45 protein-coding genes and 1 tRNA gene (1 of these 46 running past the window's edge) are annotated in these 51,364 nt (G+C 59.1%); 25 read left to right on the top strand and 21 right to left on the bottom strand.

Translation table 11 applies throughout. The features are described from left to right. A partial coding sequence (locus AB5Y99_RS16900; RefSeq protein ID WP_368210230.1) for an integrase core domain-containing protein occupies positions 1 to 318 on the top strand: 318 nt, incomplete at its 5' end. A 224-nt stretch (positions 319 to 542) separates the two neighbouring features. On the opposite strand, the gene AB5Y99_RS16895 is transcribed toward AB5Y99_RS16900, so the two are convergent. Beyond that, positions 543 to 1,580, bottom strand: coding sequence for a porin (locus AB5Y99_RS16895; RefSeq protein ID WP_021231018.1), 1,038 nt, complete (start codon positions 1,578 to 1,580; stop codon positions 543 to 545). Between the two features lie 395 nt (positions 1,581 to 1,975). Here AB5Y99_RS16895 and dinG point away from each other — a divergent pair, with 395 nt between their 5' ends. The 3 genes from dinG to AB5Y99_RS16880 all read left to right on the top strand — a co-directional run bounded on the left by dinG (position 1,976) and on the right by AB5Y99_RS16880 (position 5,928). Further along, complete coding sequence (gene dinG, locus AB5Y99_RS16890; protein ID WP_323892520.1) at positions 1,976 to 4,048, top strand: ATP-dependent DNA helicase DinG; 2,073 nt, start codon at positions 1,976 to 1,978, stop codon at positions 4,046 to 4,048. 142 nt (positions 4,049 to 4,190) lie between these two features. Further along, a complete protein-coding gene (locus AB5Y99_RS16885) occupies positions 4,191 to 4,850 on the top strand; it encodes a DUF2057 domain-containing protein (protein WP_111899714.1) in 660 nt (219 codons plus the stop codon). Between the two features lie 181 nt (positions 4,851 to 5,031). Continuing rightward, the gene (locus AB5Y99_RS16880; protein WP_247822499.1) at positions 5,032 to 5,928 is read left to right on the top strand and encodes a histone deacetylase; all 897 of its coding nucleotides are present in this window, start codon (positions 5,032 to 5,034) and stop codon (positions 5,926 to 5,928) included. Between the two features lie 158 nt (positions 5,929 to 6,086). Here AB5Y99_RS16880 and ylqF read toward each other — a convergent pair whose 3' ends face one another. After that, positions 6,087 to 7,037 carry a ribosome biogenesis GTPase YlqF gene (ylqF, locus tag AB5Y99_RS16875; protein WP_247822498.1) on the bottom strand — a complete coding sequence of 317 codons (951 nt, stop codon included), beginning with the start codon at positions 7,035 to 7,037 and terminating at the stop codon, positions 6,087 to 6,089. A 323-nt stretch (positions 7,038 to 7,360) separates the two neighbouring features. On the opposite strand from ylqF, the gene AB5Y99_RS16870 reads away from it, so the two are divergent. The 8 genes from AB5Y99_RS16870 (at position 7,361) to AB5Y99_RS16835 (ending at position 16,037) form a co-directional block, all read left to right on the top strand. Further along, a complete protein-coding gene (locus AB5Y99_RS16870) occupies positions 7,361 to 8,758 on the top strand; it encodes an alkaline phosphatase (RefSeq protein WP_005334065.1) in 1,398 nt (465 codons plus the stop codon). 11 nt (positions 8,759 to 8,769) lie between these two features. After that, positions 8,770 to 10,161: an alkaline phosphatase gene (locus AB5Y99_RS16865; RefSeq protein ID WP_368210227.1), complete on the top strand. Its 1,392-nt coding sequence runs from the start codon at positions 8,770 to 8,772 to the stop codon at positions 10,159 to 10,161. A 72-nt stretch (positions 10,162 to 10,233) separates the two neighbouring features. Then, positions 10,234 to 10,920, top strand: coding sequence for a hypothetical protein (locus AB5Y99_RS16860; RefSeq protein ID WP_247824183.1), 687 nt, complete (start codon positions 10,234 to 10,236; stop codon positions 10,918 to 10,920). Positions 10,921 to 11,002: 82 nt separating this feature from the next. Continuing rightward, complete coding sequence (locus AB5Y99_RS16855; protein ID WP_323892514.1) at positions 11,003 to 11,740, top strand: transporter substrate-binding domain-containing protein; 738 nt, start codon at positions 11,003 to 11,005, stop codon at positions 11,738 to 11,740. A gap of 245 nt (positions 11,741 to 11,985) precedes the next feature. Continuing rightward, entirely contained in the window at positions 11,986 to 12,381 is a 396-nt protein-coding gene (gene rnk, locus AB5Y99_RS16850) for a nucleoside diphosphate kinase regulator (RefSeq protein ID WP_005334070.1), read from the top strand. 192 nt (positions 12,382 to 12,573) lie between these two features. Beyond that, positions 12,574 to 13,164 (top strand): transcriptional regulator UhpA, encoded by a 591-nt coding sequence (gene uhpA, locus AB5Y99_RS16845; protein WP_005334071.1) that lies wholly within the window; start codon positions 12,574 to 12,576, stop codon positions 13,162 to 13,164. Continuing rightward, positions 13,161 to 14,681: a signal transduction histidine-protein kinase/phosphatase UhpB gene (uhpB, locus tag AB5Y99_RS16840; RefSeq protein ID WP_247822489.1), complete on the top strand. Its 1,521-nt coding sequence runs from the start codon at positions 13,161 to 13,163 to the stop codon at positions 14,679 to 14,681. Before uhpA ends, uhpB begins: the two co-directional genes overlap by 4 nt. Before the next feature lie 21 nt (positions 14,682 to 14,702). Continuing rightward, positions 14,703 to 16,037 carry an MFS transporter gene (locus tag AB5Y99_RS16835; protein WP_247822488.1) on the top strand — a complete coding sequence of 445 codons (1,335 nt, stop codon included), beginning with the start codon at positions 14,703 to 14,705 and terminating at the stop codon, positions 16,035 to 16,037. Between the two features lie 92 nt (positions 16,038 to 16,129). Here AB5Y99_RS16835 and AB5Y99_RS16830 read toward each other — a convergent pair whose 3' ends face one another. Further along, the gene (locus tag AB5Y99_RS16830) at positions 16,130 to 17,263 is read right to left on the bottom strand and encodes a GGDEF domain-containing protein (protein WP_247822487.1); all 1,134 of its coding nucleotides are present in this window, start codon (positions 17,261 to 17,263) and stop codon (positions 16,130 to 16,132) included. Between the two features lie 520 nt (positions 17,264 to 17,783). Here AB5Y99_RS16830 and AB5Y99_RS16825 point away from each other — a divergent pair. The 4 genes from AB5Y99_RS16825 (at position 17,784) to AB5Y99_RS16810 (ending at position 20,476) form a co-directional block, all read left to right on the top strand. Next, positions 17,784 to 18,584, top strand: a complete 801-nt coding sequence (locus AB5Y99_RS16825) for a transporter substrate-binding domain-containing protein (RefSeq protein WP_005334079.1) — start codon at positions 17,784 to 17,786, stop codon at positions 18,582 to 18,584. 99 nt (positions 18,585 to 18,683) lie between these two features. Continuing rightward, the gene (locus AB5Y99_RS16820) at positions 18,684 to 19,643 is read left to right on the top strand and encodes an amino acid ABC transporter permease (protein WP_216977437.1); all 960 of its coding nucleotides are present in this window, start codon (positions 18,684 to 18,686) and stop codon (positions 19,641 to 19,643) included. After that, entirely contained in the window at positions 19,627 to 19,749 is a 123-nt protein-coding gene (locus tag AB5Y99_RS16815) for a hypothetical protein (RefSeq protein WP_282188185.1), read from the top strand. The genes AB5Y99_RS16820 and AB5Y99_RS16815 overlap by 17 nt, the downstream gene beginning before the upstream one ends. Beyond that, positions 19,733 to 20,476: an amino acid ABC transporter ATP-binding protein gene (locus AB5Y99_RS16810; protein ID WP_064338276.1), complete on the top strand. Its 744-nt coding sequence runs from the start codon at positions 19,733 to 19,735 to the stop codon at positions 20,474 to 20,476. The genes AB5Y99_RS16815 and AB5Y99_RS16810 overlap by 17 nt, the downstream gene beginning before the upstream one ends. Positions 20,477 to 20,583: 107 nt before the next feature. Here the strand turns inward: AB5Y99_RS16810 and AB5Y99_RS16805 are convergent, their stop codons facing one another. Continuing rightward, positions 20,584 to 21,375, bottom strand: a complete 792-nt coding sequence (locus AB5Y99_RS16805) for an ABC transporter substrate-binding protein (protein ID WP_247822486.1) — start codon at positions 21,373 to 21,375, stop codon at positions 20,584 to 20,586. A 168-nt stretch (positions 21,376 to 21,543) separates the two neighbouring features. Here AB5Y99_RS16805 and AB5Y99_RS16800 point away from each other — a divergent pair, with 168 nt between their 5' ends. Continuing rightward, the gene (locus AB5Y99_RS16800) at positions 21,544 to 22,383 is read left to right on the top strand and encodes a sterol desaturase family protein (protein ID WP_368210223.1); all 840 of its coding nucleotides are present in this window, start codon (positions 21,544 to 21,546) and stop codon (positions 22,381 to 22,383) included. 109 nt (positions 22,384 to 22,492) lie between these two features. On the opposite strand, the gene AB5Y99_RS16795 is transcribed toward AB5Y99_RS16800, so the two are convergent. The 9 genes from AB5Y99_RS16795 to tadA all read right to left on the bottom strand — a co-directional run bounded on the left by AB5Y99_RS16795 (position 22,493) and on the right by tadA (position 33,585). Then, entirely contained in the window at positions 22,493 to 23,908 is a 1,416-nt protein-coding gene (locus tag AB5Y99_RS16795) for a basic amino acid/polyamine antiporter (RefSeq protein ID WP_368210220.1), read from the bottom strand. 9 nt (positions 23,909 to 23,917) lie between these two features. Beyond that, positions 23,918 to 24,820 carry a homocysteine S-methyltransferase family protein gene (locus AB5Y99_RS16790; protein ID WP_368210218.1) on the bottom strand — a complete coding sequence of 301 codons (903 nt, stop codon included), beginning with the start codon at positions 24,818 to 24,820 and terminating at the stop codon, positions 23,918 to 23,920. 281 nt (positions 24,821 to 25,101) lie between these two features. Next, complete coding sequence (locus AB5Y99_RS16785; RefSeq protein ID WP_368210215.1) at positions 25,102 to 25,644, bottom strand: hypothetical protein; 543 nt, start codon at positions 25,642 to 25,644, stop codon at positions 25,102 to 25,104. A gap of 19 nt (positions 25,645 to 25,663) precedes the next feature. After that, positions 25,664 to 26,983: a hemolysin family protein gene (locus tag AB5Y99_RS16780; RefSeq protein WP_005334094.1), complete on the bottom strand. Its 1,320-nt coding sequence runs from the start codon at positions 26,981 to 26,983 to the stop codon at positions 25,664 to 25,666. Positions 26,984 to 27,173: 190 nt separating this feature from the next. Further along, positions 27,174 to 27,884, bottom strand: coding sequence for a phosphate signaling complex protein PhoU (gene phoU, locus AB5Y99_RS16775; RefSeq protein WP_139406435.1), 711 nt, complete (start codon positions 27,882 to 27,884; stop codon positions 27,174 to 27,176). Positions 27,885 to 27,969: 85 nt separating this feature from the next. Then, on the bottom strand, positions 27,970 to 28,788 hold the full coding sequence (gene pstB / locus AB5Y99_RS16770; protein WP_005334102.1) for a phosphate ABC transporter ATP-binding protein PstB: 819 nt from the start codon (positions 28,786 to 28,788) through the stop codon (positions 27,970 to 27,972). 133 nt (positions 28,789 to 28,921) lie between these two features. Next, positions 28,922 to 30,571, bottom strand: a complete 1,650-nt coding sequence (gene pstA, locus AB5Y99_RS16765; RefSeq protein ID WP_368210212.1) for a phosphate ABC transporter permease PstA — start codon at positions 30,569 to 30,571, stop codon at positions 28,922 to 28,924. A gap of 32 nt (positions 30,572 to 30,603) precedes the next feature. Beyond that, positions 30,604 to 32,841 (bottom strand): ABC transporter permease subunit, encoded by a 2,238-nt coding sequence (locus AB5Y99_RS16760; RefSeq protein ID WP_201906323.1) that lies wholly within the window; start codon positions 32,839 to 32,841, stop codon positions 30,604 to 30,606. Between the two features lie 204 nt (positions 32,842 to 33,045). After that, entirely contained in the window at positions 33,046 to 33,585 is a 540-nt protein-coding gene (tadA, locus tag AB5Y99_RS16755) for a tRNA adenosine(34) deaminase TadA (protein ID WP_158111110.1), read from the bottom strand. A 255-nt stretch (positions 33,586 to 33,840) separates the two neighbouring features. On the opposite strand from tadA, the gene AB5Y99_RS16750 reads away from it, so the two are divergent. The 4 genes from AB5Y99_RS16750 (at position 33,841) to aceA (ending at position 37,963) form a co-directional block, all read left to right on the top strand. Then, positions 33,841 to 33,917 (top strand) — tRNA-Pro (locus tag AB5Y99_RS16750). Positions 33,918 to 34,140: 223 nt separating this feature from the next. Then, positions 34,141 to 34,281 (top strand): hypothetical protein, encoded by a 141-nt coding sequence (locus tag AB5Y99_RS16745; protein ID WP_005334106.1) that lies wholly within the window; start codon positions 34,141 to 34,143, stop codon positions 34,279 to 34,281. A 687-nt stretch (positions 34,282 to 34,968) separates the two neighbouring features. Next, complete coding sequence (gene aceB, locus AB5Y99_RS16740) at positions 34,969 to 36,576, top strand: malate synthase A (RefSeq protein WP_164537138.1); 1,608 nt, start codon at positions 34,969 to 34,971, stop codon at positions 36,574 to 36,576. A 73-nt stretch (positions 36,577 to 36,649) separates the two neighbouring features. After that, on the top strand, positions 36,650 to 37,963 hold the full coding sequence (gene aceA, locus AB5Y99_RS16735) for an isocitrate lyase (RefSeq protein ID WP_088869417.1): 1,314 nt from the start codon (positions 36,650 to 36,652) through the stop codon (positions 37,961 to 37,963). Between the two features lie 106 nt (positions 37,964 to 38,069). On the opposite strand, the gene hda is transcribed toward aceA, so the two are convergent. From hda to upp, 3 genes are all read right to left on the bottom strand, one after another. Then, positions 38,070 to 38,771, bottom strand: a complete 702-nt coding sequence (gene hda, locus AB5Y99_RS16730) for a DnaA inactivator Hda (RefSeq protein WP_013723920.1) — start codon at positions 38,769 to 38,771, stop codon at positions 38,070 to 38,072. A gap of 102 nt (positions 38,772 to 38,873) precedes the next feature. Further along, entirely contained in the window at positions 38,874 to 39,893 is a 1,020-nt protein-coding gene (locus tag AB5Y99_RS16725) for a DUF2066 domain-containing protein (protein WP_058056056.1), read from the bottom strand. Positions 39,894 to 40,042: 149 nt separating this feature from the next. Then, entirely contained in the window at positions 40,043 to 40,669 is a 627-nt protein-coding gene (gene upp, locus AB5Y99_RS16720) for a uracil phosphoribosyltransferase (protein WP_005334115.1), read from the bottom strand. 176 nt (positions 40,670 to 40,845) lie between these two features. Here upp and purM point away from each other — a divergent pair, with 176 nt between their 5' ends. Both purM and purN read left to right on the top strand, forming a co-directional pair. After that, on the top strand, positions 40,846 to 41,883 hold the full coding sequence (gene purM / locus AB5Y99_RS16715; RefSeq protein ID WP_042052927.1) for a phosphoribosylformylglycinamidine cyclo-ligase: 1,038 nt from the start codon (positions 40,846 to 40,848) through the stop codon (positions 41,881 to 41,883). A 32-nt stretch (positions 41,884 to 41,915) separates the two neighbouring features. Continuing rightward, a complete protein-coding gene (gene purN, locus AB5Y99_RS16710) occupies positions 41,916 to 42,554 on the top strand; it encodes a phosphoribosylglycinamide formyltransferase (protein WP_368210209.1) in 639 nt (212 codons plus the stop codon). Between the two features lie 178 nt (positions 42,555 to 42,732). Here purN and AB5Y99_RS16705 read toward each other — a convergent pair whose 3' ends face one another. From AB5Y99_RS16705 to AB5Y99_RS16685, 5 genes are all read right to left on the bottom strand, one after another. Further along, positions 42,733 to 43,494, bottom strand: a complete 762-nt coding sequence (locus AB5Y99_RS16705) for a Nif3-like dinuclear metal center hexameric protein (protein WP_368210207.1) — start codon at positions 43,492 to 43,494, stop codon at positions 42,733 to 42,735. A gap of 141 nt (positions 43,495 to 43,635) precedes the next feature. Further along, the gene (locus AB5Y99_RS16700) at positions 43,636 to 44,979 is read right to left on the bottom strand and encodes a sigma-54 dependent transcriptional regulator (RefSeq protein WP_019446699.1); all 1,344 of its coding nucleotides are present in this window, start codon (positions 44,977 to 44,979) and stop codon (positions 43,636 to 43,638) included. After that, on the bottom strand, positions 44,976 to 46,010 hold the full coding sequence (locus AB5Y99_RS16695) for a PAS domain-containing sensor histidine kinase (protein ID WP_139400613.1): 1,035 nt from the start codon (positions 46,008 to 46,010) through the stop codon (positions 44,976 to 44,978). Before AB5Y99_RS16695 ends, AB5Y99_RS16700 begins: the two co-directional genes overlap by 4 nt. Before the next feature lie 106 nt (positions 46,011 to 46,116). Then, on the bottom strand, positions 46,117 to 47,538 hold the full coding sequence (locus AB5Y99_RS16690; protein ID WP_167558042.1) for a sigma-54 dependent transcriptional regulator: 1,422 nt from the start codon (positions 47,536 to 47,538) through the stop codon (positions 46,117 to 46,119). A 268-nt stretch (positions 47,539 to 47,806) separates the two neighbouring features. Continuing rightward, positions 47,807 to 48,685, bottom strand: a complete 879-nt coding sequence (locus tag AB5Y99_RS16685) for a DUF2726 domain-containing protein (protein WP_139730537.1) — start codon at positions 48,683 to 48,685, stop codon at positions 47,807 to 47,809. A gap of 197 nt (positions 48,686 to 48,882) precedes the next feature. Between AB5Y99_RS16685 and AB5Y99_RS16680 the strand changes: the two genes are divergently transcribed. Both AB5Y99_RS16680 and ppk1 read left to right on the top strand, forming a co-directional pair. Then, positions 48,883 to 49,398 (top strand): glycine cleavage system protein R, encoded by a 516-nt coding sequence (locus AB5Y99_RS16680; protein WP_047437655.1) that lies wholly within the window; start codon positions 48,883 to 48,885, stop codon positions 49,396 to 49,398. Positions 49,399 to 49,472: 74 nt separating this feature from the next. Then, positions 49,473 to 51,364, top strand: partial view of a polyphosphate kinase 1 gene (ppk1, locus tag AB5Y99_RS16675; RefSeq protein ID WP_368210205.1) — the 5' portion only. It continues 178 nt past the right edge of the window; the window shows 1,892 of its 2,070 coding nt (coding positions 1-1,892); it begins with the start codon at positions 49,473 to 49,475; its stop codon lies beyond the right edge, outside the window.

Here is a 51,364-nt window from a genome sequence, read left to right as displayed (position 1 = left end):
CCTGACCACCATCCCTACGAGCTGTTCCTGCAACTGGAGGGGATTGAGCACCGAACCACCAAGGTGCGCAGGCCGCAGAGCAACGGCTTTATCGAGCGACTGCATCGAACCTTGCTGGATGAACACTTCCGTATCAAGGGAAGGACGACCTGGTATGAGTCGGTAGAGCAGATGCAGACAGACCTGGATAGCTATCTGGAGCACTACAACACCCAACGGCCACATCAGGGCAGGATGATGGAGGGTCAAACCCCCTACAACATGTTCAAGAAGGGTCTGAAATTGATACCGAAGGAAGTGCGCACTAAAGTAGCGTAAACAAGACACCGGTTTGAGGCCGGTGTCAGGTGATAACTAGATCTGTACAAATTAACCGAGACCGGCAATTTGCCAACTATCACTAGAAATTACAATCCGGCGATTCACCAGAACTCCGTTACGCAATAGCAATGCAGCCAAAAAAGAAAATGGCCGAGATATCATCTCGGCCATTCGTAGCCTGGTCAAAGACTCAAGCCAGGATATTACTCATGTGCAACTTATTAGAAGTTGTACTGCAGAGCAACAGTCCACTCGTCGTCTTGCTTGTCGATGCCCTGGATCTTGTACTCGGTGTAAGCTTTCAGCTTCGGAGTGAAGGCATACTGAACACCCAGCAGGGTCTCGTCAACCAGATCCTTGTAAGTAGAACCGGCAGCTTGAGCGTTGGCCTTGCCTTCTTTGAAGTTGTAGCCAGCCAGGAAGGTCCAAGCGTCTACGTTGTAAGAAGCAGCCAGCTCGTAACCACGGCCGTCATCTTTCATGCCCAGGCTCTTGTTCTTCACTTCGCCTTCAGTGTAAACACCAGCGAAGTAGAAACCATTGATAGCGTAGTGCGCGCCCACAGCCCACTCGTCTTTCTTACCAGTGTGGCCATTAACTTTGTTTTGCAGGTCAGAGTAGGCATAACCGGCATTGAAGCCCAGACCGAAGTCAAAGTCATAACCAGCAGCTACGCCGTAAGCTTTCTTACGCTTAACGTCTTTACCCCAAATAGCGTCTTCTTTGATCTTCTGACCAACGTCAGTGATTTTGACCGCTACGTCATCGTTGGTTTGGTAGGAAACTTTACCTTTGAAACCACCGAAGGTGTTGGAGTAGATGATTTGACCTTCTTGACGACCGTCATAGAAGTTACCGGCATCGCCCCACTCGTTGAAAATATCGGTCGGCTCGAGTACGTCGTAGAAAGCGGTATCGGTCTGACCGAAGATGATTTTACCGTACTGGGAACCATCAAAACCGGCATAGATGTGACGCGGATCGATGTCGCTGGTATTGCTGCCAGAGTTTTCAGCAGCTACTTGCCACTCGGTTTTAGCAATGGCAGACCAAGTGTTGTTCAGGGCGACTTTACCAGACCAGCCCAGACGGGTTGCACCAACCAGTTCTGCTGATTTGTCGTTAGCTTCGCCGTAGTAGTTAGCCTGTACACGGCCGTATACGTCGAAAGTGGTACCGTCTTTGTCATAGATCACTGCGGCGTTAGCGGCGGATGCAAACAGAGCCGGAATAGCAATAGCCAGAATTGTCTTTTTCATAGTTTCCAATGCCTACTGTAATTAAACACTAAGTTGTTGTTATTCCCTGTGTTAGCGATGTTCTTTGCATCACTATGCCGCCGAGACTAGCACCGGATTTTTTGAACCGCAATGAAAAAACTTGGAACTTTTTACGGAAACCATAGTCATGGAGGCAAAAATGTGAGCCAAGTCTCACCTGACGGCAAGGCAAAAGGAAAACGTTTACAATGAATCCTGCTGATTATTTGGACTCAAGTAGTCTATTTTGCATGCAAATGACGCTAACTACCTGATAAACAACCAAAGTGGTCTGATCAGCGTAAAACTGCCGTGATAATGGCTGTTGCCTCGACCTCACCAAGGGGTTGCGGGTATCCTTGTTCTTCGATTAACCCCTAACTGGCCTTCTCTTCATGCTCTCTACTCGCCTTAAAGCCACCATTCGTCAAACTTATCGCCAGATTTCGGATGGATTACCCGGTTTTGTGCCGCGCAAAGAGCAGAACTTTCTGGTGGCCGAGATAGCAAAAACCCTGACCGGCGAGTACGACAAACAGCGCCGTATTCTGGTGGCCGAAGCGGGCACCGGTATCGGCAAATCTCTTTCTTATGCGCAAGGAGCCATCCCGGTGGCGCGGCTCACCCAGAAGAAGCTGGTGATCTCCACCGCCACCGTGGCCCTGCAAGAGCAGCTGATCCACAAAGACCTCCCTTTTTACCATCGCCACAGCGAGCTGCCGTTTCGTTTTATGCTGGTCAAGGGGCGTCAGCGTTACTGCTGCGAACATCTGCTGGAACAGGCAGCCAGTGGCGCCGAGATGGCCAACTTCGAGCTCGACTTTGGCAATCTGAGCAAAACCAAACCATCTGACAGCGACAAAGCTCGCTACCAGGCCCTGTGGCAGGCCTACACCAATGGCAAATGGGACGGGGATCGGGACAACTGGCCGGAGCCCATTCCCGACACTTGCTGGGATCGCATCGCCGCCGACCGCCACACCTGCAACAAGGCGCTGAGCCATCACAAGCACTGCCCCTTTCATCGCGCCCGCAACGACATGGAGAGCGCCGATGTGCTGGTGGTGAACCATGCGCTACTGCTCTCCGATCTCACCATGGGCGGCGGCATCATTCTGCCCCCCCCCGATGAGTGCATCTATGTGCTGGATGAGGCCCATCACCTGCCCACCATCGCCCGGGATCACGGCGCGGCGTCGGCCAGCGTCAAAGGCTCGCGTCGCTGGCTGGAGAAGCTGGTACAAAGTGCAGGCAAGCTGGCGCGGACTCTTAATAAGGAGAGCCTGCTCGACCCCCAACTCAAACTGCAGGATGCACTGGCCTCCATCCAGCCCGACCTGAAGGCGGTCGAGCAGTGGCTCAGCGCCAACGATCGGCTGTTTGGCAGTGAACCCCACTACCGCTTCGCCGAAGGGGTATTGCCGGATCCCCTGCCCATGCTGGCGGAGAATCTCAAGGAGTCGAGCAAGAAGGCGCTGCGGGCGCTGGATCGGATGCAAGGAGCCATCGGTGAAGCGCTGAAAGATGGCGAGATCCGCCGCAAGGAGGCCGAGCCCCTGCTGGCCGAGAGCGGTTTTCATCTGCAGCGGCTGGAGAGTTTCTGCGCCCTGTGGGAGATGCTGGGGCGCCATGTTCCGACCGGCAAAACCCCGCTCGCCCGCTGGATGGCCAAGAGCGATGACGGCGATATCTGGCTGCACGCCTCACCGATTGAGGTGGGCTATCTGCTGGAGGAGTGGCTCTGGTCGAAATGTCTGGGAGCCGTACTGGTCTCCGCGACCCTCACAGCACTCTCTTCCTTTAGTTATTTTCGCCATCAGGTGGGGCTCAAGGAGCACGACGGTACCCGCTATCTGCGCCTGCGCTCCCCCTTTGATTATCAGAAAGCCGAGCTCTATCTGCCCAAGATGGAGCACGAACCCAACTCGCCGGCCTTTACCAACGAACTCATCAGCGTGCTGCCACGTATTCTTGCGGGCAAGGAGGCGAGTCTGGTGCTCTTCTCCTCCTACCGCCAGATGAATGAGGTGGCTGTTGGCTTGCGAGCCAAGGGACTGTCACTGCTGGTGCAGGGGGAAGCCTCCCGCAATGCCCTGCTCACCCTGCACAAACAAAAGTGCGATGGCGGTCAGGCCAGCATTCTGTTTGGTACCGGCAGCTTCTCGGAGGGGCTGGATCTGCCGGGTCACTATCTTACCAATCTGGTGATCACCAAACTCCCCTTTGCGGTGCCCAACTCGCCGGTCGAGGAGGCCACCGCCGAGTGGGTGGAGCAGCGAGGCGGCAACCCTTTCCTGCAACTGACAGTGCCGGAGGCATCGCGCAAACTGATCCAGGCCTGTGGCCGCCTCATCCGTAAAGAGGCCGATCGGGGACGAGTCACCATTCTTGACCGGCGTCTGCTGACCAAGCGTTATGGCAAGGGGTTACTTGATGCCCTCCCCCCGTTTACACGGCGGATCGAATAAATAAGTCGGCCGCTATTGATAAACAAACTGACAGCCGCGCGAACATCGACCACCAGAAAGAGCCATTGCCGCAGTAGGCCAAACCTGTAAAAATGAGCCCCTGTTTTCAGTGGGCAATCGCCTGACTGTTCAAGGAGATGAAATGAAACTGACTGTTCTGGTACCGGCGCTGGCTGGTCTGTTGTGGGCCGGTAGTGCCCTTGCTGATGCCCAATTGGAAGTGTCCACCCCTTATGTCGTCCAGCTGATCGATGGTCAATCCATCAACCCCAAGCTGCTCGACAAAACCAGCACCTTCCCCCTCTCTGCCGGCAAACACCAGTTGGTCGTCGCCTTTGAAGGCAACTACTCCAGCCGTAACGAAATCAAGCTGGTCACCGCCGAGCCGCTGGTGCTGAACTTCACTGCCGCCGACAACCAACAGCTGGTGCTGGACTATAAAAAACCCCGCAACGAAGCCGAAGCCAAGCAGTTTGTCAAAGATCAGAAAGTGGCGCTGAAAGACAAGGTCAGCGGCCAGCAGGTAAGCAGCGAACAGTTCGTGATGCCGAAAGTAGAAGGCTTCCAGCTGACCCGTGACTATCAGCAAGAACTGATCAACATGGGTAAAGCCTTCAACCAGCCTAAAGCAGTGGCCGTCTCTTCTGCTGCCGTGATGGCTGCCGCCAGCGCACCGGTTCAGGTTGCCCCCAGCAAGGCTCAAAGCAATCCGGAAGCCCTGACCCAATTGCAAAACTGGTACAATAAGGCAGATGCGGAAACCCGCAAAGCCTTCCAGATCTGGGTTATCCAGCAGCAATAAGCCGGGCTGGGATATTGACTGAAAGGGGAGCCAAGCTCCCCTTTTCCATATCCTGCGGTCTCACTCACGACGCGTCTTGATTTATGCGCAGCTACTTCCCCTTTATATAGGGAGTACATATATGGATTCATCTGCTGATTTCATATATAGAAAGCGCCACCTTGCCAGGGAGAATGGCACCATGTCGTTGCGCATTTTCTATCACCCTCTCTACTCCTCCCTGACGCTACCCGAGCGCCATCGCTTTCCGCTGGCCAAGTATCAGGGGTTGTTTGAGCGTCTGCAGGTGCAGGGTTACCCCCTTGGCGAAGCGCCGTCGGCCACCCGGGAGCAAATCTGTCGCATTCACGATGCCGATTATGTCGCAGCGGCCCTGAGCGGCCAGCTTGAAGAGCGCGCCATCCGCAAGATCGGTTTTCCCTGGTCACCCATGCTGATGGAGCGCACCTTGCGCTCAGTCGGAGCCACTATTGCCGCCAGCCGCCATGCTCTTGAGCAGGGATACGGCTTGCAGATCTCCGGAGGCTATCACCACGCCCATCGCGATCACGGCAGCGGTTTTTGTCTGTTCAACGATCTGGTGATTGCCGCCCAGGCTTGCCTCGACGAGGGGCGCTGCGAACAGGTGCTGATCGTCGATCTCGATGTGCATCAGGGAGATGGCAGTGCGGCCCTGTGCGCCGGACGGCGCGATATCATCACCCTATCCCTTCATGGGGAGCACAACTTCCCCCATCACAAAGCCGCCTCTCACCTCGACTTTCCGCTGCCAAGCGGCATGACGGACGATGCCTATCTCACCACACTGCAACAGGCTCTATCACTGGCACTGCGGCTCTATTCGCCGGATCTCATCCTCTATCAGGCGGGCGTCGATGTGCATCATGCCGACGAGCTTGGTTATCTCTCTTTGAGCGATGAAGGGGTTCGCCTGCGCGATGCCATGGTATTTGACTGTGCAATCAAGCATGGGTTGCCTGTCGCCGCTGTACCCGGTGGCGGCTATCGCCGCGACTGGCAGCAGCTGATCCCGCTTCATATGTCGCTGTTTGAGACGGCACGCCACCGTTTTGGCTGATGGCATGGCTTTATAGCGCGGACACCCCATCAGAGTCGGGCGTACACTTCACCAGATAAAACAGAAGAGGCGACCCCTGGGGCCGCCTCTTCGTGTTTCGTCATCTGGGTCACACAAGCTCGCTCGTTGTCAGGCAAGCTCGGGACGCCTGATGATAACTATTTCTGACGCTTGCGGGCGTACTTGCGACGGGCGCGGGCCTGACGCTCCTCTTCCCGCTCGGCCTTCTCTTTGGCTTTTTGCTCGGCTTCTGCGGCGGCTTCGACAATCTCGACGCTCACCATCTCCGGCGTCTCCAGCGAGATGCGGCCAAGCAAACCGGAGCGGAACTCGTTGATCAGGATCTCGGACGCCTTGTGCAGGTCGGCCAGCCCCCCTTTGCGCATAAACGCCCGCTGGCGGGCGATCATCTCTAGCAGCTCGATCTCGGTCTCGGGCAAGTCATCAATCTGGTAGCGCGCCTTGATCCGCTCCGGATAGGCCTTGATGAAGTAGTCAGCGGCGAACATGGCGATATCGGCATAGTCGAACACTGTGTCCTTGATGGCCGCGGTGATGGCCAGACGATAACCACAGGAGGGCGGGTTGAGCTTGGGCCAGAGGAAACCCGGGGTATCGGTCAGGATAACGTTGTTATCCAGCTTGATCCGCTGCTGGGACTTGGTCACCCCCGCCTCGTTGCCGGTACGGGCGATGATGCGCCCCGCCAGGGTATTGATCAGCGTGGACTTGCCCACGTTGGGGATCCCCATGATCATCGCCCGCACGCCGCGCAGCTCAAAATTGCGCTCCGGCAGCATCTCGTGACAGAGAGTCAGCAGTTGCTTGATCTTCTCCGGCTCTTGTTGCGTCAGCGGCAGCGCCTTGATCCCCTTCTCTTTTTCCATGTGCGCCACCCACAGATCGGTGATCGCCGGATCGGCCAGGTCCGCCTTGTTCAGCACCTTGATCACCGGGGTATCACCACGCAGCTCGGGCACCAGCGGGTTTTCGCTGGAGAAGGGGATGCGGGCATCGAGCATCTCGATGATCACATCGACCTGGGGCATGACCTCGGCAATCTCTTTGCGGGCCTTGTGCATGTGACCGGGGAACCAGTTGATGGACATATCCGTTACTCTCTGTGGGGGCTGCGGGCGCGCGCATGGAACAACAAGCGCTCTGCCGCGGGCATCGAACGAAGGGGGCGCATTTTACCTGCTGCGGGCCTCTTTTGACAGGTCATTCTAGCCATCACCTCATCAAATCAGCAAACCGCCGAGGCGTAACAACCTTGCCGGAAGCGACCGGGCCAACTGGCTCAATTGATAGATAACACATTGATATAGTGTAACATTTTTATCACTTTTTCACACAACCGTCACCGATAGTCAGTAAAAGTGTCATCTGCCCCCTCTAGGCTGCGCTCAGGTTTTACAAGGAGCGAACCCCAATGAGAAAAATGGCAGGACTTGCAGTGATGATCGGCGCCGCCCTGGCTGCCGGCTGCAAATCAGACAATGACACGGTGGCGACCAAGCCCGCAGCCCAACCCACCAACGTCATCTTCTTCCTCGGTGACGGCATGGGCCTCAACACCCTGACGGCCGCCCGCATCTACGGTGTCGGCGAAGAGGGTGATCTCACCATCGATACCCTGCCAGAGACGGCCTTTATCAAGACCTTCTCCCACGATGCCCAGGTCACTGACTCGGCCCCCTCCATGGCGGCCTACATGACCGGGGTCAAGAGCAACAACGGCGTCATCAGCATGGACGGCGACGCCACCTATGAGAGTGACTGCAGCAAGAGCGCCGGCAAGCCGGTGACCACCCTGCTGGAGCTGGCCAAAGCCGATGGCCGCGGTACCGGCGTGGTGACCAGTACCCGGGTAACCCACGCCACCCCGGCGGCTACCTATGCCCATATCTGCAACCGGGATCTGGAGGCAGATATCGCCGTCCAGCTGGTGCCGGGCGGCAAAGGCTACAACAGCGCCCTCAAGGAGGGGCTGGATGTGGTGCTCGGTGGCGGCAGCAGTTTCTTCCTGCCCAAAGCCGACAAGGGCAAGCGGGAGGATGGCCGCAACCTCATCAGCGAAATGCAGGCCAAGGGCTACCAGTTTGCCAGCAATCTGGATGAGCTGAACAAGGCCGATGCGGGCAAGCCGCTGCTGGGTCTGTTTGGTTCCAGCCACATGAAATATGATCTGGACCGTCCCGCCAGCGAGCCGTCACTGGCCCAGATGACCCTGGCCGCCATCAAACAGCTCAAGGGCAAGGAGAAGGGTTACTTCCTGATGGTGGAAGGGGGTCGCATCGACCACGCCCTGCACGACACCAACGCCAAGCGGGCGCTGCAGGACACCATCGCCTTCGACAACGCCATCAAGGCCGCCATCGACGAGGTGAAAAAGAGCGACCCCGAGCTGAAAAACACCCTGATCGTGGTTACCGCCGATCACGACCACACGCTAGTGCTCAACGGTTATGCCAAGCGCACCGGCAAGACCACCGCCGACAACCCCGGCGTACTCGGGCTGGTGAAGAACTACGAGACTGGCGAGCCAAGCAAGGATAGCGAGGGCATGCCCTACACCATCATAGGTTTTGGCAACGGCTACAACCGGGTGGATGGCCCGCGCAGCAGCGTCGCCCCGCTCGACGATGCCACCGTCTCCGCCAATGACTACCACCAGGAAGTGGTGGTCAAGGTAGGCGAAATCGGCAACGAGACCCACGGCGGCACCGATGTCTTCCTCGGCGCCATCGGCAAGGGGGCTGACAGCTTCCATGGCTCACTCGATAACACCGCCGTGTTCGGCAAGATCAAGGCTGCGGCCAAGCTGTAAGGAGCACTTTCATGAGCAAACAGATGAACACATCCATCAAGCACACGCTGGTCTGCGCCGCCCTGTTCAGTGCGCTGGGCGCAACCTCCCAGGCACAGGCCGGTGATGCCAAAAACGTCATTCTCTTTATCGGTGATGGCATGGGCCCCACCGTGCTCACCGCCACCCGCCTGTTCAAGGTGGGAGAAGAGGGCAATCTGGAGATGATGAAACTGCCGCGCAGTGCCCGCATCAAGACCTTCTCCAACGATGCCCAGACCACCGACTCGGCCCCCTCCATGGCGGCCTACACCACCGGGGTCAAGATGAACAACGAGGTGATCGCCATGAGCAGCGACACCAAAGCCGTCGCCCCCGGCAAAGACGTCAATGGCAACAAAACAGTCAACAATTGCAGCAGCGATAACGGCAAGCCGGTGCCCACCATCCTCGAGCTGGCCAAGGCGGCAGGCAAATCGGTCGGGGCCGTCACCACCACCGAGCTGACCCACGCGACCCCGGCGGCTACCTACGCCCACATCTGCCATCGGGATGCCGCTTATGACATCGCCGCACAGGCCGCTCCGGGGGGCGCTGGCTATAACAGTGCCCTCAAAGATGGGGTCGATGTACTGATGGGCGGTGGTGCCAACCACTGGACCCCCTACAGCGCCAGCAACAAGAGCGGTCGCAATGACAACCGCGACCTGACCGCCGAGATGAAGGCGCAGGGATACAGCTATGTCACTACCCAAAGTGAACTGGCCAAGGTCACCAGTGGCAAGGTGCTCGGTCTGTTCAGCAGCAAATCCCACTTGAACTACGAGCTGGATCGGGTCGCCAAGGGGGCTGCCAATACCCAGCCGTCCCTCTCCGAAATGACCGCCAAGGCGATCGACCTGCTGAGCAAGAACAGTCAGGGTTACTTCCTGATGGTAGAAGGCGGCCGGATCGATCATGCCCTGCACGGCACCAACGCCAAGCGCTCGCTCACCGACGCGGTGGCGCTAGATGAAGCGGTCAAGACGGCGCTGGGTAAAGTGGATCTCAACAATACCCTGATCGTGGTCACCGCCGACCATGACCACACCATGACCATTAACGGCTACTCAGCCAAAGGCAATCCGGTGCTGGATCTGGTTAAAAATGGCGATGGCTCGACCCAGAACGATGTGGATGGCAAGCCCTTCACCACCCTGGTGTTCGGTAACGGCCCCAACCGCCCCGATGTGCGCCCGGTCCTCACCAGCGATCAGGTGATGGCTAATGACTATCTGCAGGAGACCGGCGTCAAACTGACATCGGAAACCCACGGCGGCGGCGATGTGATGCTGTTTGCCGATGGCGCCGGCAGCAACCGCTTCAAAGGCACGCTGGATAACACCAAGGTGTTTGGCAAACTGCGGGAGGCGCTCGGCCTGTAAGCAGCAGGGGCCCGGGTGCATCTGAGCAATCGACTCAGCGGCCCGGGCCCCGGCTCTTTCGAGCGACAGATGATGATGAGATTTCTGCTTTCGTTATGGCTGCTTGGCAGCACCCTCGCCTTCCCCCTGCATGCTGACGACACGCCCCCGGATCTCGCCGCCCGGATCAGCTATCACGACCGGAACACCGGCAGCGATGGCATCGCCAGAGAGAGTGTCTGGCAAGAGAAGTGGCTGCGCGTGGGCAATCAGGTGTGGAGCCAGCGGCTCATTCCCCTCCCCCTTGCCCGTGCCTATCACGCCACTCACGACGCCACCCCCGGCCACAAGCACTTTACCCACCAGATGGCGGCCCGCTGGGTCAGCCGCAGTGATGAGGGTGAACTTCAGCTGCGCTATGCCGACAGCTGGCACAACCAGCTGGTTGAAGTGCCGGTGGAAGAGTATGGCCAGGTGGCCTTCAAGCCCGACTGGCTGCGGATCCGCCATCTCGTCAACCCCACGCTGATCGAGGGGATGACCCCGCTGGATGAGGCCACCCCCGAGCAGGCCCGCTGGTATGAAAAGCGCGAAGGGCAGCAACGAACCCGCATTCTCTGGTCGAGTCAGTGGCAGATCCCGCTGGTGGTCGAATCGGCCAGCCTCGACGGCTATCGCAGCTACCGGATGGAGGTGACCCTGCGCAAGCTGCCTGCTCAGCTCCCCTGGCAGCAACTCGCTGATTACGAAGTGCGCGATCTGCGGGATTTCTTCGACTAAGATCCCAACCCCTCAGCGGGCACAACGACAACGCAGGCAGGAATGTTACACTCTGCATATTCGACTCTGGCTCACGACCTTGATGCGCGCTCTCTGCCTGCCCTTTTTTGCCCTGCTGTTATTGCTGGTGAACACCGGTGCCCAGGCTATTGTGCTGGTGGCGGCCGAGTTGCCCCCCTATGTCATTCGCTCCTCTCACGGCAAACCAAGCGGTGTCGCCATCGAGATCATGGAAGAGGCGGCGCGACGCCTTAAAGAACCGCTCACCATCGAGCTGATGCCACTGGCCAGAGCCCTCACTCAGGCTATCCACCGCAAGGATGTGCTGCTGATCCCGCCGGTGCGCAGCACTCAACGGGAACACCTCTACTACTGGGTAACACCGATACTCGATGACGATTTTGTCATCGTCAGCGATCGCCACTTTCATCCTGCCCCCCTCAAAGTGACAGATCTCCCACCGCTGCAGATCGGCACCTTGCGCTACTCCTTCGGTCAGCATCTGCTCAGACAACGACTTAAGCTTGAAAGTGATACCGTGGCCACCGAGAAGCTCAATGCCCAGAAATTGCGTCGGGGCCGTATCGATGCCTGGGTGGCCGCCTGGAACGCCATCCTCTACAACCAGCGCCTTGGTGATTTGCCAACCGACCGGCTGGTACGCGGGGAGACTCTGATGCGTACCCAGTTTTATGTCGCCGCCAGCAAGGAGTTCCCCTTCACCGAGGGACGTCGCTGGCAAGCCGTGATAGACGAGATGCGCCATGATGGCACACTGGCGCGGATCATCCGTCAGTACAACTATCAGGCTCCTGAGTAGTCACTCAATCACGGTTGCCAAGGCCGGCCAGAATGGTTATGGTAGCCCCATGAAAATACTCGCTATTTCCTCGCATTTGCTCACACCCTGCTGAGCCCCCGCCTCGCTCCTTCGGCCGCGAGTCGCTTGGGGGCATGGCATTTTCAATTGATTGAACCTGTTGAATCCATTTTTGTAACACTTTGCGTGATGGCCAACCTGCACCCGCCGGTATGGGCCTATCCGCTATTGATAAGGAATATCTTATGAAACAACCTCATCTGGTTATCTCCAGCCTTGATCTGGACCGTATCGAACAACTGCTCGGCAACCATCCGCAGCATCTGGCCCTGCAAGAGGAGCTGGACCGCGCCGAGATCCGCGAACCAGCCGACATGCCGCCGGACGTGGTCACCATGAACAGCAAGGTACGCTTCAAGATGCAGAGCAGCGGCAACGAGTTCTGCCTCACCCTGGTCTACCCGCGCGATGCCAAGGGCGACGAGAGCAATATCTCGGTACTGGCGCCGGTGGGCAGCGCCCTGCTCGGTCTGAAAGTGGGCGACAGCATCGCCTGGCCGGGCCCGGCCGGTCGCACCATCGAGGTCGAAATTCTGGAAGTGGTCTATCAGCCGGAGCGCGCCGGCGAGCTGCACCGCTGAGTCCCCCGGGCTGGTCATCCCCTGTTGATCAGCCCGCTTGCTCGCCCTTGCCAGCTGATCCCGATCAAGCTTTGCGCACCTTGCCCCCCGGTTTTTAGCCCCTTTTCCTGCTGCTGCTTGAGCCTGACTCGGGGGGCAGGTATCTTGTTGGCCGCGTCATGGTCATGACGCACCGAATTTCAGGCTGACATCATGATAAAAATTGCCCTCATCGACGATCACCAGATCGTCCGATCCGGTTTTGCCCAACTGCTCAATCTGGAGCCCGACCTGCAGGTGGTCGCCGAATTCGGCTCCGCCAGCGACGCCCTTGCCGGTCTGCCCGGCAGCGGGGCGCGGGTCTGTGTCTGCGACATCTCGATGCCCGACCAATCGGGGCTGGATCTACTCAAGCAGCTCCCCTCCGGTCTCGCGGTGGTGATGCTCTCGGTACACGACAGCCCCGCCCTCATCGAGCAGGCACTGCAGACCGGCGCCAAGGGGTTTCTCTCCAAGCGGTGCAGTCCGGACGAGCTGATCGCCGCGGTGCGTACCGCCGCCCAGGGGGGGTGTTATCTGACGCCGGACATCGCCCAGAAACTGGCCAGCAGCAGCCGGGATCCCCTCACCAATCGGGAGCGGGAGATTGCCCAGTTGCTGGCACAGGGGCTGGAGGTGAAGGCCATCGCCGAGCAGCTTGGACTCTCCCCCAAGACGGTTCACGTCCATCGCGCCAACCTGATGGACAAGCTCAAGGTCAGCAACAACGTCGAGCTGGCCCACCGCATGCTGGATAGCTGGTGATCTCCCGTTTTGCCAGCTATGTCGCCATCGCGCTGGCGGCCTGTTTCATCTTTGCCGCCGGCTGGTTTTGTCTCTGGAGCATCAGCCTGCATCTGGCGGGCGGCCCGGCGCTGGCGGTGTTGCTGTTCCCCTTCGGCCTGCGCCTCGGCTTGCTGCTGCAAAGCCCGGGCCACTACTGGCCGCCGCTATTATTGTGCGAAGGGCTGCTGCTCTACTGGCTCAATCTGGAGGTAAGGCTGCCCCACTGGCCTTGGCTGGTCGCGGGCAGTCTGCTGACCCTGCTACCGCTGCTGATTGCCCGTCGCCAGCAGGTGCGCAACGACTGGCAGCAACTGTTGCTGCTGCTCGCCACCGTCACGGCGGCGGCGCTGCTGCAAGCCCTGCTCTGGCATCTGGCGGGGGAAGATGGCCTCTCGGCCCTGCTGCTCAGCCTCACCGGCGGGCTGACGCTGACCTCCACCTGCATGCTGATCTGGCACTACCTCACTCGCGCCACCTGGGTACCGCTCGGCCCTGCGCTGGTGGATCAGCCAGTGGAGTGGCGCTTTCGCCATCTGGTCTGGTATCTGCTGCTGTTCGTGCTGAGCCTCTGGCTGCAACTGGGATTGCCCAACTCGCTGGTGCGCTTCACCCCGTTTTGTCTCGCCATCCCCATCATCGCCATGGCGTGGCGCTACGGCTGGCAGGGGGCGCTGCTCGCCACCCTGATGAACACCATTGCCCTGCTGGCCAGTCAAGCCTGGCATGATCACCCCCTCGACCTGCTGCTCTCCCTACTGGCCCAGAGCCTTACCGGCCTGCTGCTCGGCGCCGGGATCCAGCGCCAGCGCGAACTCAATCAGGCGCTGACCCGCCAGCTCGCCCACAATCGCCAGCTCACCGAGCGGCTGCTCGAGACCGAGGAGAGCATCCGCAAGGAGGTGGCGCGCGAGCTGCACGACGACATCGGCCAGACCATCACAGCAATTCGAACCCAGGCAGGGATCGTGCGCCGCCTCGCCCCCGATAATGCCGGGGTGGGCCAGAGCAGCGCCCTGATCGACACACTGTCGCTCGGGATCTACGACGCGGTGCGCGGCCTGCTCGGGCGGCTGCGCCCGCGCCAGCTCGACGACATGACTCTGGAACAGGCGGTACGGGCACTGCTGCGGGAGCTGGAGCTGGAGCGTCACGGCATCGTCACCCGTCTGGAGTGGCAGCTGGCGGATGGGGATCTCTCCGATGCCCAGCGGGTCACCCTGTTTCGGGTCTGTCAGGAGGGGCTCAACAACGTGGTCAAACATGCCAACGCCCACTCGGTCACCATTCGCGCCCGTGCCAGCGGCGAGCAGTTGCAACTGGTGCTGGAAGATGATGGCCGCGGTCTGCCGGAAAGCCGCCCGCAGCAGGGCTATGGCCTGCTCGGTATTCGCGAGCGGGTACAGGCCCTCGGGGGCAGTCTGCAACTCTCCTGCATCCACGGCACCCAACTGACGGTCAACCTGCCCAGTCGCAGACGGGAAGAAAGTCATGGCTAATCACCACCAGAGGGCCTGCCTGTGCTGAGTTTTATGAGAAGCGCGCCGCCCCGGCCCCTTATCCGGGATCAGGCCGAGATCGACGCCACCTATCGCCACTGGCGGCTGCACCTGCTGCTGACCATGTATCTGGGCTACGCGGTCTTCTACTTCACCCGCAAGAGCTTCAACTTCGCCATGCCAGACATGCTGGCGAGCGGCATGCTGGACAAGTCAGATATCGGCATGCTGTGGACTCTGTTCTACATCACCTACGGCTGCTCCAAGTTCTTCTCCGGCATCATCAGTGACCGCGCCAACCCGCGCTACTTTATGGGTGTCGGACTGATGGCCACCGGCGTTATCAATATCCTGTTCGGCCTCTCGTCGGCACTCTGGATGTTTGCCGCCCTCTGGGTCGCCAACGCCTTCTTCCAGGGCTGGGGTTGGCCCCCCTGCTCCAAGCTGCTCACCAGCTGGTATTCGCGTACCGAGCGCGGGGTCTGGTGGTCGGCTTGGAACACCGCCCACAACGTCGGCGGCGCGCTCATCCCTCTTATTGTCAGCACCATCGCCCTGCAGCATGGCTGGCGCTACGGCATGATAGTGCCCGGCCTTATCGCCATCCTTGCGGGATTGTTCCTCTGCTGGCGACTGCGGGATACCCCGAGCGCCATGGGATTGCCAACAGTGGGCGAGTGGCGCAAGGATGCGATGGAGCTGGCCCAGCAGACCCAGGATGCGGGGCTCTCCCACCGCCAGATCCTGCGCAAATATGTGCTGGGCAACCCCTATATCTGGCTGCTCGCCTGCTGCTACGTGTTGGTCTATGTGGTACGCACCGCCATCAATGACTGGGGCAACCTCTACATGACCGAGCAGCGCGGCTTCAATCTGATGAGCGCCAACTCGGCCATCTCCATGTTCGAGGTGGGGGGCTTTATCGGTGCTCTGGTGGCGGGCTGGGGATCGGACAAGCTGTTCAACGGCAACCGTGGCCCGATGAACCTCATCTTTGCGGTGGGGATCCTGCTGGCGGTGGGGTCGCTCTGGCTGATGCCCTTTTTCAGCTATGTGATGCAGGCGGCCTGCTTCTTTACCATCGGTTTCTTCGTGTTTGGCCCCCAGATGCTGATCGGCATGGCGGCGGCGGAGTGCTCCCACAAAAACTCGGCGGGGGCGGCCACAGGCTTTGTCGGCCTGTTTGCCTACATGGGGGCGGCGCTGTCGGGCTATCCGCTGGCCAAGGTGATGGAGATCTGGCACTGGAACGGCTTCTTCGTAGTGATCTCGGTGGCAGCGGGTGTCTCGGCCCTGCTGCTGCTCCCCTTCCTCAAGGCGCAGGCACCGAGAGCCGCTCAAACGAATGCAGATTAGCGGGTGGCAGCTGACGAGCTATATCCGGCAAACAGAAACAAACAGAGCGCGGATCACCGCGCCCTGATTTTATTCCTGAACCTATTCCTGCATCAGGCAGCCTGACAGACCCGGTTCTTTCCTTCCCGCTTGGCCCGATAGAGAGCGTCATCCGCACGGCTGAACAGGTTGTCAAAGTGCCACTCCCCCTGCCAGTGAGCAATACCCATGCTGACGGTGATATGGATCCCCTCTACCTTGCTGGCCGCAAGCTGAACCCGCAGTGACTGACACCGGGCGATCGCCTCCTCTGCGGTGGCATGGCGAAACAGCAGCACAAACTCCTCGCCCCCGAAGCGACTGGCCAATACGCCCTCCAGCTCGCGCAGTGCCAACCCGACCCGCTCCAGCACCCGATCCCCCACCTCATGACCATGCCGATCGTTGATCTGCTTGAAGTCATCCAGATCAAGCACCACCAGCGCCCCCTGCTGTGCAGGGCGTCCCCGGGCCAGACGCTCCATAAAACCACGGCGATTGAGTAACCCGGTCAGCGGGTCATGACTGGCCTGATAGCGCAGCTCCAGCGCCCGGTGCTGGTTGCAGAGCAGCAGCACCCCGAAAGTGAGCATGGAGCTACCCACCAGCATGGAGACATAGGGCAACACGTTGAACAGCTGACGCTGGAACGGGCTTTCGATCACCTCGCCCCACACGGTAAACATCCGCATCAGGGTCATGGCGATCAGCACCAGATTGAGGCCAATCAGCACCCAAACCGCCACCTGATAATCAGGGCGGCCGTGACGCCAGAGCTGCCAGATGATGAGCGAACTGAGCACGAGGAAGGTGGCGCTGCTGATCATCACCCGCACCGCAATCCGGCCATCAATGACGACCGACCAGGTCATGATGGCGGCAAACAGCAGGATGAATCCCCAGCAGACAGGCCAGCCTGGCGATTGCCGGAAGAAACAGCGTTGGGCGACCAGCAGCAACGACACATGAAAAATCAGGAAGACATTGCCCACCCAGGAGCCATAGAGGGTGGGTGTCAGCAGCAGGCTGGCAAATCCTGCCTGACCCAGCATGGCAAACAGACTGGACCACCACCAGACCCCGACGCCGGGAATATCGTTGTGGGTAACGCGAATGATGGTGAGAGTGAGGAAACCGAGACAATAGCCACACAAGGCCATGATCATCAAGGTAAAAATATCCAGCTTAAGCAGTAGTGAGGCGTCCATACCAAAGCCATGCAGAGAGGGTAACTGAGTATATGAGAAGCGTTTGCCAAGACACAGTGGGACTTGATGGTTTTCACAATAAAGTCCGTTCGTTTGCTGACAAACAGAGCAATGCGTGTGATATCCCACCAATGCGTATTCGTATCAGCCCCATAAGAAGCCTCTTGCGGAGCCCAACAGCACAATAAGAGCTGCAAGCGGCACCCAGGCTTTGTAACAAAATGTCTTGGGGATAATTTGGGCTTGAACCCACTCAATTAGATAGATATGTTGTTTTCGTGTGATTTTATGAATGAAGCCATGAGCAATAAATGTCTCTAACCTGTTGAGTCTTCTGACACAATCTGTTTTTGGTACATTTTTCACTCAACCACTATTCATAGCATCTCATATGGGGCTTTTGTCCCGCTCAAGACATTCATCCTGTCTTGCCTGTTGCCGGATGCAGCAGTCTCTTGTGCCACGGAGTCGCACGGGATCAGGTTCAAGGCCGAACACACCACCGACAGAGACGTCACTTATGATCAAAAAACTGATTCTTTCTACCCTGCTGTTTTGCGGGATCGCCACGGCGGCCCCGACACCTGCCCCCACGTCCACCTTGGATGCCGTGCTCGAACGCGGCGTGCTGCGAGTCGGCTTCGATGCCGGCTATCAACCCTTCGAGATGACCAACAAGCAGGGCCAATACATCGGCTTTGACGTGGATCTCGCCAAGATGGTCGCCAAAGAGATGGGCGTGAAGGTCGAGTTCGTCAACACCGCCTGGGATGGCATCATTCCGGCGCTACTGACCAACAAGTTCGACGTCATCATGGGCGGCATGACCGTCACTCCCCAGCGCAACCTGCGGGTCAACTTCGCCGATCCTTACATCGTGGTCGGCCAGACCATAGTCCTGCGCAAAGAGAAGGCGGGCGAAATCAAATCCTTCACCGACCTCAACGACCCGAAATACAAGATCGCGGTCAAGCTCGGCACCACCGGCGAGCAGGCAGTGAAGCGCCTGATCCCCAAAGCCACCCTGCTGCAGTTTGAAACCCAGGATGACGCCAAGCTGGAAGTGATCAATGGCAAGGTCGATGCGTTCGTCTATGACCTGCCCTACAACGCTATTTTCGCCTCCCAGAATCAGGGCGCCGTGGTGCACCTCGACAAGCCGTTCACCTTCGAGCCGCTGGCCTGGGCCATCCGCAAAGGGGATCAGGACACCCTCAACTGGTTCAACAACTACCTGCGCCAGATCAAGGGCGATGGCAGCTACGACCGTCTCTACAAGAAGTGGTTCGAATCCAACGCCTGGCTGAACCAGCTCAAATAACCTCCGGGGGGCGGCACATGCCGCCCCTGCACCACGCAGCTCCCCACACAATAACGAGAAGAGGTTGTGACTGTGCACACACCCAAACCGACAAGACAGATGGAAAAACAGCCCAATCAGCTACTCTGGCATGGGGTTTTCCTGCTGATGCTGCTGGTTGCCGTATTCGGCATCTACAAGGCTGTCCAGTCAGTGGATTACACCTGGCGCTGGGAACGCATTCCCCAATACATCGCCTATCAGGCGGAGCAGAAGAATCTGGCCGAATTTGACGGCACCGTGATCGCGGGTACCAGCGAGGCCGAGAAGGGCAAGCTGTTCCTGCAAGACGATCTCGACCCCAATGTGCGGCAAGCCATCGCCAGCACTGGCGTACAAGTCGCCGAAGGGGATACCGTTTTTCGTGGCGATACCCTCGACACCCAACTGAGCTGGACCGCAGGCCCCATCGCCTGGGGCGTCTGGGTCACCGTCAAGCTCTCGCTGGTAGCAGGCATCTTCGCCATCCTGCTCGGCACCCTGGCCGGGCTGGCGCGCCTCTCCCCCAATCCCGCCCTGCGCAATCTGGCGGTCACCTACGTTGAGCTCATCCGCGGCACGCCGCTGCTGGTGCAGATCTTCATCGTCTACTTCTTTATCGGCACCGTGCTGAACCTCGATCGCTTCACCGCCGGGGTCGCCGCGCTGGCGGTCTTTACCGGTGCCTATGTGGCGGAGATCGTCCGCGCCGGTATCAGCTCCATTCACAAGGGGCAGATGGAGGCGGGCCGCAGCCTGGGCATGACCTCTGCCCAGACCATGCGCTACGTCATCCTGCCGCAGGCGTTCAAGCGGGTGCTGCCACCGCTGGCAGGCCAATTCATCAACCTCATCAAGGACTCCTCGCTGGTCTCAGTCATCTCCATCACCGACCTGACCAAGGCGGGGCGCGAGGTGGTGAGCTCCACCTTCAGTCCGTTCGAGGTATGGTTTACCGTGGCCCTGCTCTATCTGGTGCTCACCGGCACCCTCTCCTTTCTGGTGCGCCGTCTCGAGGTGAAATATGCACGCAGTAACTGATCCCATCATCAAGGTGCAACAGGCATCGAGAAGTGCAGCCATCACCGACACCCTCTTCGCCTTCCCGGTTCGTTTTCTGGAGGTGAAATATGCGAAAAGCAACTGATCCCATCATCAAAGCGACCGGCGTAGAGAAGTTCTACGGTAGCGAAGTGCACGCCCTGAAAAATGTCAGCACCCAGGTGGCCGAAGGGGAAGTAGTGGTGATCGTCGGCCCCAGTGGCTCGGGCAAATCCACCTTCCTGCGCACCCTTAACCAGCTGGAGACCATCAACGACGGCAATATCGTGGTCGACGGCATCTGCCTGACCGAGCCGGGCGATGTCAACAAGCTGCGGGAAGAGGTGGGCATGGTGTTCCAGTCCTTCAACCTCTTCCCCCACCTGACGGTGCTGGATAACATCTGTCTCGCTCCGCAGAAGGTGCGTGGCCTTTCGCGCCGTGAGGCCGAAGACAGAGCCAAGGCGCTGCTGCTGAAAGTGGGGCTGTCGGTGAAAGCGGCCAGCTATCCGTCCCAGCTCTCCGGCGGTCAGCAACAGCGGGTAGCCATTGCCCGGGCGCTCGCCATGCAGCCGCGCATCATGCTGTTTGACGAGCCCACCAGTGCGCTCGACCCCGAAATGGTGGGGGAAGTGCTGGATGTGATGAAGGGGCTCGCCCGCGAAGGGATGACCATGGTGGTGGTGACCCACGAGATGGGCTTTGCCCGCGAGGTGGCGGATCGGGTGCTCTTTATGGAGAGTGGCGAACTGCTGGTAGATGAAAAACCGGCCGACTTCTTCGACAATCCCCCCTCCCCACGCCTGCGCCAGTTCCTGAGTCAGGTGCTGTAGCCAACACGCTCTGCTGGATAAACGAAGAGGGACTGCAAGGCCCCTCTTCTTGTGTGTCACGCTGAGCAGACTCAACCCAGCTGAACCCGAGTGCCCATCTCATCGGCTCAGCGCGGGGACTTTCCCAGATAGCGCTCCACGATCACTTTCACCCCGTCACGTTTTTTGAGCTGATAGAGCTCCTTGTCAAACTGGTCGATAAATGCCTGTTTGTAGGGGTACTCCCCCTTGCGGCTATAGCCGAGAAACCCCTGCTCCTTGCTGAGCACCGGCCCCTGTTTGAGCAGGGACATATCGGCCACCGCCAGCTGATCGGCCTTTATCATGTTGAGCAACTCATAGAGCAGGGAGAGGCGATCATTGATGGTGCAATCGACCCGGCCGCGGACAATCTTGAGCAGGTTCTCCCGATTGCCTTTCACCTCCTCCACGTCGATCTGCTTCTCTTTTACCGCCTGCCAGAAGGCATCGCCGCCGACGGCAAAACCGGCGTTCATACCAAAGCGCAAACCGTGATAGTCGAGCGGAAACCTGGCCTGCGGGGTATTGGCTGCCACACTGGCGCCGCACATCACCACCAGCTCTTCATCCAGCATCGGCTGGGAGTAGGGCCACATATAAGGGCGGGTATCGGGCATGTAGTAGGGTGGAAAAATGGCGAAGGCGGCCCCCTGTTCCACCATGCTCAGACCGCGCCGCCACGGCATAGGCTTGAGCACCACCTCATAGTCAGGCATGGCAGAGGTCACCTCGCGGATGATGTCGGCATAGATCCCCCTGACCTCCTCCCCCTCCTGCCAGGAGTAGGGGGGATAGGCGGCATCCGCCAGGATCTCGACCCGGGTCTTGGCGTGCGCCATCATGCACAACCCCAGCAACAAGCAACACCAGACGCGCATAAGCCAGCACCTCCTGAAAAAGCCTGCATCAAGCATAGCCATCCAGCGCGCCTTCCTCTGCTGCCGCGCCATATTTCATGCCATCTCTTCGTTGGTTGAAAAATGTTAATGAAATATTAAAGCCATCCTTTATGCTGGGGAGCAATTGCTCTGAATGGATGGCCGCATATGGATGTGCAACTGCTTCTGCTCTACCTCTCCCCGATTTTTCTGGCCTTTATCGGCTGGGAGATACTCTACCTGCGCAAACATGGCGCTGCCTTTCCCACCGCCACCTACCAGTGGCGGGATCTGTTCGCCAACGCCGCCCTGGCCCTGATGCACCAAGGGGGCGATGCGCTGGCGGCCATTGCCATTGCTTATCTGTATGACACCCTCTGGGGCTGGCGACTGTTCGATATCGAGCTGAATCTCTGGAGTGTGCTACTGCTGTTCCTGTTGCAGGATCTCTGTTACTGGCTGTTCCACTTCACCAGCCACCATGTGCGCTGGCTGTGGGCTTCCCACGTGGTACATCACAGCTCGGAGCGGCTCAACCTCTCCACCGCCTTTCGCCAGAGCCTGATGTACCCGATCTCCGGCATGTGGCTGTTCTGGATCCCGATGATTGTCATCGGCTTCCCGCCTGAGGCGGTGGTCGCCACCGTGCTGCTGAGTCTGGGCTTCCAGTTCTTCGTCCACACCCAGGTGGTGGGCAAACTCGGCTGGCTTGAGTGGGTCTTCAACACCCCCTCCCACCACAGGGTGCACCACGCCAGCAACGCCAAGTACATAGACCGCAACTTTGCCGGGGTGCTGATCATCTGGGATCGGCTGTTCGGCACCTTTGTGGAAGAAGATCCGGCCGAGCCATGCCGCTTCGGCATCACCAAGCCGATCCACAGCTTCAACCCCCTCACCCTCACCTTCCACGAGTGGCGCGACATGCTGCATGACGCCCGTGGCCTACCCTGGCGACAAAAACTCGCGGTGCTGTTTGGCAAACCGGCCGGGCCAGCCAGCCGATGAGCCTTCGCCCCGAATAGCAACTCCCGGATAGCAAGCCCCTGATAACCAGTCACTGATAAAAAGAGAGCGCCACAGTGGCGCTCTCTTATGGTCAGTAACATCTTCGATGTCAGAGATGGGCGAACGACCAGACGGCAGGGATCAGGCTCAGCAAGGTCACTCCGGCCAACAGCCGCTCGCGACCGCTCAGACAAAGATCTGTGCCCAGCTGACGGCGGCTGTAGAGAAACAGCAGCAGACCCGGCCCGTAGAGCAGCAAGGAGAGCAGCAGATACTCCACCCCGGCGGCATAGAGCAGCCAGAATCCGTAACCGCTCGACACCAGTGCCACTGCCCGCATCAGGCCTCGGCCCTGCCCACTCTCTCCCTCCTTGCTGAACGAAAGCTTGAGCAAAAACAGCCCGATCAGCAGGTAAGGCACCAAAATCATCGAGGTAGAGATAAGCAGCAGGCTGGTGTAGCCCTTGCCGAGCAGCCACACCAGCAGCAGGCAAGTCTGCACCGTCAGGCTGGTGAGCCAGAGCGATGCGATAGGCGTCCCGTTGCGGTTCTGGCGCCGGAAGATGGCGGGAAACGCGCCGTGGCGGGCTGCGCTGAACGGCACCTCCGCCGAGAAGAGGGTCCAGCTCACGTAGGAGGCGAGCACCGAGACGATAAGGCCAACGCTGATGAGCAGCTTGCCCCAGGAGCCGGTCATCTGGGCCATCAGCCCTGCCATGGAGGGGTTGGGCAGCGCCGCCAGCTCGGGTCGGCTCAATATTCCGAGCGCCAGCACCGAGATAAGCACATAGAGCAGCAGCGCCAATAGCACCCCAAGCACGGTGGCGGTACCCACATCCCGCTTGTTTCTCGCCCTGGCCGACAGCACCGCTGCCCCCTCGATACCGGTGAAGACCCAGAGAGTGATCAGCATGGTGTTGCGCACCTGCTCGGAAACCGGCACCGCCAGGCTACTGCCCTGCTGATCCGCCGCGAAGGTGACCGGATCGAACCAGTAGCAGGCAAACAGGATAAACAGCAGCAGCGGCAGGCTCTTGGCCAGGGTCGCCACCAGATTGAATAGCGCCGCCTGCTGCACGCCACGGGCCACCAGCAGGTGCACCGCCCAGAGGATGCAGGACTCGCCGACAAACGCCGCCAGGGTGTTGCCGTCACCAAACCAGATCTGCTCGGGGGTGTCGACAAAGCTGCCCAGCGCGGCAAAGGCGATCACCAGATAGCCCACCACGCCGATGGTGGCGCAGAGCCAATAACCCCAGGCGGAGAAGAATCCCACCAGCTCGCCAAAACCGGCGCGGGCGTAGCTGTAGATACCGCCGTCAAGATCTGGCCTTAACCGCGACAGATAGAGAAAACTCATGGCGAGCGCCAGGATGCCCACCCCCGTCACGCCCCAGCCGATCAGCACGGCGCGGGCGCCTGCCACCTCGGCCATGTTCTGGGGCAGGCTGAAAATCCCCGCCCCCACCATGGAGCTGAACACCAGCGCGGTGAGAGACCAGAGCCCAATCTTGTTCTCTTTCATGGAAGCTCCTTAGCGCAACCGGCTGCTCAGCGCCTGAATATGCTCGGGGCCGATACCGCAGCAACCGCCGATGAGGTTTGCCCCGGCCGCGCGCCAGCGCTCGGCCCAGCCAAGGTAATCCAGCGGTCCCAGATCGGTGCGGATCTCGTCCAGCCCATCGTTGGCGGTGGCCTCTTTGGGTTGCGGTGGGAAGGCGTTGGCGTAAGCACCGAGGCGAATGTCTGCGCGGCCCAGCGCCTGCAATCGGGTGCGGGCAACCTCGAGGGCCCCCTCGATCACCTCGGGCTGACAGCAGTTGAACAGGATGGCATCGACCCCGGCCGCCACCAGCGCGCTAACCGAATCGGCCACCCGCTCGCCGGAACGCAGTCGCGGTTCGTTGCCCGGCGCCTCATCTTCCAGCGTGAAGGAGACCCAGAACGGCTTGCCGTCATCAGGCAGCAGCGCTTTCAGGGCCAGTGGCTCGGCAATCAGGCTCATGGTCTCGGCCAGCCAGATATCCACATAGGGGGATAACGCCCGGATAAGCGGCGTCGCCAGCTCGCTCACCCGGTCCGCCTTGAACAGGTCGGCACGGTAGGAGCCAAAGAGCGGTGGCAGAGAACCGGCCACCTGCACGGCGCCCTTCTGCTCGTCAGCCACCTCACGGGCCAGCTGACCGGCCAGCGCAGCCAACCCCTTCCCGTCGGCAAAGAAACGCTCATCGCCGATATGAAACGGCACCAGCGCATAGCTGTTGGTGGTAATGACCCGGGCACCGCTCGCCACATAAGCCTGATGCACGTCGCGTACCGCCTCTGGCGCCTCCATCAAGGCCAGCGCCGACCACTCGGGTTGACGAAACGGTGCCCCCCGCCGTGCCAGCTCGCGCCCCATGCCCCCATCCAGCACCCACAATTCCCTGGTTTCCATCTGTCGTATCTCTTTGTTATGTGCGTTGTTTATTTGCGTATTTATCTGTTTGTTTTGTTGATCTGCGGTTTCGCATCGAATCGCTGCAGATCGTCCTGCTTCATCTTGGGAAGCCCTTTTATTATGCAGCCATAAAAACATATGGATGTCTAGATGGACAAAATAAGATAAAACAAAGTGCCACGGGCAGCAATCAGTATCAGCAGAAATCAGCGTGCAAACGCAGAAATGCAAGAGGCCACCCGAAGGTGGCCTCATCACTATCTTGATCCGCTGGCAGCTTAACGCCCGGCCAGCACTCGCTTGATCTGTTTGACCCAGTCGGAGACCCGACCCTGCTGCGGCAAACCGCGCCAGATCTGCTCCCACTGGGCAGGGCTGAGCGGACGACCGAGGCGACGCTGTACGCCTGCATAGAGGTAGTCATGGACCGTGGTGGCCGCATGCTCGGAGGTGAGGAATTTGGAGACCGGATCGGTCAACCGCACATCCCGCATGCCGAGCAGCGGATAGTCGTTGTGCACCGCCGCCAGCATGGTCTCGCGCATGGCCGACTCGATGTAGCCACGGGCAAACAGGGCGGTCACCGACTCCAGCGACCCCTGATCCGGGCCGTGGTACTGCTCGTCAAAGACCGGGCTCGGCTCGGCCATGCCACTTTGTACCACCGCATCGGGATCCGGCTGCGGCACGACCACAGCAGGCTTGGGGGCAACCGGCTTGGCTGCCACTGTGGCTTTGCGCGGCGCACTCTGGCTACAGGCACCCAGTGCCAGGGCGAGCGCGACACAGGCCAGCGCACGGGAATGAGACTGCATCTTCATGACTCTTATGTCGCTCCTTTTACGATTCCTGAGCTGGCTTCTCGGCCACAGCCGGTTCGACCCGGGTAACCAGCAGCTGATCAATCTTGTAACTGTCGATATCCACCACTTCGAACTTGTAACCGGCGTATTTGACCGAGTCAGTGCGCTTGGGGATCTTGCGCAGCATATACATGATAAAGCCGGCGATGGTCTCGTAGTTCTGGTTCTCGGGGAACTCTTCGATATCGAAGGCGCGCATCACGTCGGAGATGGGGGTAACCCCGTCCACCAGCCAGGAGTTCTCGTCGCGCTGGACGATCTGCTCTTCCACCACATGAGTCGCCCACTCGCCCATGACGGTACTCATCAGGTCGTTCATGGTGACAATCCCCACCACCAGCGCGTACTCGTTCATCACCACGGCAAAGTCGCCACGATGATTCTTGAAGTACTCCATCGCCTCATAGAGGTTCAGGGTATCGGGGATGATGATGACGTTCTGCACCAGGTTGCCACCGATAAGGTCGATGCTCTGGCCGCCGATAACGCGGATCAGCAGCTCTTTAGCATCGACAAAGCCCTTGATGCTATCAAGGTTGTGGTCACAGACCAGAAACTTGTTGTGGGGATGTTCGGCGATCTTTGCCTTGATGCTCTCTTCACTCTCTTGCAGGGTGAAGTAGATGAGGCTCTCGCGGGCGGTCATGGCAGAGGTGACACCAAGGGACTGCAACTCGAACACGTTCTCGATGAGCTGATGCTCCTCACGCTGGATAACCCCCGCCTCTGCACCGGCATCCATCACCGCATAGATATCGTCGGAGGTGATCTCGTCGTTACGCACCGTGGAGACGCGCATCAGACGGAACAGGGAGTTCGCCAATCCGTTGAAGACCCACACCAGCGGCATCAACACGGTGACGAAGAAGAGCATCGGGCGCACCACCACCACGGCAATCTGCTCGGGCATGGTCATGGCCAGACGCTTGGGCATCAGATCGGCGATCAGGATAAACATGCCGGTGACGAACACGAAGGAGGCACCGGAGCTGATCTCGCCAAGCCAGGGCCCTTGGTAGAACTGGGAGACAATCCCCTTGATGGCGGGGTTGAGGGCAGACTCACCCAGAATACCGCCCAGAATGGCGACGGTATTGAGGCCAATCTGCACCACGGTGAAAAAGTTGCCCGGCTGGGCCTGCAGGGCCAGCACCTTTTCGGCCTGGCGATTACCTTCATCTGCCATCACCTGCAATTTGATTTTGCGAGACGCGGCGAGAGAGATCTCGGAGAGGGAGAAGAACACACTGCCGCCAACCAGCAGCATTAAAAAGAACAAACTATCGGCAAAACTCATGATTAACCTATTGCTACACCCGCCTTAGCACAAGACGGCAAACTGGGCCCGGGAGACCGGACCGTGAGCCCATCCGGGACTCACACAGGGGGAGTATTCTATCAGAAAACAGCCAGTTGGGGGCTTTATCTTACTCCGACCAGTTATGCAACAAAAAAGGCGCTTCACGCGCCTTTTTATTCACTTCCGGTTAGCCCTTGCCCAGCAAGGTGCCCAGATCGTCCGCCTTGGTATGGCGCACATCCTTGCCTTTCACGTAGTAGACGATGTACTCGCAGATGTGCTGGCAGCGATCGCCGACCCGCTCGATGGCACGCGCCGCCCACAGGACGTTGAGCACCTGGGGGATGGTGCGGGGATCTTCCATCATATAGGTCATCAGCTCGCGGATGATGGACTCGTACTCCCGGTCTACCTTGTCATCTTCCTTGTAGACAGCCAGCGCCGCATCCAGATCCATGCGGGCGAAGGCGTCGAGCACATCGTGCAGCATCTTGATAGTGCGACGGCCCATGTTCTCCAGCGACACCAGCGGCGGCTGCGGCTTGTTGGCGTTGTCGGTCAGCATGCGGGCAATCTTGTCCGCCACGTCGCCAATACGCTCCAGATCGGTGATGGTCTTGATGATGGCCATCACCAGTCGCAGGTCGGAGGCTGTCGGCTGACGCTTGGCGATGATGCGGGTGCACTCCTCGTCGATCGCCACTTCCATGGCGTTGACCTTGTGGTCGTTGGCCACGATCTTGCGGGCCGCATCGAGATCCTGATCGTGGATCGCCGCAATGGCGTCGGTGAGCTGCTGCTCTACCAGACCACCCATCACCAGCACCTGGTTGCGCACGTTCTCTAGCTCGGCATTGAACTGACCGGAGATGTGTTTATTGAGGTTCATATTGTCCATACAAATAATCCTTGATTGCTCCGATTATGCCTTAGCCGTTGAACCGACTGCCAATCTGTTTGCTGAGATTCATCCTCTCCTCTCCTTAGCCGTAACGACCGGTAATGTAATCTTCGGTCTTTTTCTTGGCCGGGGTGGTGAAAATGGTGTTGGTATCCGAGTACTCGATAAGCTCGCCCATATACATGAAGGCGGTCTGATCCGACACGCGCGCAGCCTGTTGCATGTTGTGGGTCACGATCACCACGGTGAACTGGCTCTTGAGCTCGTTGATCAGCTCCTCGATGGTGAGGGTGGAGATGGGGTCGAGCGCCGAGGTCGGTTCATCGAGCAGCAACACTTCCGGCTCGATGGCGATGGCACGGGCAATCACCAGACGCTGCTGCTGACCACCGGAAAGACCAAAGGCGTTGTCATGCAGACGATCCTTCACCTCGTCCCACAGGGCCGCACCACGCAGGGAGCGCTCGGCCGCTTCATCCAGAGTGCGACGATCGTTGATCCCCTGCAGGCGCAGACCATAAACCACGTTCTCGTAGATGGACTTGGGAAACGGGTTCGGGCGCTGGAACACCATGCCCACCTGACGGCGCAGGGCGGAAACATCAACGCTCTTGTCATAGATGTTATGGCCGTGCAGTTGGATTTCTCCCTCGATGCGGCAGATCTCCACCAGATCGTTCATCCGGTTGATGCAGCGCAGCAGGGTCGATTTACCACAGCCTGACGGGCCGATAAAGGCGGTCACCTGCCCTTTGGGGATCTTCATGTTGACGTTGAACAACGCCTGCTTGCTGCCGTAGTACAGGTTGAGATCCTTCACCTCCAGCGCGGTCTGCTCCGGGGTCAGGTTGAGCAGGTCCAGCGCGGTGTGCTGGGTAGACGTGGTCGTTACGTTGATCATCTGTTACCTCAAAATCTATCTGGAGTGGCCGGACAGCTGCCGGCGCCCCTCACGTATTGGTGCAGAGAGATGGCGGCTCGCGCTCGGCCGCCCCTCTGTTATCTCACTCTTGTATCACTCAAGCGGCGCCGGATTAATGCTCCAGCGACCGGAATTTCTCGCGCAAGTGGTTACGAATACCGATAGCGGTCAGGTTCAGACCCACGATCACCGTCACCAGCAGGAAGGAGGTGGCGTAGACCAGCGGGCGGGCCGCCTCGACGTTGGGGCTCTGGAAGCCGACGTCATAGATGTGGAAGCCCAGGTGCATGAACTTGCGCTCCACATGCAGATACGGGAAGTTGCCATCCATCGGCAGGGTCGGTGCCAGTTTTACCACCCCCACCAGCATCAGCGGCGCCACTTCACCGGCTGCACGGGCAATCGCCAGAATAAGGCCGGTCATGATGGCCGGACTCGCCATCGGCAGCACGATGCGCCAGAGGGTTTCGGCCTGAGTCGCGCCCAGTGCCAACGAGCCCTGACGGATGGTGCTCGGGATCCGCGCCAGCCCCTCTTCGGTGGAGACAATCACCACCGGCAGGGTCAGGATAGCCAGGGTCAGCGCCGACCAGATCACACCAGGTGAACCAAAGGTCGGGCTCGGCAGCGCTTCCGGGTAGAAGAGGCGGTCGATGCTGCCCCCCAGGGTGTAAACGAAGAAGCCCAGACCAAACACGCCGTAGACGATGGAAGGCACGCCCGCCAGGTTGATCACCGCAATGCGGATGATCTTGGTCAGACTGTTCTTGCCCGCGTATTCGTGCAGGTAGACTGCCGCCACCACCCCCAGCGGAGTCACGATGATCGCCATCAGGAACACCATGAACACGGTGCCGAAGATGGCCGGGAACACCCCGCCCTCGGTGTTGGCTTCACGGGGATCGTCAGAGACGAACTTGCCGATCTGGTGGAACCAGTGACCCACCTTGGCCAGCAGGCTCATGTCGTTGGGCCATACCACGTCCAGTACCTTGGACATCGGCATGGTCACCAGCTCGCCACGCATATCCTTGACGGTGATGGCGTCGCGGTCCGCTTGGCTACGCAAGGAGAAGAGCTCTTTTTCCAGCACCTGATAGCGATCGTTGAGGGCCTGACGCTCGCTGGCCAGTTCGGCTTTGAGCTGCTCGGTCAGCTTGTCATCCAGCTCGGCCTTGCGCTCTTTCAGGCGCAGCCGCTCCAGTTGATAGTTGATGCTGCCGATGTCCCCTTTTTGCAGATCGTTGGCCTGTTCTGAAAGGGCATTGGCTCGCGCCAGCACCCGCTGCAGGGCAGGATGCAGAGCAGAGGTGAGCTCGCGGCCATCCTCTTTCACCCCGACGATATAGCCATAGAAGTTGCCGTTGGTGGCACGCTCAACCATGGCCAGCTCAGCCGGCTGGCTCTGGGACTTGATGTCCGTCTCCAGCACCCAGCGAAAATCGAGGTCAACAAACTCGCGGTTGCCGGTCTTGACCAGATAGCGGGTCAGCAGCTCGCGCTCTTCCCCTTCCAGCGCCAGACCTGCGGCGCGCAGTCGCTCCACCGGAACCTGCTCGCGATCGTTGATTTCGCCGATCAGTACGCTCTTGTTGCCACTCGCGTCTTCCAGCTGCCACTCATAGATGGGGTGCGGCCAGAAGTAGACCAGACCACGCCAGCCGATCAGCAGCAGCAGACCCAGTACCGCCACCAGACTCAGGCTGACGGCACCGCCGGTCATCCAGATCCAGGGGGCCCCTGATTTAAACCACTTACCCATTGTCGATTCCTTGTCCATTACAGAGTCGCCCCTTACATCGAGCTGTATTTTTCACGCAACCGCTGACGGACAAACTCGGCCAGGGTGTTGAACAAAAAGGTGAACACAAACAGGACGAAGGCCGCGAGGAACAGTACCCGATAGTGGGAGCTGCCCACTTCCGATTCCGGCATCTCCACCGCGATGTTGGCGGCGAGGGTGCGCAGCCCCTGGAACATGGAGAAGTCCATGATGGGGGTGTTGCCAGTGGCCATCAGCACGATCATGGTCTCGCCCACGGCGCGGCCAAGACCCATCATCACCGCAGAGAAGATGCCCGGGCTGGCAGTGAGGATCACCACCCGGCTCAGGGTCTGCCACGGGGTGGCCCCCAGTGCCAGCGAGCCCTGGGTCAGATGCTTGGGCACCGAGAAAACCGCATCTTCAGCAATGGAGAAGATGGTGGGGATGACCGCAAAGCCCATGGCGATACCGACCACCAGCGAGTTGCGCTGGTCAAACTTGATACCCATTTCGTGGGTCAGCCAGATGCGCGAATCGCCGTGCATAAAGGCATTCTCGATGAGCGGGCTCAGGGCGAAGGCCCCCCAGCCAATCAGCAGCAGCACCGGGATCAGCAGGATGGCGTGCCACCCCTCCGGCAGCAAGGACTTGCCGCGCTCCGGCAGATAGTTCCAGAGCAATGCAGTCAGCAACATCCCCATCGGCAGCAATATCAGCAGCAGGATCACCCCGGGCAGCGCCCCCTCGATGATCGGCGCCAGCCACAGACCCGCCAGGAAGCCCAGGATAACGGTCGGCAGCGCCGCCATGATCTCGACCGTCGGCTTGACGTATTTGCGCAGCCCCGCCGACATGAAGTAGGCGGTATAGATGGCACCAGCCACGCCGAGCGGCACAGCAAACACCATGGCGTAGAAAGAGGCTTTCAGCGTACCGAATACCAGCGGCACCAAACTCAGCTTGGCTTCAAAGTCGTTGCTGGCGGAGGTGGATTGCCACACATACTGGGGCTCCGGATACCCTTCATACCACACCTGTTGCCAGAGGGCAGACCAGGTCACTTCGGGGTGCTCGTTCTCCACCGAGAAGAGCTTGAAGGTATTCCCTTGCTGCATCAGCAACAGGTTGTGACGGGGGGAGATGGCCAGGGCAGAGAGTTCGCCCCCTTCCACCGTCTCGGTCAGCAGCTTGGTCTCGCCGGTGGCGTGGAAGAAGCTGATGATGCCGTCCTTGTCGGCACTGATGAAGCCTTTGCGAAAGTGCTCGGGAGTCAGCAGATCTACCGCGCCATCGCCCTTGAAGTCACGAATTTGGGTGAACTGGCGTTTGCCATCCTTTGCCACTTCGAACCACTGGGAGATGACGCCGTTGTCATTACCCACCAGCAGTGAAGAGGCGCCGGAGAGCAGCTGAACCCGGGTCACATTGGCGTTGGGGGCATTGATCTCCAACACGTTGCGCAGGGAGATTTCGCTCAGGTTATGAATGTCATAGACGGAGAGGCGATTGCCCTCGCGCACGAACAGGATCCGCAGATTGGGGGTCAGCAACATCTGATCCACATGGCGCGGCAGGGAGGGAATCGTATAGTTTTCACTGCTCCACTCAATCTCCCCGGAGATGAAGTTCTCCTCACCGCTCATCACCGTCATCACACCACGACCATCTTCGGTCACGGCGGCGGTCGCCATCTTGTCCTTGGTGGCTTCGAACACCATCAGTTGCAGTGCCTTCCCTTGCGGGTCGATCACCACAGGCTCTTCGCCGAAGGGATATTGCAGGCTGGGTTCAATCACCCGCACATCGTTGGGATAGGAGACCTTGAACGCTGGCTGGACGACCTGCGCCTTGCCATCGGCAAAGCCGTAAGCGATCAGCCGCTGGCCCGGTGCCGGGGTCGCTACCGTGGTGATGTCACCAGCAACCTGGGCCTGACCCAGTGACTGGCCGACCTTGATCTTGTCATCTCCCTGCACCGCAAAGAAGTTGACCTGCCCTTTATCGCTGAAGCGATAGCCGATCTCGTTCTGCTCTTCCACGCCGAGCCAGGCGGTCTTCCCTGCGGCAGGCAGGGTAAACGAGGCGGTCGGCTCCATGGAGGCGCCATTGAAGATGGGTTTCACCACATAGAGCAGATAAAAGAAGATAAGCAGCAGCGCCACCAGTACCAGGGCTCCGCCTGTGGTGACGCCATATTTGGCCAATTTATCCTTGATCCGGCGTTTTCTACTGCCCGCCATGACCAGGTTTAACGATTCCGATGACATGCAAGACCTCAATGTAAGCTAGGCTTCGCGGCATTATATGGCGGTTGCATGACAGTTTTGTTACATCGAGAACGCTTTAACAGAGGTTGTTAGCGGAAAAATGGGCGGGGATCCCTTCGAAGGCGGGCGAGCGTAATATATTGTTTATAAAGGGATATTTATGCTGATAATCAGCAAGGGCAGCCTGCGCTGCCCCCGAATGATTCAGGAAAGGGTATCGCTTGATTGTTGCAGAGCCAGTTTGGCCGCCTTTTTCTCGGCGCGGCGGCGCTTGAAGAAGGCCGACAACTGAGCCGAGCAGGCATCGGCCAGCACGCCGCCGGTCAGCTCGACGCTGTGATTGTGGCGCGGGTCCTGCAAGATCTCGAACACCGACCCCGCGGCACCGGTCTTGAGATCTCGGGCGCCGTAAACCACCCGCTTGACCCGGCTATGGATCAGCGCACCGGCACACATACAGCAGGGCTCCAGCGTCACATAAAGAGTGGTGTCGAGCAGGCGGTAGTTCGCCAGCTGCTTTCCCGCCGCCCGGATTGCCATCACCTCGGCATGGGCACAGGCATCGTGTTCGCTGATGGAGCGGTTCCACCCCTCTCCCACCACCTGACCATCCAGCACCAGTACGGCACCGACCGGGATCTCGCCAATCCCTTCGGCCCGGGCAGCCAATGCCATGGCATGGCGCATCCACTGTTCGTCCTGCTCGGTTTGACTCGGTCTCTCTGGGACCTCTGATGGTTTCACGCCCATCCCCTCTTTATATTGTTCAATTGTGCTGTTTACATTCCAGCTATCCATACCTGTCAGATGAATCCATAGATAGCAGGCATGATAGCTTGCAGTGACAGGGCGGCGATTATGCCAAATCTGCACGTCAGACCCAAGCCGCATCCCGACTGAGCAATAAAGAAGCAATCGGCATCTCTATGATAAAAAAGGAGTTGCACCCGTTTGGCCATGCTATTAGACTTCCTCCCCGTCAGCCGAGTCTGACTCCGTCGGTGTGTAGCGCAGCCAGGTAGCGCATCTGCATGGGGTGTAGAGGGTCGGAGGTTCGAATCCTCTCACACCGACCATTTTCCCCGAGAATAGCCCAGTCAAACGACTGGGCTATTTTTTTGCCTCCGATTTATCCTCCTGACAACGCCAGCCTACCAAGAACAAAAAACACTCAGAATCACTTGAATCTTTTTGCCGAACTCATTAAGATGCGCAACTTTCCGCCGGTAGACAACACAGGGAGGTGGAAACACGAGTGAAGGGATCACTGTCCGGCTTGCGTGCAACACAGGACCAGGCATGAACCAGAACACCGATTTCGCACCCGCCATTACGCTTTATTCCGTTCCTCACGACACTCCTTGCCACACCGAAAGCGAAAATGAACAGGTCATCCAGCTGGATGTGATCGATCTTGCCGAACCGGATGATGACTATTGAGCACGGCCAGATGGCCGCTCATCACCAGCACATCGCCTGTTCAACACACTCAGTTTCAGGCCCTTGGCGAGAAATCTGCAAAAAACGACAAACTGCTAATTCTATCAAGGATGGCAGTATTATTGACTGATACGTCTCCCCCTTCCCTCTCCGGCATTCCCCCCGACAACTGATACAAACCTACGTTATTGCGCTTCACTTTCCATTGCTGCAACCGCTGGTGCCAACAGAGCCTGCATCACCACGCCAAGTTTAAAACGCACGTTCACCAACTAGGTCTAGCAATAGCAAAACATTCATTGCCACATTCAAACGCAATTTATACAGCTGTTTTGGCAAAGCCTGGAGTTAGGTCGGGATTTGTTTTTGCATTTGTAATTTTATTACGTAATAAGTTACAAAATGAGGTGCAGGGTAACGGCCCAAATTAGCCGTTGTCCGATGGGAAAAAGCAGGAGCATAACCATCTGCGTAGAGCTTTTACACCAACCAAATAAAGCAATAAAAAACATCAACTTAACCATATCCAAAAAACAGGTGTTTAAAAAAAACTGTTGACGTACTCAACAATATTTCGCACCTTATCAATCGTGTTACCCCGTTGTTGCGGGAACGTTTCAGGAACAGGGATTCGACTTTAGTCGTAGTTAGTAAGTTCAAAATGTAATTCTCAAAGGAGTGAACCTTATGTCGGCACCGGCTCAGACCCACTGCAGCGCCCGCCTTCGCATCCAGGGCGAGATGCAACCCGAATACGCGCAAATTCTGACGCCGGACGCGGTGGCTCTGGTCTCCGAACTGGTGGAACGTTTTGCTCCCCAAAGAGGGGAATTGCTGAAACAACGTGTGGCACGCCAGGCCCGTATCGATGGTGGCGAGCTGCCGGACTTCCTGCCGGAAACCGCCCACATCCGTGAAGGTGACTGGACTATTCGCGGCATTCCCGCCGACCTGCAAGACCGCCGTGTGGAGATCACCGGCCCGGTCGAGCGCAAGATGGTGATCAACGCCCTCAACGCCAACGTCAAGGTGTTTATGGCGGACTTCGAGGACTCACTGGCCCCCGCTTGGAACAAGGTGATCGAGGGTCAAATCAACCTGCGCGATGCGGTCAACGGCACCATCTCTTACACCAGTCCGGAAGGAAAGGCTTATACCCTGAGCACCGATCCGGCCGTCCTCATCTGCCGGGTGCGCGGTCTGCACCTGCCGGAAAAACATGTCACCTTCGATGGCGAGCCCATCCCAGGCGGCCTGTTCGATTTTGCCCTCTACTTCCTGCACAACTATCAGGCGCTGCTGGCCAAAGGCTCCGGCCCCTACTTCTATGTACCCAAGCTGCAGAGCCATCTGGAAGGGCGTTGGTGGAGCGAAGTGTTCGCTTGGACCGAGGACAAGTTCGGCCTGCCCCGTGGCACCATCAAGGCCACCGTGCTGATTGAAACCCTGCCAGCCGTATTCGAGATGGATGAGCTGCTCTATCAGATGAAGGATCACATCGTTGCGCTGAACTGCGGCCGCTGGGACTACATCTTCAGCTATATCAAAACCTTGAAGAACCATCCGGATCGGGTACTGCCTGATCGTCAGGTGGTGACCATGGACAAGCCGTTCCTCTCCGCCTACTCGCGGCTGCTGATCAAGACCTGTCACAAGCGGGGTGCGCTGGCGATGGGTGGCATGGCCGCCTTTATTCCGGCCAAGGACGCTGCCGCCAACGAGCAGGTCTTCGCCAAGGTCAAGGCCGACAAGGAGCGCGAAGCCAACAACGGCCACGACGGTACCTGGGTCGCCCACCCTGGCCTCGCTGATACCGCCATGGCGGTGTTCAACGCCACCATTAAGGCTGGCGCCAAGAACCAGATCGGCGTGCTGCGCGAGCAGGATGCCCCCATCACTGCCGCCGACCTGCTGGCACCCTGTGAGGGCGAGCGCACCGAAGCTGGCATGCGTACAAATATCCGGGTTGCCCTGCAATATCTGGAGGCCTGGATCAACGGCAACGGCTGCGTGCCCATCTACGGTCTGATGGAAGATGCCGCCACCGCCGAGATCTCCCGCACCTCCATCTGGCAGTGGATCCGCCACGGCAAGAGCCTGTCGAACGGCAAGGTGGTGACCAAGGAGCTGTTCCGCCAGATGCTGGCCGAGGAGCTGGAGGTGGTCAAAGCCGAGGTGGGCGCCGCGCGCTGGCAGGCAGGACGCTTTGCCGAGGCAAGCGAACTGATGGAAGAGATCACCTGCGCCGATACCCTGATCGATTTTCTGACGCTGCCCGGTTACGAGCGGCTCTGAATCACGGGCCCCGGGCGGGGCTCGCCAATAACAAGTCAATGGAAACGTGAAATCAATGAAAGAGGGAACTGATATGGCACTGACCCGTGAGCAACAGATCCAGGCTATCGAGAAAGACTGGGCGGAAAACCCCCGCTGGAAAGGGATCAAGCGCGGCTACAGCGCCGAAGATGTGGTGAACCTGCGCGGCAGCTTGCAGCCGGTGCACACCCTGGCTCAGCGCGGTGCCGACAAGCTGTGGGGCCTGATCCACGGCGACGCCAAGAAAGGCTACGTCAACTGCCTCGGCGCCCTGACCGGCGGTCAGGCGGTGCAGCAGGCCAAGGCGGGGATCGAGGCGATCTACCTCTCCGGCTGGCAGGTGGCGGCGGACAACAACTTGTCCTCCACCATGTATCCGGATCAGTCCCTCTACCCGGCCAACTCTGTACCGTCCGTGGTGGAGCGCATCAACAACTCCTTCGCCCGTGCCGACCAGATCCAGTGGGCCAACAAGGTTGGACCGCAGGATGAGGGCTTTATCGACTACTTCCTGCCCATCGTGGCGGATGCGGAAGCCGGTTTCGGCGGTGTGCTTAACGCCTTCGAACTGATGAAGGGGATGATTGAAGCGGGCGCCGCTGGCGTGCACTTCGAAGATCAGCTCGCTTCGGTCAAGAAGTGCGGTCATATGGGTGGCAAGGTGCTGGTACCGACTCAGGAAGCGGTACAGAAACTGGTTGCCGCCCGTCTGGCAGCCGATGTGTGCGGCACCACCACGCTGGTGATCGCCCGTACCGACGCCAACGCCGCTGACCTGTTGACCACCGACGCCGACCCGTACGATGCAGACTTCCTGACTGGCGAGCGCACTGCCGAAGGGTTCTACAAGGTGCGTGCCGGTATCGATCAGGCCATCGCTCGCGGTCTGGCTTACGCCCCCTACGCCGACATGGTGTGGTGTGAAACCGCCAAGCCGGATCTGGACGAAGCGCGTAAATTTGCCGAAGCAATCAAGGCCAAGTTCCCGGACCGCATCCTGGCCTACAACTGCTCCCCGAGCTTCAACTGGAAGAAGAATCTGGACGATGCCACCATCGCCCGCTTCCAGCAGGCGCTCTCCGACATGGGCTACAAGTACCAGTTCATCACCCTCGCGGGTATCCACAACATGTGGTTCCACATGTACGAACTGGCCTACCAGTACGCCCGTGGCGAAGGGATGAAGCACTACGTCGAGATGGTGCAGGAGCCGGAATTTGCCGCCGCCAGCCGTGGCTACACCTTCGTGGCACACCAGCAGGAGGTCGGTACCGGTTACTTCGACAAGGTGACCACTGTCATTCAGGGTGGCCAATCCTCGGTCACCGCGCTGACCGGCTCCACCGAAGAAGATCAGTTCCACTAATAAGAGAGCTGCCTTGAAATAGCAAAACCCCGGCCTGAAGCCGGGGTTTCTTTTTATCTGTAATTCAAACGAAAGTCAGGCGCACAACCGCACACAGTCGAGAGGCTCAGAGCTCGAGGATCTCTTTGACAAAGGGGATGGTCAGCTTGCGCTTGGCGCGAAATGAGGCGTTGTCGAGCTGATTGAGAGTGGTGAGCAGGGTTCGCATATCGCGGGAGAGTCGGTTGAGCAGGAAGCGGCCCACATCGATGGGCAATTTGAAGCCCCGCAGCTCGGCACGCAGCTGCAGGGCACTGAGCTTGCCTTCGTCATCCAGTTCTTCGAGATGGAAACTCACCCCCCAATCAAGGCGCGAGGCGAGATCCGGCAGTTGCAGCCCCAGTTTGCGCGGTGCGCTGCAGCCGGTGACCACCAGCGTCCCCTCGCCCTTCTCCTGCCAGCGGTTGTAGAAATCGAACAGCGCCCGCTCCCACACGGCATTGCCGGCGATCGCCTCAAGGCTGTCGAGACAGACCAGCGGCAAGCTTTCGAGGGCATCGAGCATGCTGGGATCGAGCTGTTCAAATTGATCGAGGGAGAGATAGGCCGCCGCCGCATCGCGGGCGTTGACCTCGGCACAGGTGGCGTGGAGCAGATGAGAGCGTCCGGATCCCTTGGCTCCCCAGAAATAGAGGAAAGGCGATCCCTGACCAATGGCCGCGTTCTTGAGGGCGGTGATCAGATGAGCATTGTTGCCGGGATAAAAACTGACGAAGGTTTCATCATCCGGTAGTTGTACGGCTAAAGACAGTTGGGCCGGTTGCTTCACTCGTTGGGCTTTGACTGTGACATTTGTGGCTAAGTGTATCATCGCAAAGGCAGATAGAGAACCGCCCGGACAAGCCGGGCGGTCTACAAAAGCCTTATAAAATCAGGGCTGCGACCATTGGTAACGCAAACCGCTGCCATTATCGTCAACCTTGCGCAAACGACTCTCGAGCTGCAGTGCCCGCACCAGTTCGGCCTGATCCCCTTGCAGAGTAAAGTTGAAGGTGACCTGGTCCCCCTCCAGCTTGCCGATCGCCACCTTGCTGACGTTGGCCATCCCCTGCAGCATCTTCTGCACGGCGATCATGCTGTCCACTTCGGAGAGGCCATCTACCACCAGGGTCTGGCTGGTTGCCGGACCAGAAATACGGGCACCGTAGTTTTTCACCAGCCAGGCCGCCAGGGTATCGGCAAACCCTTGCGCCACTTCGGCCTGAGTGCCGGTGCTATTGCCACGGGTCAGCTCTGCCACTTCACCGGCCGCTTTGGGGCCGTAGAGTCCCCAATCGATGCTCCACTTGTCACCTTCCGGTGTCAGCTTGCCCAGCACCACCATCTCGGCGCCATAGCGCTGGCTTGCCTGCAAAATCGGGTCGGCAAAGCGTCCCCAGACGTCGGTGGCACTGACCGCCATGTTGTCATCGAGATCCATCAGCGGAATGCTGATGGGTAGCCCCAGCGTCTGGGCCTGCTCGCGCAAGGCTTGCGCCCAACCATCGCTGGATTGATCCGCCAGCAGGCGACGCTCCCCCTGATCCACCACCAGCCAGATCGCCATCTGGGGACGCGCCGGGCCAAGCAGGGCAAACTGGCTCTCGGAGACCAGGCTGTTGACCTTGTCACTCTTGAACTCGGCTTTCAGATACTTGACGGAGTCCTGATCCTGATAACCATAGCTTTTGACATAGTCGCCCGGGGCCGCCAGCGCCTTGACCACCACCGGCTGGGTGAGGATGTCACGCTTGCCGGTCACCTTGATCAGCACCTGACCCAGTGCCTGCCCCTGAGCGGCCACCATGTCACCACTGGTCGGGGCCTTGCCCTGATAGAGGTCGGTCACCTGAGCGGCCGAGGCCATGAATGACAAGCCGCAGCAGAGGGCGGTCACAACACGTTTGAACATGAACAGAGTCTCGAAATGGGAGAGTGTGCTTATGGTAGCGGCAAGGCGCATCCTGCGGCAAGGCTGGCACAAGCGGCCACAAACAGCAGAGCCGGCGATGCGCCGGCTCCGATCACCCCTTCCACATGGGAAGCAGGTCAAGGCATAACTTATTTGGTACCGAAGATCTTGTCGCCTGCATCGCCCAGACCCGGCACGATGTAGCCTTTCTCGTTCAGCCCCTGGTCGACAGAAGCGCAGTAGAGCTCTACGTCAGGGTGAGCGGCTTCCAGCGCCTTGATCCCTTCCGGCGCGGCAACCAGTACCAGCACCTTGATGGATTGGCAGCCTTTCTTCTTCAGCAGATCGATGGTGGCGATCATGGAACCACCGGTGGCCAGCATCGGATCGATGACCAGCGCCAGACGCTCTTCGATGTTGCTGACGATCTTCTCGAAATAGGGAACCGGTTGCAGGGTCTCTTCATCGCGGTAGATACCGACCACGCTGACGCGGGCGCTCGGCATGTGCTCCAGCACGCCATCCATCATGCCAAGACCGGCACGCAGGATGGGTACGACGGTTACCTTCTTGCCTTTGATCTGGTCAACTTCTACTGGCCCATTCCAGCCATCGATGATAACCTTCTCGGTTTCGAAGTCAGAGGTCGCTTCATAGGTCAACAAACTGCCCACTTCTTTGGCCAGTTCACGGAAACGCTTGGTGCTGATATCGCCTTCACGCATCAGACCGATCTTGTGTTTGACCAGGGGGTGTTTGACTTCAACGACTTTCATTATTATCTCCTCTAACCTGCCGCAAAAAAATCGCGGAATCATACAACAAAAGCTACCGCTTGTAGAGCATTTCCGCGCAAAAACGCGCAAACGATTTCCTTTCTGGTTTTTCACCGCCACTGTTAGAATACGCCCCGAATTTTACCCTCCACTTCTTTACATGACGGGGAATACTCGTGACTGACAAAACCTCACTGAGCTACAAGGATGCTGGCGTAGATATCGATGCCGGCAATGCACTGGTTGAACGTATCAAGGGCGTGTCAAAGCGCACTCGTCGTCCTGAAGTCCTTGGTGGTCTTGGCGGCTTTGGGGCCTTGTGTCAAATCCCTGCGGGCTACAAGGAGCCGGTACTGGTCTCCGGTACCGATGGTGTGGGCACCAAGCTGCGGCTGGCCATCGACCTGAAGAAGCACGACACCGTGGGCATCGATCTGGTGGCCATGTGCGTCAATGACCTGATCGTACAGGGCGCCGAGCCGCTGTTCTTCCTCGACTACTATGCAACCGGCAAGCTGGACGTGGACACCGCGGCCGCGGTGGTCACCGGGATCGGTGCCGGTTGCGAGCAGTCAGGCTGTGCCCTGGTGGGCGGCGAGACTGCCGAGATGCCGGGTATGTATGAAGGGGAAGACTACGACATCGCCGGTTTCTGCGTCGGTGTGGTGGAGAAGAGCGAAATCATCGACGGCAGCAAGGTCGGTGAAGGGGATGCCCTGATCGCCCTGGCCGCCAGCGGCCCTCACTCCAACGGCTTCTCCCTGATCCGTAAAATTCTGGAAGTCTCCAAAGCAGACGTGCATCAGCCGCTGGGGGACACCACCCTGGCCAACGCCCTGCTGGAGCCGACCCGCATCTATGTGAAACCTGTGCTCAAGCTCATCAAGGAGTGCGAGATCCACGCCCTCTCCCACATCACCGGCGGTGGCTTCTGGGAGAACATCCCCCGCGTATTGCCTGCCAATACTCAAGCAGTGATCGACGAGCAGAGCTGGCAGTGGCCGGCGGTGTTCAGCTGGCTGCAGCAGGCTGGCAACGTCACCCGTCACGAGATGTATCGCACCTTCAACTGCGGTGTCGGCATGATCATCGCCCTGCCCGCCAACCAGCTGGAGAAGGCGCTGACCCTGCTCAAGGCGGAAGGCGAGAACGCATGGCACATCGGTCATATCGCCAAGGCAGCAGACGGTGAGGAGCAGGTCGTCATTCAATGACTGGCCGGATCAACAGCCAAATGACCTCCCCTATGAAACGCATCCTGGTGCTAATCTCAGGCAGCGGCAGCAACCTGCAGGCGATCCTCGACCACTGCGCCAGCGGCAAGATCGCCGGTGAGGTGGTCGGCGTTATCAGCAACAAGGCCGATGCCTATGGTCTGGTTCGCGCCAAAGATGCGGGGGTGGCGACCTCCATTCTGGCCCAGCAGCAGTTTGCCAACCGGGAGGAGTATGACGCCGCCCTGCTGGCGCTGATGGTAGACTATCAGCCTGACCTGGTGGTGCTGGCAGGGTTTATGCGGATATTGAGTGGCGATCTGGTGCGCCATTTCGCCGGGCGAATGATCAATATCCACCCCTCCCTGCTGCCCAAGTATCAGGGCTTGCACACTCACCAGCGCGCCATAGATGCCGGTGACAGTGAACACGGCGCCAGCGTCCACTTCGTCACCGAAGAGTTGGACGGGGGCCCGGTGATCCTGCAGGCCCGCGTGCCCATCTTTGAAGGGGACACGGCGGACGAGGTAGCGGCACGAGTACAGGCGCAGGAACACAGCATCTACCCGCTGGTGGTACGCTGGTTCTGCGAAGGCAGGCTGCAGATGGTAGATGGCGCCGTGCAACTGGATGGCGCCCTGCTGGGCCCCGCTGGTTACGCCTGCGAGTAAGCAGACGTCTTGTCGAAATGTGAAAAAGGAGGCCGATGGCCTCCTTTTTATTTCCTGAATTTTCCCACCACAGGCACAGGCTTAAACCTGTTCACGACCTGCAGCGAGAAACCGTCAACAAGGTGAAGAGCAGCACATGAGCCTTGATCACGGTTTCGTAGCCAGATCGTGGACAGGTTTAGACCGGATTGTCGATATCGATAAAGGTCACATCCAGCCCATGCACAGTCGCCAGCCACTCCCCCAGCGCCTTGACGCCGTAACGCTCGGTGGCGTGATGGCCAGCGGCGTAGAAGTGCATCCCCATCTCGCGGGCGGTGTGAATGGTCTGCTCTGAGGCTTCACCGGAGATAAAGGCATCGATGCCCTGCTCCGCCGCCAGATTGATGTAGCTCTGACCGCCACCGGTGCACCAGGCCACGGAACGGATAAGCTCGGGGCCTGTATCGCCACAATAGAGTGGTTCACGGCCAAGGCGCGCGGCAATCAATTTGGCAAAGTCGGCGCCGCTCATCGGCTCTTCCAGCTTGCCCACCATGGCGACGCTCTTGCTGTTCCATGGCTCCAGACCGCGGCGTACCTTGATGTCGAGCAGCTTGGCTAGCTGGGCGTTGTTACCCACCTCGGGATGGACATCCAGCGGCAAATGGTAGGCAAACAGGTTGATATCGTGGGTCAGCAGGGTCTTGAGCCGACGCTGCTTCATGCCGGTGATCTGGGCCGGTTCACCGCTCCAGAAGTAGCCGTGATGGACCAGAATGGCATCGGCTTCGGCAGCCACCGACGCGTCGATAAGCGCCTGACTGGCGGTGACACCGGTCACCACCTTGCGAATGCGCTCGCGCCCCTCCACTTGCAAGCCGTTGGGGCAGTAATCCTTGATGGCGTGCGGTTCGAGCAGATGGTTCAGTACGGTTTCGAGTTTTCGATGAGAGATCATAGGGGTCCCTTATTAAGGCTCGGTCCCCTGCTTTACCAATAAAAACAGGGCCCAGGCTCAAAGCGCCAAGGGCCCCATGATAATCGAGCCGGGCCGTCAAGACCATGACAGCCCCCACACAGTGCGGTTTCCCTCCCGGCCTCAGGCTGGCAGGTCGATCCCCGCCTCCCGCATCTGGGCCAGCTTGTAGCGCAGGGTGCGCGGGCTGATGCCGAGCCGATCGGCCACCGCCTTGCGGCTGCCGTTACAATCTTGCAGGGTGTCGAGGATGATCTGGTGCTCCTGCTGCTTGAGCTCGCTGCCGAGGCGATCGCCGCCATAGCTGCGCTCCACGCTGACAAACTCCATCTCCTGCTCATCCAGCTCCTCCAGAATGAGGTGGTCACAATCAATGACCCCGTCGGGGCTGAGGATCAGGGCGCGCTGAACCACGTTGTCCAGCTCCCGCACGTTGCCGGGCCAGGGGTGAGCCAGCAGCCGTTCCCGCGAGGCATCCGTCAACTGTGGTGTCGGCAGCCCCTGCTGACTGGCATGAAGTGCCAGCAGGTGCTCCGCTAGCGGCAGAATATCACCGGGCCGCTCGCACAGGGCAGACCAGCGCAGCGGAAAAACGTTGAGACGATAGTAGAGATCTTCGCGAAACAGGCCATCCTGCACCGCTTTTTTCAAATCCCGGTTGCTGGTGGCGATGACCCGTACATCCAACGGGATCATCTTGCGACTGCCGAGCCGCTCCACCTCTTTCTCCTGCAGTACCCGCAGCAATTTGGCTTGCAGCCCCTGATCCATCTCGGTGATCTCGTCAAGCAGCAGGGTGCCCCCCTGCGCCTGCTCGAACTTGCCCGGGCACCCCTGCACCGCACCGGTGAAGGCGCCCTTCTCGTAGCCAAACAGGGTAGCCTCCAGCATGTTTTCCGGAATGGCGGCGCAGTTGATGGCGACGAAGGGCTGCTCAGCGCGGCTGGAGTTGTCATGAATGTAACGGGCCAGCACCTCTTTACCCGTCCCGCTCGGGCCGGTCACCATCACGGTCGCTTCGCTTCTGGCCACCCGGGTCGCCAGCTGGAACAACTCGGCAGTTTTGGGGTCCCCGTAAACCACGGCACGTTTTTCCACCTTCTGAGCCGGCACATAGCGGCTGACCTGATTGAGCAGCACCTCCGGCGAAAAGGGCTTGGCCAGATAGTCGATGGCCCCTTCGCGCATGGCGCGCACCGCGCCATCGATATTGGCGTAGGCGGTCATCAGCAGCACAGGTATCTGCGGATATTGCTGGCGGATGGTAGCCAGCAGGGTGAGGCCGTCCATCCCCCCCATCTGGATATCGGAGATCACCATGTCAAACGGCTGACGGGAGAGGGTCAGCAGAGCCCGTTCGCCGCTGTCCGCTTCACGGCACTCATAACCGCCGAGCAAAAGGGTATCCACCAGCGCTTCGCGCAGGCCATTGTCATCTTCAACTACCAGGATCCTGGCCTGTGTCATGCTACACCTCCAAGCTGCACCGGTTGCTGGTGCAGGGGGAACGACAGAGTAAAGCAGGTGCCTTCACCGGGAACCGAGGCCACACCGACCTCCCCCTGATGGGCACGCACTACAGATTGCACCACCGCCAGCCCGAGACCAGTGCCCTGGGAGCGAGTGGTAAAGAAGGGTTCGAATACCTGACCGAGCTGATGGGAAGGGATCCCCTTGCCATTATCGATGACCCGCATCTCCACCCGGGTACCACTGCGCACCGCGCTGACCAGCAGCGAGGTAGCCCCTGCCTGTTGGGCATTGGCAATCAGATTGTTGATGGCCCCCGCCAGCGCACTGCTGTTGGCCAGCAGACAGAGATCGGGCTCCGGCGCCTCCATGTGCAGCTCGCAGCCCTGCTGCTGGCAGAAGGCCTCGGCTCCGGCCTGCACTTCGGCCAGCAGCCCTTGTACCGAGATGGGGGTGACCACCTGATTGTCGCCATTGCGGGCGAACAGCAGGATGTCGTTGATCTGCTTCTCCAGATCCTGCAAACGGGCCATCAGCTTTTGCTGAAACTGAGTGCGAGATTCCGGCTTGAGGGTGCGGTTGGCCAGATTGGCGGCATAGAGCATGGCAGCGGAGAGCGGTGTGCGGATCTGGTGGGCGAGCGAGGCCGCCATATTGCCGAGCGCCGACAGTCGCTTCATGTGGTTGATGCGGTCTTGCAGTTTACGGGTTTCGGTCAGGTCATTGATAAAGACCAGCTGGCCGGGCTGATCCGGCAGCGGTTGGGTCGAGAGCTGGACCCGGCGCCCGTCACGCAGGGAGATCTCGTGGCCATCATCCTCGCGCGGCTCGAAGCAGCGCGCAATGATGTGGCGCCAGAGCTCCCCTTCCAACGGCTCCCCCAGCAGGGAGATGGCCGCCGGATTCGCGCGGGTGACCACCCCAGCCCCGTCAAGCAGCAACACCCCGGTGGGGAGCGCCTTGAAGATGGCATAGAGCTGACTCACTTCGTGGGACTGGAGTGGCATGTCCTGCTGCTGGATTGTCATAAACCTGACCTCAAACTGGCTATTGGGTCAGGTTATTCAATTTCCATGCCACTAAATTATATGAATTAAAACAATGAATTGCGCGTTAGCGTCAAGGCTTTGACCCTCAGACGTCCTTGCTCATCCCGTACTTTTTCATCTTCTCCACCAGAGTGGTACGGCGCATGCCGAGCAGATCGGCAGCGCGGGCCACCACCCCGTCCTGAGACTCCAGCGCCTGACGGATCAGCTCCACTTCAAGGTCGGCCAGCATCTCTTTGAGGTTGACCCCCTCCTCCGGCAACTGCATGGTGCGGGCCGAGGCGAGGGAGTGATCCAGCTCGGGCGGATCCTGAAACACCGCCGCCAGCGCATCGCGCTCATCCATCTCGGTCAACCGCTCATCCCGCGGCTCGCTCGGCAGCAGGCGATAACGGCTCGGCAGATCGGCCACATCGACGATCTGGTGCGGGTAGAGGATCAACAGCCGCTCCAGCAGGTTGGAGAGCTCGCGCACGTTGCCGGGCCAGGGGTACTGCATCAGTGACTCCAGCGCCCGCTGGGTCAACCGGATAAAGCCGTGGTGCTGCTCGGCATGGCGGTTGAGCAGCTCCTGCAGCAGCAGCGGGATGTCATCGATGCGATCCCGCAGCGGCGGCGTCTCAATGGGGAAGACGTTGAGGCGGTAGTAGAGATCTTCGCGGAAACCCTGAGTGCGGATCATCGCCTCCAGATCCCGGTGGGTCGCCGCTATGATGCGCACATCGGCCTGAATGGGCTTGCCGCCACCGACCCGGTCGAACAACCGCTCCTGCAACACCCGCAGCAGTTTGACCTGCATCGGCATCGGCATATCGCCGATCTCGTCGAGAAACAGGGTGCCACCCTGAGCCAGCTCGAAGCGACCGCGACGGGCCGCGATGGCGCCGGTAAACGCCCCCTTCTCGTGGCCAAACAGTTCGCTCTCCAGCAATTCGGCCGGAATGGCGCCGCAGTTGATGGGCACGAAGGGACCTTGACTTCGGGAAGAGAGTTCGTGGATAGCGCGAGCCACCACCTCTTTACCTGTGCCGGACTCGCCGAGGATCAGCACGTTGGCATCGGTCTCGGCCACCTGGCTGATGAGGCGGCGTACCTCCTGGATCCCCTTCCCTTTACCCACCAGCAAGCGCAGCAGGGCCTGCCCCTTGTCATGGGTCTGCTGACGGGGATGCAAGGAGACGAACGCCTGACAGAAGTGCAGATGACGGGTGAGGGATTCATAGGTAAAAGGCGAGAGCGCCACCCCGATAAAGTTGCTGTTGGGCAGATCGGCCTCAACCAGCGAGAGGAAGGGGGTACGGGGGAAGGCGGCCAGCAACTCTGACAAGGGACGGTCGGTCAGCTCACCCACCAGCACACCTTGCAACGGGCCGGAGGATTCGATGGCCACATCCAGATCGCTTTGTGCCACCTCCTGCCACGGGATCCCCATAAACGAGAGCACGGTTCCCAACTGTTGGCGCCGCTGCGCATCGGCATCAACAATCAACACGCCCATCTCCACCATATCCATTCCTCGCGATGTCCTGAACTAACTTATTGTTTTATTTAATGATAAAACAGCTACCGACTGTCTTTTTGCTGGCACACAAAGTGCCAAAATTCCGACACATTGTCAAAAATTGTCGTATTCAGGCTAAGTGTATCGACAGAAACGAGAGATTAGATAAATTTTGCCGAGGAATTTTCTGCATTAGCGCCGTTAACAAACGCAGCCAAAAGCGGAAAGAAAACTGCCCTCGTCAGAGGGCAGCATGGGACACGGTGAAGCGCATTCAGTGGCGATTATGGTGGTGCGGCGCCGCGTAACGACACTCGGGAAAACGGCTGCAAGCCAGAAAGAGCCGACCGGCGTGGGGGCCTTTTTTCGCCTCCCGCTCCACCAGCGGCGCATCACAACGAGGGCAGTGGTGTACCTCGTGCTCTTCATCATCCTCCACATCGGCGAACAGGCTATCGACCAGCTCCCCCTCACTCTGTGGCGCCTCCACCATCCCCTTGGCCTGAATGGCGGGCTCATGGAGCGACGCAGGCGAGATCGCCTCGGCATGGGCAGTACGGCCACGCATCCCGGCACCAACATCCACGCCGTCCAGCAGCAGAGGGTTGAACGTCGGCTCGCGGCGCGCCCCGTGCGGCAAATCGTCGATCAATGGTTCACTGGTTTTGACCAGCAGCGGCAGGATCTGTTCGCGCAGCTCTTCCACCAGATAGCTGGCACTTGCCGGGATCTGCAGCAACGGCAGACCGGCGCTGTCGCAGGCGGTTTTCAGAAAGAGATCCCGCGCCTTGCGCTTCTGGTGACGATGGGAGCTGTCATCGAGTTCGATGGCGCAGATAAAGGAGAGATCCGCGGGGTGGCAAAGCAGATAGTCGAAATGCTTGGCGCTGATCTTGTTGAAGTACTGCTGCCATTTGCTTTTGCCGATCCCGGCCTGCGGCGTCAGCACATCGGCCACCCGCACCTTGGCAAAGACCCGGGCCTTGTCACCCACCGCAAGATCCAGCACCCCGAGGAAGGATCGCTCGGCGGGACTGAAAAGGGTCTCCTGCACATCATAGGGCAGGCGCTTTTGCTGTCTGCCTCTGCTCCAGAAGATCGCCAGCACAAGCAGCGCCAGCAACAACAATCCCGATAGGACAAGGGTATTCATGAGAGCACGATCCAGTTCACGACACGAAAGGGGGAATTACTTTACCACAGCCGCCACGGAGCAAGGCAGCAGACCCGTGTATAGAAAGTGAAAAGTCCCGTCTTTTTATCTATTTGTCAGCAGGCGGGGGTTCATATGACCAGTCCCAGCAGGCACAATAGGGATAGAGCAAGAAATCCCATTTCAAGGAGAGCAGGATGCAAAAGCAATTGGTGGTCACCGTGATCGGTGCAGACAAACCCGGGATCGTCGAGAGTCTGGCTGCAGTCATCAGCCGCGAGCAGGGCAACTGGCTGGGCAGCGCCATGAGCGAACTGGCGGGACAGTTTGCCGGTATCCTCCATGTCTCTGTCCCCGATGAGCACTATCGCAGCCTGTGCGAAGCACTGGCCCTACTACCGGGTCTGACCATCAGCTTTGCCGAAGGGACACCTACCGCCGAGCCAGCCCATCAAGTCATGATGACAGTGACCGGCAACGACCGACCCGGCATCGTCCATGAAGTAGCCAGCATCCTGCGCCAGCTCGAGATCAACGTGGCCGATCTCACCACTGGCTGTGAACCGGCTCCCCACTCCGGCGCCCCGCTCTTCTATGCCCATGCGCTGGTTGCCCTGCCCGACGGGCTCGCGATGGATACGCTTATCACCGCGCTGGAATCCCTCTCCGACGATCTGGTGGTCGACATCGACGAAGCGTTCAGCGAGCAGTAACAATACTGTCATTTATTTGTCATATTTTAACGCCATAACTGCCGCGCAGACGCGACCTGAAACAGAGGCACAAGATGAGCACCGACAAGCAGTATGAAGAGAAAGAGCTGAGCTGGCTCTCATTCAATGAACGGGTGTTGCAAGAGGCAATGGACAAGACGGTGCCCCTCATCGAGCGGGTTCGTTTTCTGGGGATCTTCTCCTCCAACCAGGATGAGTTCTTCAAGGTACGGGTATCGGACGTCAAGCGCCGCATCCTCATCAATGAAGTACATGGTGGCGACGATGAAGCGAAAGTGCTGCTGCGCGCCATCCAGCAAAAAGTGATGGCGCTCGGTGAAGCGTTCGACAACACCTATAAAGAGCTGTTGATTGCACTGGCCCGCCACAACATCTTTCTGGTCAACGAGAACCAGCTCTCCGATGCCATTCAGAAGTGGCTGCGGGTCTTCTTCAAGGAGAAGGTGCTGCGTCACATCATCCCGATCCTGCTCAACAAAGAGGTCAATCCGGTCAAATTCCTCAAGGATGAGTACACCTATCTGGCCATCGAGATGAAGAAGAACGGTCAGGTGATCCAGTACGCCCTGGTGGAAGTGCCGACCGACGACCTCCCCCGCTTCTTCCAGCTGCCGCCGGAAGGGACCCGCCGCAAGAAGCAGATCATCATTCTGGATAACGTCATCCGCTTCTGCCTCGACGAGATCTTCAAAGGCTTCTTCGACTACGACGAGATTGCCGCCTATGCGATGAAGCTGACCCGGGATGCCGAATATGACCTCTCCGACCAGCTGGACTTGAGCCTGGTGGACAAGATGAGTGACGGCTTGAAGCAGCGCCTCACCGCCATGCCGGTGCGCTTCGTCTACGAGCGGGAGATGCCCGCCGCCATGATAAGCTTCCTCAAGCTCAAGCTGCAGATCAGCTCCTACGACGCCATCATGCCGGGTGGGCGTTACCATAACTTCAAGGATTTCATCGGCTTCCCCAATGTGGGTCGTGACTATCTGGAAAACCCCAAGCTGCCGGCCCTCGATTGCCGCGATTTTGACGGCTTCGTCAACGCCTTCGATGCGATTACCAAGCAGGATATCCTGCTCTACTACCCGTACCACAAATTCCACCACTTCACCGAGCTGGTGCGCCAGGCGGCGTTCGATCCGGCGGTCAGCGCCATTCGCATCAACATTTATCGGGTCGCCAAGAAGTCGCGGATCATCCACTCCCTCATCGATGCTGCCAACAATGGCAAGAAGGTGACCGTGGTGGTCGAACTGCGCGCCCGTTTCGACGAAGCGGCCAACATCGACTGGGCCAACATCCTCACCGATGCCGGGGTCAAGGTGGTGTTCGGGGTACCGAGCCTCAAGATCCACTCCAAGCTCTGCCTCATCACCCGCCACGAAAATGGCGAGGCGGTGCGCTATGCCCATATCGGTACCGGCAACTTCAACGAGAAGACCGCCAAGATCTACACCGACTTCTCGCTGCTAACCCGCAATCCGGACATCACCGCCGAAGTGGAAGGAGTGTTTGAATACATTGAATACCCCTATAAGCGTTACAAATTCAACCACCTGCTGGTCTCCCCCATCAACAGCCGCCGTCAGCTCTATCGCCTCATCGACAACGAGCTCTCCAACGCCAAGGCGGGCCAGCCGAGCGGTATCATCCTCAAGATCAACAATCTGGTGGACAAGGATCTCATCAACCGCCTCTATGCCGCCGGGCAGGCGGGAGTACCGATCCAGATGATCATCCGTGGCATGTGCGCCCTGCGTCCGGGCGTACCGGGCCTCAGTGACAACATCAAGGTGATCAGCATCATCGACCGCTTCCTCGAGCACCCGCGGGTGATGGTGTTCCACAACAAGGGCAACCCCCAGCTCTATATCTCCAGCGCCGACTGGATGAGCCGTAATATCGACGGCCGTATTGAGGTGGGCACCCCCATTTATGACGAGCG

Origin of the sequence: Aeromonas sp. R4-2 (genome assembly GCF_040908295.1) — a bacterium.
GTDB lineage: Bacteria > Pseudomonadota > Gammaproteobacteria > Enterobacterales > Aeromonadaceae > Aeromonas > Aeromonas veronii.
The sequence above is the reverse complement of the archived record's forward strand: the minus strand, read 5'-3'. Positions and strand labels throughout refer to the sequence as shown.

What these genes read in the sequence shown, in the direction of transcription:
- dinG (WP_323892520.1), top strand. Translation starts at nt 1,976, where the DNA reads ATGCTCTCTACTCGCCTTAAAGCCACCATTCGTCAAACTTATCGCCAG.
- upp (WP_005334115.1), bottom strand. Translation starts at nt 40,669, where the DNA reads ATGAAAGTCGTTGAAGTCAAACACCCCCTGGTCAAACACAAGATCGGT.
- AB5Y99_RS16810 (WP_064338276.1), top strand. Translation starts at nt 19,733, where the DNA reads ATGCGAAAAGCAACTGATCCCATCATCAAAGCGACCGGCGTAGAGAAG.
- uhpA (WP_005334071.1), top strand. Translation starts at nt 12,574, where the DNA reads ATGATAAAAATTGCCCTCATCGACGATCACCAGATCGTCCGATCCGGT.
- AB5Y99_RS16815 (WP_282188185.1), top strand. Translation starts at nt 19,627, where the DNA reads ATGCACGCAGTAACTGATCCCATCATCAAGGTGCAACAGGCATCGAGA.
- pstB (WP_005334102.1), bottom strand. Translation starts at nt 28,788, where the DNA reads ATGATCAACGTAACGACCACGTCTACCCAGCACACCGCGCTGGACCTG.
- AB5Y99_RS16870 (WP_005334065.1), top strand. Translation starts at nt 7,361, where the DNA reads ATGAGAAAAATGGCAGGACTTGCAGTGATGATCGGCGCCGCCCTGGCT.
- pstA (WP_368210212.1), bottom strand. Translation starts at nt 30,571, where the DNA reads ATGGGTAAGTGGTTTAAATCAGGGGCCCCCTGGATCTGGATGACCGGC.
- AB5Y99_RS16780 (WP_005334094.1), bottom strand. Translation starts at nt 26,983, where the DNA reads ATGAGTTTTGCCGATAGTTTGTTCTTTTTAATGCTGCTGGTTGGCGGC.
- phoU (WP_139406435.1), bottom strand. Translation starts at nt 27,884, where the DNA reads ATGGACAATATGAACCTCAATAAACACATCTCCGGTCAGTTCAATGCC.
- purN (WP_368210209.1), top strand. Translation starts at nt 41,916, where the DNA reads ATGAAACGCATCCTGGTGCTAATCTCAGGCAGCGGCAGCAACCTGCAG.
- AB5Y99_RS16690 (WP_167558042.1), bottom strand. Translation starts at nt 47,538, where the DNA reads ATGGTGGAGATGGGCGTGTTGATTGTTGATGCCGATGCGCAGCGGCGC.
- AB5Y99_RS16825 (WP_005334079.1), top strand. Translation starts at nt 17,784, where the DNA reads ATGATCAAAAAACTGATTCTTTCTACCCTGCTGTTTTGCGGGATCGCC.
- AB5Y99_RS16705 (WP_368210207.1), bottom strand. Translation starts at nt 43,494, where the DNA reads ATGATCTCTCATCGAAAACTCGAAACCGTACTGAACCATCTGCTCGAA.
- AB5Y99_RS16885 (WP_111899714.1), top strand. Translation starts at nt 4,191, where the DNA reads ATGAAACTGACTGTTCTGGTACCGGCGCTGGCTGGTCTGTTGTGGGCC.
- AB5Y99_RS16700 (WP_019446699.1), bottom strand. Translation starts at nt 44,979, where the DNA reads ATGACACAGGCCAGGATCCTGGTAGTTGAAGATGACAATGGCCTGCGC.
- AB5Y99_RS16895 (WP_021231018.1), bottom strand. Translation starts at nt 1,580, where the DNA reads ATGAAAAAGACAATTCTGGCTATTGCTATTCCGGCTCTGTTTGCATCC.
- AB5Y99_RS16745 (WP_005334106.1), top strand. Translation starts at nt 34,141, where the DNA reads ATGAACCAGAACACCGATTTCGCACCCGCCATTACGCTTTATTCCGTT.
- AB5Y99_RS16880 (WP_247822499.1), top strand. Translation starts at nt 5,032, where the DNA reads ATGTCGTTGCGCATTTTCTATCACCCTCTCTACTCCTCCCTGACGCTA.
- rnk (WP_005334070.1), top strand. Translation starts at nt 11,986, where the DNA reads ATGAAACAACCTCATCTGGTTATCTCCAGCCTTGATCTGGACCGTATC.
- AB5Y99_RS16795 (WP_368210220.1), bottom strand. Translation starts at nt 23,908, where the DNA reads ATGAAAGAGAACAAGATTGGGCTCTGGTCTCTCACCGCGCTGGTGTTC.
- AB5Y99_RS16855 (WP_323892514.1), top strand. Translation starts at nt 11,003, where the DNA reads ATGCGCGCTCTCTGCCTGCCCTTTTTTGCCCTGCTGTTATTGCTGGTG.
- AB5Y99_RS16805 (WP_247822486.1), bottom strand. Translation starts at nt 21,375, where the DNA reads ATGCGCGTCTGGTGTTGCTTGTTGCTGGGGTTGTGCATGATGGCGCAC.
- AB5Y99_RS16785 (WP_368210215.1), bottom strand. Translation starts at nt 25,644, where the DNA reads ATGAAGATGCAGTCTCATTCCCGTGCGCTGGCCTGTGTCGCGCTCGCC.
- aceA (WP_088869417.1), top strand. Translation starts at nt 36,650, where the DNA reads ATGGCACTGACCCGTGAGCAACAGATCCAGGCTATCGAGAAAGACTGG.
- ylqF (WP_247822498.1), bottom strand. Translation starts at nt 7,037, where the DNA reads ATGTCCATCAACTGGTTCCCCGGTCACATGCACAAGGCCCGCAAAGAG.
- AB5Y99_RS16685 (WP_139730537.1), bottom strand. Translation starts at nt 48,685, where the DNA reads ATGAATACCCTTGTCCTATCGGGATTGTTGTTGCTGGCGCTGCTTGTG.
- AB5Y99_RS16680 (WP_047437655.1), top strand. Translation starts at nt 48,883, where the DNA reads ATGCAAAAGCAATTGGTGGTCACCGTGATCGGTGCAGACAAACCCGGG.
- AB5Y99_RS16800 (WP_368210223.1), top strand. Translation starts at nt 21,544, where the DNA reads ATGGATGTGCAACTGCTTCTGCTCTACCTCTCCCCGATTTTTCTGGCC.
- AB5Y99_RS16830 (WP_247822487.1), bottom strand. Translation starts at nt 17,263, where the DNA reads ATGGACGCCTCACTACTGCTTAAGCTGGATATTTTTACCTTGATGATC.
- AB5Y99_RS16695 (WP_139400613.1), bottom strand. Translation starts at nt 46,010, where the DNA reads ATGACAATCCAGCAGCAGGACATGCCACTCCAGTCCCACGAAGTGAGT.
- AB5Y99_RS16790 (WP_368210218.1), bottom strand. Translation starts at nt 24,820, where the DNA reads ATGGAAACCAGGGAATTGTGGGTGCTGGATGGGGGCATGGGGCGCGAG.
- AB5Y99_RS16865 (WP_368210227.1), top strand. Translation starts at nt 8,770, where the DNA reads ATGAGCAAACAGATGAACACATCCATCAAGCACACGCTGGTCTGCGCC.
- AB5Y99_RS16860 (WP_247824183.1), top strand. Translation starts at nt 10,234, where the DNA reads ATGATGAGATTTCTGCTTTCGTTATGGCTGCTTGGCAGCACCCTCGCC.
- AB5Y99_RS16820 (WP_216977437.1), top strand. Translation starts at nt 18,684, where the DNA reads ATGGAAAAACAGCCCAATCAGCTACTCTGGCATGGGGTTTTCCTGCTG.
- aceB (WP_164537138.1), top strand. Translation starts at nt 34,969, where the DNA reads ATGTCGGCACCGGCTCAGACCCACTGCAGCGCCCGCCTTCGCATCCAG.
- AB5Y99_RS16725 (WP_058056056.1), bottom strand. Translation starts at nt 39,893, where the DNA reads ATGTTCAAACGTGTTGTGACCGCCCTCTGCTGCGGCTTGTCATTCATG.
- AB5Y99_RS16760 (WP_201906323.1), bottom strand. Translation starts at nt 32,841, where the DNA reads ATGTCATCGGAATCGTTAAACCTGGTCATGGCGGGCAGTAGAAAACGC.